Below are 55,929 nucleotides of genomic sequence, written 5' to 3' on the forward strand. Positions count from 1 at the left end.
TCGCCGAATATCTCGACGAGACGCGCGGCGTACTCAAGCGCGACAAGCGGCTGTTCGCCGAGGATCCGATGGAGCGCGCCGAAATCCGCCGGCTGACCGACTGGTACCTCAACAAGGCGGAAAGCGAGGTTACCCGGCATCTGGTGCGCGAGCGCGTCCTGAAGCCGGTCATGCCGGAAACGGCAGGCGGCGGCTCGCCCGATTCGGCGGCGATCCGAGCCGCCCGTGCCAATATCCGCCAGCACATGAAATACACCAACTGGCTGGCCGGCACTCGTCACTGGCTGGCCGGCAACAAGGTCACCTATGCCGATCTCGCGGCGGCGGCGGCACTGTCGGTGCTCGACTATCTCGGCGAGATCGACTGGCGCGAACACAGCGCCGCGCGCGAATGGTATACAAGGGTGAAATCACGGCCTTCGTTCCGGCCGCTTCTGTCCGACCGGGTGCGCGGCCTGTCGCCGGTGTCACATTATGCGGATCTCGATTTCTGATACGGCAAAGCTGCGCGCGCTCATCGACCGCGAGGCGCGGAACGCCGGCTTCGACGCCGTTGCCGTCACCACGCCCGATGCGATCCCGCAGGCGCCGGAGCGGCTGGCCGAATTCGTTACTGACGGCTTTCACGGCTCGATGGGCTGGATTGCCGAAACGCTCGAGCGGCGAGGCAAACCGACGACGCTTTGGCCAGAGGTCCGCTCGATCGTCGTGCTGGCGATGAATTACGGCCCCGACCACGACCCACGCGAGGTGCTGGCGAAGCGCGACCGCGGCGCGATCTCGGCCTATGCGCAGAACCGCGACTATCATGACGTGATGAAAGGCCGGCTGAAGGAGATCGCCGGCAAGATCGTGGCGCGCGCCGGCGGTGACGTGAAAGTGTTTGTCGACACCGCACCGGTGATGGAAAAGCCGCTGGCCGAGGCGGCCGGCCTCGGCTGGCAAGGCAAGCACACCAACCTGGTTAGCCGCGCGCATGGCTCCTGGCTGTTCCTCGGCACCATCTTCACGACGGCCGAGCTGGTGCCGGACGCGCCTGAGGACGATCATTGCGGCTCCTGCCGGGCCTGCCTCGACGCCTGCCCGACCGATGCCTTTCCGGCGCCTTACCGGCTCGATGCGCGGCGCTGCATTTCATACCTCACCATCGAGAACAAAGGACCGATCCCGCATGAGTTCCGGGAAAAGATCGGCAATCGCATCTATGGCTGCGACGACTGCCTGGCCGCCTGCCCGTGGAACAAGTTCGCCCAAGCCGCTTCGGAGGCAAAGCTTGCCGCCCGCGCGGACTTGCGCGAACCGCCGATCGCCGAGCTGCTGCGTCTCGACGACACTGCCTTCCGAACGCTCTTTTCGGGCTCGCCGATCAAGCGCATCGGCCGCGACCGTTTTATCCGCAACGTGCTGATAGCGGCCGGCAATTCCCAGGACTCGTCGCTGGCCGGCGCCGTTCGCGCGCTGCTCGACGACGCCTCGCCCCTGGTTCGCGGAGCCGCGGTATGGGCGCTGTCGCGGCTGGTGCCGGGTCGGGAGTTTGCCGAACGTGCCGCAGCCGCGTTGCAGGCAGAAGATAACGAGGCGGTGAGAGGCGAATGGCTTCTGCCCCTGCCAAAGCCGATCGAGGCGCATACATGACAAAAAAGCAGATTTTCGTCTTCGGCGCCGGTTATTCAGGCAAGGCCTTCGCCCGCGCCAACAGGGATGCCGACACAACGATCTTCGGTACAACACGGTCGCTGGAAAAATTCCCGGCGCTGCGGCAAGCCGGTATCGTGCCGCTGCGATTCGATGGCAGGCTGACCTCCGAAATCGGCGATGCCCTTGGGAAGACAACCCATCTCGTCGTCTCGGTCGCGCCGGACGAGGCCGGCGACCCGGTGCTGGGCGCGGCCCGCGAGGAGATCGCGGCCAACATGCCGGAGCTCGAATGGATCGCCTATCTCTCCACCGTCGGCGTCTATGGCGACCATGGCGGCAATTGGGTGGACGAGGCCGCCGAATGCCGGCCAGTATCGAAGCGATCAGCGATGAGGGTTGCCGCCGAGCAGGATTGGGTGAAACTGGGCCACGACGTCGGCCGACCGGTGGCGATCCTGCGACTTTCCGGCATTTATGGGCCAGGCCGCAACGCCTTGGTCAATCTGGAAAACGGCACCGCCCGGCGGTTGGTCAAGCCGGGCCAGGTGTTCAACCGCATCCATTGCGACGACATTGCCGGCACGCTCTGGCATCTAGCTGAAGGCAATCGCGGCGGCATCTTCAACATCACCGACGACCTGCCGGCGCCGCCGCAGGACGTCGTCGCCTATGCCGCCCAATTGATGGGCATCGAGCCGCCGCCCGAAATTCCGTTCGAGACCGCCCAACTTTCGCCCATGGCGCGGTCTTTCTATGGCGAGAACAAGCGTGTCGCCAACGCGGCGATCAAGGCGGCCGGTTATGGCTTTCGCTTTCCCGACTATCGCTCGGCGCTCGATGCCATGTGGGCGAGCGGCGACTGGCGCGACGGTGAGGCGCGCAGCCCGATGAAACGGTCCTGATCGATACGTTGCGCGGGCTATGGTATGATGCGGTTCAAATCGCGGAGGGGTCCAGCTTGGGGAAAATGTTGAAGCGAGCCTTGCCCGGCAAAACGCTGCCGCTGACGGCAGCACTGGCCGTCGCCAGCTTGGCGGCGCTTGCAACGCAGCCAGGGAGCGCCGAGCAACGGGCAAAGGACCTGTTCGGCGCCAAAAAACTGCCGGCACTCGCAGCAGCGCAATCGATCGGCTTCTATTCCAAAGGCTGTTTTTCCGGCGGCGTCGCCCTGCCCCTGGACGGCCGGCACTGGGAGGTGATGCGACCGTCGCGCAACCGCCGCTGGGGCCATCCGGCAATGATCGCGCTGGTCGAGAAGCTGTCGCGCGATGCCGCTGCCGACGGCTGGCCGGGCCTGTTGATCGGCGACATCTCGCAACCGCGCGGCGGTCCGATGCTGACCGGCCATGCCTCGCACCAGATCGGCCTCGACGCCGACATCTGGCTGACGCCGATGCCCGACCGCAAGCTCTCGGCCGAAGAGCGCGAAAACATCAGCGCTACCTTGATGGTCGACGAAAAGACCCATCTGGTGAAGGACGGGCTGTGGACGCCGATGCATACGCGGCTGTTGAGGCGCGCCGCGAGCTATCCCGAAGTCGAGCGCATCCTGGTCAATCCCGGGATCAAGAAGAAGCTCTGCGACACGGTCAAAGGCGACCGTAGCTGGTTGCGCAAGGTCAGGCCGTTCTGGGGCCACGACTACCACTTCCACATTCGCATCAGCTGCCAGCCTGGGTCACCCGACTGCAAGGCGCAGGAAGCGACGGCGCCGGGCGATGGCTGCGACCAGGCACTGGCCTGGTGGTTCACCGAGGAGCCGTGGCGCCCCAACAAGAACCCGGACAAGCCGAAGGCACGCGACGTGATGACGATGGCGAACCTGCCCAGGCAATGCCAGTTCGTGCTCGACGCGCCGGCTCCGCCCTCGGCGGAAGCAGTCACCTACTATGGCGACGGCGTGCCGGTTGCGGCCGCACCTGCTCCTGCGGCAGAGCCTTCGCTGCCGCCGACGCTCGCAGCCGGCGCGGCAGCGCTTCCGGCCTCGGCGAACGCCTTTATGGCGACGCCCGAGTTCGGCATTCCGCTGCCGCGGCCACGACCGGGGCACTGATGCGGGCAGCGTGTTCGCTGTCTGCATCCGTGCATCTCCACTTCGAAAACCGATTTCCCTTTTTGCGGTCATGCGCTAGTCAACGAGAGAACGGCGATACGCGTCGGGAACGGACGAGAGCATGCCAGGCGTAAGCGACGACGACACTCTGTTGCGATTTCCGATCCTGATCGGCGACATAGGCGGCACCAATGCGCGCTTCTCGATCGTACTTGACGCGAATTCCGAGGCCGGCGAGCCGACCATCGTCCAAACCGCCAACTTCAATACGATCGACGAGGCGATCCAGTCGGCCGTGCTCGACCGCTCGTCGGTCCGGCCGAATTCAGCTGTGCTGGCGGTGGCCGGCCCTGTCGAGAGCGACGAGATCCCCCTCACCAATTGCCCATGGATCGTCAAGCCGAGACAGATGTTCGCCAGTCTCGGTCTCGGCGACGTCGTGGTGCTCAACGACTTCGAGGCGCAGGCGTTGGCTGTCGTCGCGCTCGGCGAAGAGCACATGGAAAAGATCGGCGGCGACGAGCCGGAACCGAATTCCGGGCGGGTGGTGCTCGGCCCGGGAACCGGGCTCGGCGTCGCCGGGCTGGTTTATGCGCTGCATCACTGGATACCGGTGCCCGGCGAGGGCGGCCATATGGATATCGGGCCGCGCTCGCCGCGTGATTTCGAGGTGTTTCCGCATATCGAGAAGCTCGAAGGTCGCATCTCCGGCGAACAGATCCTGTCAGGACGCGGCCTGGTAAACGCCTACCGGGCGGTGGCCAAAGCGGACGGCAAGCCGTCGCCCTTCACCACGCCTGCCGAGATCACCGCCGCGGCGCTGGCAAGGAACGATCCGGTGGCCGAAGAGGCGCTGTCGATCTTCGTCACCTGCCTGGGGCGCACCGCCGGCGACCTCGCTCTGGTGTTCATGAGCCGCGGCGGTGTTTTCCTCACCGGCGGCATCGCGCAAAAAATCCTGCCGGCGCTGCGGACCGGCAGTTTCCGCGCTGCCTTCGAGGACAAGGCGCCGCATAGCGCCCTGATGCGCAGCATGCCGGTCTACGTCATCACCCATCCGCTGGCGGCGCTTTTAGGGCTGGCCGCCTATGCCAGAAATCCGTCGCTGTTCGGCGTGCAGACGGCGGGGCGACGCTGGCGGATTTAGGACACAAGCTGCGCCGCGACGAAGTTTCGCCGTCCCCGGCCATAGGCAAGCCGCCATTGGGGCGTTAAGAGGTTGCCGAATTGCAGCCCGGCCGAACCGAAACCACAAAGCGCTCAAACGTGACACTTCCAGCACCAACCAAAGGGAAAGTCCGTCCCAGCGAGATCGTGGCTGTTATCCGCCGCATCATCGCCGAGAACAGCCGCGATTATCGCTGGTACTATGCTCTTGCCGTGCTGTGCCTGGTGACGATCGCGGCGACGACCGCCTTCACAGCGTGGATCATGAAGGATGTCATCGATCAGATCTTCTACCAACGGCGCGGCGATCTTATCGCGCTGATCAGCGTGTCGATCCTGGCCGCCTTCATGCTGCGCGGGCTGGCCAGCTACGGCCAGGCAGTGACGCTGGCCAAAATCGGCAACAATCTGGTAGCGCGCTATCAACGCCGCATCTTCGACCACCTGATGAAGCTCGGCGTCGGCTTCTTCAACGACACCCGCTCGGGCCGGCTCGCCGCGCAGATCAACGAGAACGTCAACGGCATCCGCGATCTCCTGTCGATGACGCTGACATCGCTGGCGCGCGATGCGGTATCGCTTGTCGCGCTGGTCGGCGTCATGATCTGGCAGGACCCGATGCTCTCCGCGATGTCGCTGCTGATCGGCCCGCCTTTGATCTACAGTGTCACCTATCTGATGCGCCGGGTGCGTCGCATCACCCGTGAATCGGTGCAGATCAACTCGCGGCTGATCGGCGCCATGCAGGAAGCAACGCAAGGCATCGCCATCGTCAAGGCCTTCACCCTGGAAGAAGAGCTGTCGCGCCGCATCGGCGGCCTCGTCGCCGGCGCCGAGCAGCGGGCAAACAAGATCGCCCGCGTCTCGGAACGGCTGACGCCGATCTCCGAAATGCTGGCCGGCTTCGCCGTAGCCGGCGTCATCGCCTATTCCGGCTACCGGGCGACCGTCGGCGGCCAGCCGCCGGGCGCGGTGTTTGCCTTCATCACCGCCCTGCTGCTTGCCTATGACCCCGCCAGGCGGCTGGCGCGCATGCAGGTCGGCATGGAAAAGTCGCTGGTCAATGCGCGCATGATCTACGAGCTTCTCGACCTCGAGCCGCAGCAGGGTGACGTGCCGGGAGCCGCCGAGGCGAAATTCACCTCTGGCGAAGTGCGCTTCAACAACGTGTCCTTTCGCTATGTCGAAGAAGCGCCGGTCCTGCAGGATTTGAGCTTTGTCGCCGCCGCCGGCAAGGTGACCGCCATCGTCGGCGCCTCGGGCGCCGGCAAGACGACGCTAGTTGCGCTGCTGCAGCGCTTCTACGACGTCGAGTCGGGCAGCATCGAAATCGACGGTCAGGACATTTCAAAGGTCACCAAGCATTCGCTGCGCGGCTCGATCGCTTATGTTTCGCAGCAGCCCTATCTGTTCGAAGGCACCATCCGCGACAACATCCGCTACGGACGTCTGAGCGCCACCGACGCCGAGATTGAACGCGCCGCGCAACAGGCCGCGGCCGACGATTTCATCCGCCAGCAGCCGCAAGGCTACGACACACCGGTCGGCGAGAACGGCGTGACGCTGTCGGGCGGCCAGCGCCAGCGTGTATCAATTGCACGCGCCATCGTTCGGCAGGCGCCGATCCTGCTGCTCGATGAAGCCACCTCGGCGCTCGACAACGAGGCCGAGGCCCGCGTCCAGGAAGCGCTGACCCATGTCATGGAAGGGCGCACCACGATCGTCATCGCGCACCGGCTGTCGACAGTGGTCAATGCCGACCATATCATCGTGCTCGAGCAGGGCCGGCTGGTCGAACAGGGCACGCATGCCTCGTTGATGGCCGACCCGCACAGCGTCTATGCGCGGTTCCACCGGGTGCAGGGCAGGAAAGGGCTGGGGCTTGTCGATGATGCCAAGCCAATCCAGACTGCTGCGCAAAATGGTCACGCGAAACAGGCGGCCGGGAGACATTCATGAGCGACACACCGACCGTCAACATCAATGAAACGGGGGAAATGGGCCTGGTGGTGGTGGGCGCGGCCGGCCGCATGGGCCAGGCGCTGATCCGCGCCATCCACACGATACCGGGTGCCCGCGTCGCCGCCGCCATCGAGCGGGCCGGCTCGCCCCATATCGGCAAGGATGCCGGCGAGCTCGCCGGCGTCGGCAGGCTCGAGGTGGCAATCGGCGACGATCCGCTGCCGGCCTTCGCCAAGGCCGACGGCGTGCTCGATTTCACCACGCCGGCGGCGACCGTCGAATTCGCCGGCTACGCCGCGCAGGCGCGCATCGTCCATGTCATCGGCACCACTGGCTGCTCGGCCGAAGACAATGCCAGGATCGCGGCGGCGGCGCGCCACGCGACGATCGTCAAGTCAGGCAATATGAGCCTCGGCGTCAATCTGCTGGCGGTGCTGGTTGAGCAGGCGGCGCGCGCGCTCGATGCCGACGATTTCGACATCGAGATCCTGGAAATGCACCACCGGCACAAGGTCGATGCGCCATCGGGCACGGCGCTGCTGCTCGGCGAAGCCGCCGCTGCCGGGCGCGGCGTAGCACTTGCCGGCAACGATGTTCGCGTGCGCGACGGCCATACCGGCGTGCGCAAGAGCGGCTCGATCGGTTTCGCCAGCTTGCGCGGCGGCTCGGTGGTCGGCGACCACAGTGTGGTGCTGGCCGGTACCGGCGAGCGCATCACGCTTGCCCACCACGCCGAAGACCGGGCGATCTTTGCCCGCGGCGCGGTCAAGGCAGCCCTGTGGGCGCGCGGCCGCAAGCCGGGCCTCTATTCGATGCGGGACGTACTCGGCCTGACAAGCTGATACAGACTTGGCTGATCCACAGACTTGGCTGATCCACAAGATTTGGCTGATTCACAAAATTTGAAGGAGCAAATATGTCGAGAACTCTCGTGCTCGTGCGCCACGGCCAGAGCGAATGGAACCTGAAGAACCTGTTTACGGGCTGGCGCGACGTCGACCTGACCGAACTGGGTCATGCCGAAGCCAAGGCGGCCGGCGCCAAGCTCAGGGCGCGCGGCATGAAATTCGACATCGCCTTCACGTCGTCGCTGATCCGGGCGCAGAAGACCTGCCAGCATATTCTCGACGCCGTTGGCCAGAGCGAGCTCGAGACCATCCGCGACCAGGCGCTGAACGAGCGCGACTATGGCGATCTCTCCGGCCTCAACAAGGATGATGCGCGCAAGAAATGGGGCGAGGAGCAGGTGCATATATGGCGCCGCTCCTACGACGTGGCGCCGCCCGGCGGTGAAAGCCTGAAAGACACCGGCGCGCGCGTCTGGCCCTATTACCTGCACGATCTGCAGCCGCATGTGCTGCGCGGCGGTACCGTGCTGGTGGCAGCACACGGCAATTCGCTGCGCGCGCTGATCATGGCGCTGGACGGCAAATCGGGCGAGGAGATCGTCAAGCTCGAACTCGGCACCGGCGTGCCGGTCATCTATACGCTCAACGCCGATTCGACGGTGGCATCGAAGGAAGTGCTGGAGGGCTGAGGCGGAGAAGGAACGCGGCATTCAAAAAAGCGCGTTGACACTCATCCCTCGCCCGCTTAATGAGCGCGCACCAGCCCAGATGGCGGAATTGGTAGACGCGCACGGTTCAGGTCCGTGTTCCGCAAGGAGTGGAGGTTCGAGTCCTCTTCTGGGCACCAAATTCCCGTTTCGGACCGTTTGATATGGTTCGGAGACTCCAAGAAAAAGCCCGGTTTTGCCGGGCTTTTTTGTATCCAATAATTATCGGCCCGGGCTAGGCAGCGATCTGTCGTTGCGACAGCGCACCAGCGGAAGGATTTCGCCCGAGATTACTCTGGTGATCTTTTGCTGTTTGGCGTTGGTCACGACGCTCATGCACGCACATCCGTAGCCATGGCCCGAACCGGGCACATTGGTCTCGACGAATTGCCGCTTGTCAAAGGCCGGCACATTGTCGATGCCGCCACAGGCTCCCTTTGGACATCGCACAGTGGACCGTCGATGAAATCGCCGTTGAGCAAATTGTCCGCACTGCCCTTGCGCGCCGACGCAACCCCTCGCATCCTTTCATGTCCGGCGGCGACGCCACGCTCGCCGCCGGCGTGTGTCAGTTCGCGGCCGGAACAGGGCAGCTCATGTCGCCCTCCTGGCATTTCAGATAGCCTTCGAAGTCTTTGGCACGGGATTGCGTAAGGCCGTCCATGCACTGCGCGATGAGCATTGGCATCATGCTTCCTCCGGCCGCTCCCGCGGTCTGGAAACTGCACTCCGCGTCGCGAAACTTGCCCCAATCGCGCTGTGCCTGGACAAGCAGCTTTTTGGTATCCGCGTCGTTCTTCAGGCGGGCTTCGATCTGCTTGTAAAGCTCGTTGAGCTTCTTGTCGGATTTCTGAAACTCGGCACCGAAGCACTGGTTCATGGTGGCCTGATCCTTGGCATCGGCGCACTTGTCCTCGGCGAAGGCGAAAGTCGGCATGGCCGGAACCATGGCAGCAATCAGTATTGCGGTTTTCATCGATTTCCCTTTCCGGTTGCAGTCAAGCTCTTAAGTTGCTCAGCCCCGCCCCATGTTGCTGTCCGTCATTGCCACGGTTAGCCGTGCCCATGGTCTGATTATCTGGTTTTCGTTGGATCAGCTTTGTCACCTTCGGGGACCGTGACGCGACTTCCGTCACGCCGGAATAGTTGTTCTCCTCATGCGCCAACGGCGTCGGCGGCAAATCTCCACCGATCACCATCATTCCGTAACTTGCTCGGCAAAACACTTTGCCAGGTCTTGCGGCGCTCCGAGCTTCTTCGCCCAGGATACCAGTTCAGGTTTTTCCGACGGCTCGGCATAGCCGCCCCAGACGTCGCGGAACTGCTTTTTTCCATCGACTGTCTGGAAGAACATCACACCGTCGTCGCTCACGGGCGTGGAGACGTAAGCGGCGCTCCAGTTGCCGTTCTCCATGATCGTGATGAACTTCACCCGAGCCGGCTTGACCTTGTTGTTCAACGCCGAGGCGACGAGCGTGGCATATTCCTGCTTGCGCGCCTTCGTCGCTTCGACCTTTATGCCGTCGCAGGCGCTACCCGCAGCGAAAGCGGATGTCAGCGTCATTCCCAGCCCCGTGAGGCCGGCCATAACGATTTTGGCATATCGCCGGACCAGGCCGCTGAATTCAGGCATAATTGGCTTCCTCCTTTTTCGCCCCGGAGTCCCTTATTCGGAATCGTCATCGTCCGATGAACTGTCATCGTCCGGTGTATCGACCTCGCAGCCGATGCCGCGGCAGCCTTGGTAGTTGCCTTGCGTATCGAAGTTGGGATTGCCTTCTTTGTCGTACTGCGGTCTGTCGTCGATGGTTTGATCCCCGTCATCAGGATCGTCGACTTTACATCCGAGCCCATGGCAGCCGATGTAACGGCCGCTGGTATCGAAGTTGGGATTGCCGTTCCTGTCGAACTGCGGCCGGTCATCAATCTTTCGGCCGGCTTTGTGGGGCGGATCAACCAGGCAGCCCTTTCCGCGACAATCATCGTAATCGTCGGTGGTACAACCGGCGATCGCCATCACAGCAGTGGCCAAGGCCGCACAGATTACGAATTTCATGGTTCATTCCTCCGACTGGCTGGCGGACATCGTCCATATCGGAAGGCCGTTGCAGGCGGCGATCCCCGCCTTTGCCGCGGAGTCTGGCGCCAATCGGAGGAGGGCAAAGCTTCGCCGGCTATCAAACGAGAGCCAGGCTGTGGGCGACGCATTCGACGACTTAGCCGATGGTTGTCGTAATCTCTAACGTCGGAGGGAACGCTCCCGGCGGGGGCCGCCGCATTAGCGAATGTCAATATGCCTCTCCATGCTTAGTGCCCCGTCCGCCCAAGCATGTTTCAACAATCCGCTGACGCGGCTGTGCCTCCAAGAAATTGCATCCGAGTCCGCCTGTGACAAGGACAAATCCCAATATCGCAGGATTGAATTTGGCAGATGCTTAATATTTCGGAATCAGCACCGGTTATCTTAGCAGACACTGAAACATTCGTCTCCAGCACGATTACGGAACGTTCCATTAGCTTTGCTTCTCGTTGATACAAGTAATGCTCCATATCGTTGTGACTTTTGCGCCAGCTCTACGAAAAGACGCGACGAGACCACTTCTTATAAGATCGCCCTAATCGCGATCTATTGTGGTATTTTTTTTCGAACCCAGCCCAACCCGTTGCGGGGGCCGAAAGAAACGCCGCCCCTTTGCCGACTTTTCGTACTGGCCGTCGGGCCAAGCGACGGCAAACATCCTCAAGGTCAGCCTGACGATGCGCCTTGGCTGCGGACATGACGATGTTTCGTGGCGCCAGCCGCGATGAGCGGTTTAGAGAGCCGGACGAACCACGCCTTGTCTCACCCCAGCCCGATCCGCTTGGCGCCTTGCCGGAACAGCGCCTCGGCGTCCGGCTCGAAGCGAAAGGTGCCGATGAAATCGTCGGCGCAGTAGTTCGGCAGCATCTTGCGCAGCGCAGCGGCGAAACTTCGTGCCTCGCTCAGCCGCCCCGCCAGCGCAAGGCAATGCGCGGCAATCGCCAGGATGATGGCATGGGCGTTGGGACGGGCGGCTGCTTTCAGCGCCCATTCGGCGGCCTCGTCGAACTGGCCAAGCCGGACATGCGACATCGCCCTGGCGCCCAACATGCCGAACAGCAGCGGATCGAAGGGACTTAGATGCCTGGAATGGTCGGACGAGCCGATCGCGGCCTGCGGGTCGCCGGACTGCGAATGGACGAATGACAGCGCATAGTGGCCGAGCGCGAAATTCGGGCTGAGGTCTACGGCGCGTTCGAGCTCGGTGAGGGAGCCGTCCTGTTCGCCGCGCAGCCACAGCGCCCGCCCCATGGCCCAGTGAGCGGCTGGATTGTGATCGTCGACGAGCAGGCTCTGGCCGGCTGCCTCGAAGGCCAAGGCGCTTTCCTGGTCGCGGTCGCCCCAACGCTGGAAGGCATTTTGCCAATGGGTGAAGGAGAGGCCGGCATAGGCGCGGGCGAAGGTCGGATCGAGCTTCAAGGCCGTGTCGAAGAAATGCCGGGCCTGCTCGTTTTCCGTGCGGGTGAAGCGATACATGTGCCAGAGCCCGCGATGGTAGGCTTCCCAGGCGTTCAGCGAATTGGGCGCCTTCAGCATGGCGCGGTTGCGCTCGACGGTTTCGATCTCGGCCGAGATCGACGAGACGATGCTGTTGCCGATGTCGTCGAGCACGGTAAAGATGTCGTCCGGTCTGCGCTCGAACGTCTCGGCCCAGACGATCCTGGCCGTGCGCACCTCGACAAGTTCCACGCTGACCACGACGCGGGCTGCCTGGCAGCGTACCGTGCCGGTGGCGACATAGTCGACGTTGAGCCGGCGGCCGGCGTCCTCCGGCGCAATGTTTTTTTCGGCGAGCGCAAACACCGAGCCGCGTGCGATGACGAAAAAGTCCCTGAGCTTGGCCAGGCGGGTGATGATGTCGTGGGTGAGGCCGTCGGCCAATCCACCGCGCGGGCCGCCGACAGCCGCCTCTTCGGCAAACGGCATCACGGCGAGCGAAGCCTTCTGCGATGCAGCAGTATCGGAACGGGGAGGCACAATTGACGCGTGGGGGGCCGCGGGTACGAGTGAAGGTCGCGCCCAGAGCGCTGCTGCAGGTCGTTCGCCGCGGATCGTCCGCCATGCCTCACGAACGGCTCCGAAATCCAGATCCTCTGAAGCAAACAGCCGCGCCGCGGAAGCGAGATGTTCCTCGCCCGCGCCAAACTGGCCGCGCTGCGCCAGCCTTTTCAGAAGAGCCACATGCGCGCGCCCGTCGAACGGAGCGAGTTCCAGCCATTTGTCCAGATGCGAGGACATTTCGTCGGCATCCGCCGGAAGCTTGTTGACGAGGTGTTCCAGGATTGCGGCGTGCCAGGAGCTGAAGCGGCGGCGCTGAGCGATCAGCCAACCGTTAAAATGCGGGCTGCGGTCGATCTCCAGCCCATCGAGAAAATCGCCGGCGAACATTCCGGAAAGAGCCTGCAGCCGCTCCAGACCGAGCGTCTCAACGCCCTTGGCGGCGGCCGAAGCTATGTCGACAGCGTCGACGGAAGCACCTCTCAGATCAAGCGCGATCGTGTCGCCTGGTGTCTCGACCCTGCGATGGTGCGGTTCATCGAGGATGCCTCTAAGCTTGCTCAAGCACCAGCGAAGCTCGCCGCGCGGGTCGTTCGGCACATCCCACAAAAGCTCGCAGAGGCGGCTGCGGCCGACCGGATGCGGCGCCAGCGCCAGATAGGCGAGCAGCGCACGCAGCTTGCGCGATTTTGGGAGCTGGATGATGATGCCGTTGCGTGCGATCGTCAGCGGTCCGAGCAGACGCACGGAAAGACCGGCCATCTCGCCGCCGAGGCTCGATCGGGCGGATTCCACGTAAGTTTCCACGCCTGCTCCCACGCTGGCCAGTCGGCCTTTGTTTTATCACCAAACGTGACACGGTGCATCCGGCAGCGAATTCCCGCGCCGGATGCTGGCATTGCCGGGAGGCAGATGTAGCGTGGCAAGGTCTCGAAACCTCGCCGCCCAAGCCACCGGTCTGTAACCGGCCCGTGACGACAAGAGACAACGACAACGCGAGGAGATCGACATGTTGCATCAACAGAAAATCAGAACCACCGCCGGGCGCGGCCGTCTGTTCGACAGCATTCTCGACACGGTCGGCGATACGCCGGTGATCCGCATCAATAATCTCGGACCGGACCATGCCACGATCTATGTGAAGGCCGAGTTCTTCAATCCCGCCGCCTCGGTAAAGGACAGGCTGGCACTCAACATCATCGAGGAGGGCGAGCGCAGCGGCGCCTTGAAGCCGGGCCAGACCGTGGTCGAGGCGACCAGCGGCAACACCGGCATCGGCCTTGCCATGGTTTGCGCCCAGAAGGGCTATCCGCTGGTGGTGACGATGGCCGACAGTTTTTCCATCGAACGCCGCAAGCTGATGCGCATGCTGGGCGCCAAGGTGGTGCTGACGCCGCGCGCCCAGAAGGGTTTTGGCATGTACACGAAGGCGGTGGAGCTCGCCGAGGCCAATGGCTGGTTCCTTGCCCGCCAGTTCGAGACCAAGGCCAATGCCGCCATTCACGAAGCGACCACGGCGCGCGAGATCATCAACGATTTCGCCGGCTCGCGGCTCGACTGTTTCGTCACCGGCTATGGCACGGGCGGCACCGTCGCCGGCGTCGGACGCGTGCTGCGCCGCGAGCGGCCGGAGACCCGGATCGTGCTCGCCGAACCGGCCAATGCGCAGCTTATCGGCAGCGGCAAGCCGCAGCAGCGCGGCGCCGGCGGCGCGCCTGCCGCCAGCCATCCAGCGTTCGAGCCGCATCCGATCCAGGGCTGGACGCCCGACTTCATTCCGGACGTGCTGCAGGAGGCGATCGATACAAGCCTCTACGACGACGTGGTGCCGATTGCCGGGCCCGAGGGCATGAAATGGGCCAAGGCGCTGGCGCAGAAGGAAGGGATTTTCACCGGCATCTCCGGCGGGGCGACCTTCGCGGTGGCGCGGCAGATCGCGGAAAAGGCGCTACCCGGCTCGGTGATCCTGTGCATGCTTCCCGACACCGGCGAGCGTTACATGACCACGCCGCTGTTCGACGGCATCGAAGCGGAGATGGACGCCGAGGAGACCGCGCTTTCGCAGTCGACGCCCGGCTGCCAGTTTCCGGCGTGACGGCGGCACATCGGGAGCGGCCTGCATGGACACGAAACCTGGATTGGCCGTCACGGCCAGCGAGGAAACGCTTGACCCCTCGAACTGGGCCGATGTGCAGGTCCTGTCGCATCGGATCGTCGACGATGCCGTCGCTTACCTGCGCGATGTCAGAGAGCGTCCGGTGTGGCAGGAGATGCCGGTCGATGTGAGGACCTTCTTCACATCGCCGCTGCCGCGTTCGCCGGCGCCGCTGGCAGAAATCTATGGCGACGTCACCAGGAGCTTGATGCCCTATCCGATGGGCAACATCCATCCGCGCTTCTGGTCCTGGTATATGGGCTCGAGCAATTTCACCGGCGCGCTCGGCGATTTCCTGGCGGCGATCCAGGGCTCCAACCTCGGCGGCGGCAACCATTCCGCCGCGCTGATGGACAACCAGGTCGTCGACTGGTGCAAGGACATGATGGGCTTTCCGCAATCGGCCAGCGGCACACTGGTCAGCGGCGGCTCGATGGCCAACATCATCGGTCTGACCGTGGCGCGCAACGCCAAGGCCGGCATCGACATACGCGAGCACGGCGTTGCTGGCATCGACAAGCCACTGCGTTTCTACGGCTCCGACCAGCTTCACTCCTGTCATCGCAAGGCGATGGAGGCGCTCGGCCTCGGCAACCGGGCGCTGCGCCGCATCCCGAGCGATGCCGGGCTGCGGATCGACATCGCTGCGTTACGGGCGGCGATCGCCGAGGACCGTGACGCCGGTTTCAAGCCGGCCTGCGTGATCGGTACGGCCGGCACGGTGAACACCGGCGCAATCGACGATCTGCAAGCGCTGGCCGACCTGGCGGCAAAAGAGGATCTGTGGTTTCACGTCGATGGCTGCATCGGCGCCTTGCTTGCGATTGCGCCGGACAATTCGCATCGCGTTGCCGGCATCGAGCACGCCCACTCAATCGCGCTCGATCCGCATAAATGGCTGCACGCGCCCTTCGAGGTCGGCTGCGCGCTGATCCGGGATGCCTCCGCGCATCGCCGCACGTTCGCGGTGACGCCGGAATATCTGGAATCGACGCCGCGCGGCCTGGCCTCCGGCCAATGGCTGCACGACTACGGCTTGCAGACCTCACGCGGCTTCCGGGCGCTGAAGGTGTGGATGGCGCTGCGAGAACACGGCATCGAAAAGTTCGGCCGGCTGATCGACCAGAACATCGCGCAAGGGCATTATCTCGGTGAGCTGATCGAGGCCGAACCGGCGCTCGAGCTGGTGGCGCCGGTGAACATCAACATCGTCTGCTTTCGCTATCGCGCCGATGGGTTGGACGCTGAGCGCCTGAAAGCGCTCAATACCGAGATCATGCTGAGGCTGCAGGAAGAAGGCATCGCCGCCATTTCCGACACGACGGTGCATGGCCAGCATTGCCTCAGGGTCGCCATCAACAACCACCGTACCCGGCGTGACGATCTGGACCTGCTGGTGCGGGAAACGGTGCGCCTCGGGCGGGAGATTTCAAGGGCGGGCACCGCCGGCTGACGCCGGCTTCCGCTGCCTTGGGCGCCGGCTTTCCGTCGGGCGGCACGAGTCACGCCTCGAGCCAAACCTTCTCGAAATGCTGCTCGAGCGACTGGTGCTGCTCGCAGCCATGGACGCCCTTGCGGTAGGTGCGGTAGACCGAGCGCCAGTAGGGCTGGATGATAATGCCGGAATCGCGGAGATTCTGCTCGATCTTCGCCATGATCTCCTTGCGGTCGCCGGCATCGGGCATCGCCAGCGCCTTGTCGAGTAGGCTGTCGAATTCCGGATTGGCGTAAGCGCTCTCGTTCCAGGCGGCGCCCGATTTGTAGGCCAGCGCCAGCACCTGGATGCCCAGCGGCCGGCCGAGCCATTCGGTGCAGGAGAACGGATATTTGCTCCAGTCGTTCCAGAAGGTGGCGGCCGGCAGCACCGTGCGCTTGATCTTCAGCCCAGCCTCGCGCATCTGCGCTGCGATGGCGTCGCCGGTGGTCTTTTGCCAGTCGACGTCGACCGAAATGAGCTCGTATTCGTGATCGGCCTTGCCGGCCTCGGCGAGCAGGGCCTTGGCTTGATCGATGTTGCGCACGGCTGGGCCGATATCGGCATATTCGGGATGCATCGGCCCGACATGATGGTTCTCGGCCGGCTTGCCGCGGTTGTCCATGCCGATCTTCAGCACAGCGGCGTTGTCGACGGCGAGCTGGGCGGCGCGGCGCACCTTGATGTCGTCATAGGGCGGATTGGCGACATTGAAACGCGCGACGATCGTCGAGCCGGTGGCGATCTCGGAATTGCTCAGGCCCATCGAGTCGGTCTGCGCAACCGTGTCGGAGGCGGTTTCGTGGTCGGTGTCGATCTCGCCCGATTCGAAGGCCGACAGCATGGCGTTGGGGTCGGAGCCGTAGTCGACCCATTTGATGCCGTCGAGGTAGAACTCGCCCTTCCACCATGGCTTGTCTTTGCGGCGGACTTCGGCGCCGACCTCGGCGTCCCATGCCACGAGTTCGCACGGCCCGGTGGTGATCGCCAATGCCTTCAGCGGGTCGCCGTCGCCTTCATAGCTGCGGTGCATGATCAGTGCCGGATAGTCGGCCATGCCGGCAATCAGTGAAATGTCGGGCTTGGGCAAATTGAGCCGCACGGTGAAGTCGTCGACGCGTTCGATGCCGCCGTCGACGGCTTTCTTGGTGTCCGCGTTGACCAGCGCGCCCATCCGCGCGGCGACAGAATTGCCGGCGACGGACGCATCGCACCAGCGCGTCAGATTGTGAATGACATCGTCGGCGTTGAAGGTGTCGCCATTCGACCAGTTGACGCCTTTGCGGACATGCAGCGTCAGCACGCGGGCATCGTCGCTGGTCTCCCAGCTCTCGAGCAGCCATGGCTCGAAGGTGAAGTCGCGGTTCCAGCGCACCAGATATTCATTACACTGGCGGGCGACGTTGGACATCTCGACGCCGTCGAAGGTGCGCGGATCCTTCCAGCCCTTGACGTTCATGGCAACGCGCAAGACGCCACCGCGCTTCGCCTCCTCGGCCCTGGCCGGTGACGGAGCAAGCCCGCCAAGCGCCAGCGCGCCGGCAGCGCTGACACCAAACGCGGCCATGGTGGCGAGATATTCGCGCCGGTTCATCTGGCCCTTCTTGAAGCCGTCGGCGACGGGCGCGGCCTGCGGATGCAATTTCCGATCGGTCAGCATGAACTTCATCGTCGTTCCCTCTTTGTTGGGCGCCTCCGACCGACCGCGCCGCGGGGGTGGATGCGTTTCGCAGGGGCGCCTTACGTGAGGTGATGATAATGCTGGCCTGAGCGGGCAAGTGTTCAGGTTTCCGCAGTTGTTGTGCGCTGTTCCGCAGTGGGGAGCTTGAGGAGAGAGGATTTCTGCGCTTGCCTGGCCGGCATGAGAGCCGCACTCCGCCGTCACTCCGGCCACTTGCCCCCGCCCAGCGCGGCTATAGCCGCGACGATGCGATCAAAGGCCTCGCTGGCGCGCGGCACGGTCTTGCGGGCGCGCAGGAAACTGTGCACGAGGCGCGGCTCCTCGCGCCACCATGCCTTACCCCCGGCGGCAAGGATTCGGTCGCGATAGGTCTGGCCGTCCGATGACAGCGGATCGCATCGCGCGGTGACGATGACCGTCGGCGGCAGGCCGGAGAAGTCGCTATCGCTAAGTGGCGAAAATGTCGGGTCGTCCGGCGACTGCCCCTTCGCTGATCGGATATGGCGGTAGAATTCGACGTCGCGCAATGTCAGCAGCGGTGCCTCGGCGTGCTCGATATAGGAGCCGGTGCGCGCTTTGCCGTCCAGCTCTGGGCCGTCTAGCTCGTCACCGCCCAATTCGGGATAGATCAGCACCTGGCCGATCGCGCGGCGAGGATGGCGGCGCGTCGCCTGCGCCACTGCTGCGGCCAGGTTGCCGCCGGCGCTTTCGCCACAGAGCACGATGGGCAGTTCGGTCGTCGCCGCAGCCCATTCGAATACGGCCAGCGCATCCTCGAAGGCCGCCGGATGCAGATGTTCCGGCGCCAGCCGGTAGTCGGCGGACAGAACCGCAAAGCCGGTGCCGGCGCAGATCTCGGCGCAGATGTCGTCATGGCTGTCGAGCCCGCCAAGCACGAAGCCGCCGCCGTGATAATAGACGACCATCGCCTGCGGCGCCGTTCCCGCCATATGGTAACGCCGGACCGGGATTGCACGGTCGCCGACGCTGCTGTCGCTGGCCTTGACGCCGGCCGGATAGGGCTCACGAAAGGCCCGGCACATGGCGTCATAGACCGCCCGCTGCCTGTCGATCGGCATGTAGACGATTTCGGGCGGATACCACTCGTTGACCCGATCGATATAGGCCCACAGCTCCGGATCGAGCAGCGTCAGGTATTTTCCGCGGTCTGTCGTTTCGGGTCGATCGGCTTCGGTGACCATCGCGGCGCGATTCCGTTCAGAGCTCGGCATAGAGGCGGGCGGCGTTTTCATAGCTGAAACGCAGCGGCACCGAGCCCTCGACCTGCCAGGCGTCGACCGTCTCGCCTGCCAGCAGCCGGCAGGCGGCCTTGGTGGTGGTGACGGCACCGCCATAGAGCCGGTTGGCGAGGTTGAGGATGGCCGTCTGGTGCATCGCCGTGCTGCCGCTGCCGCAGGCATCCTTGACCAGCAGCACGCGAAACCCGAGCGCCACCGCATCCTTGACGGTGGCATCGATGCAGGCCTCGGTCCAGACGCCCGCAACGACCAGCCATTCGATGCCGTCGGCCTTGAGCCGCCCGGCGGTAGGCCCTCCACCAAAGGCGCTGGCCTGCGTCTTGACCAGCATCGTCTCGCCGGCTGCAGGCGCCACTTCCGGACAGATCGCCGTCAGCGGACCGTCCTTGTCGGAGAAAGCCGACTTGCCGTTGGCCTCGACCGGATGGAACGGCCGTGCCGTGGCGAGATCGACGACATAGGCCCAGTGATACAAAGGCACATGATTGGCCCGTGCTGCTGCCTGCAGGCGCTGGACGTTGGCGAGGATGTCGCCATAGCCTTCGACCAGATAGCGCTTGTCCCGCCGATGCTCCTCCTGGAGATCGATGAACACCGCCGCCACTGTGCCGCGCCTGATCGAGATCGGGCTTTTCATGCAAAACTGCCTGTCAGCACTCAAACTTGCCTGTCAAGGAACTCGTCCTCATAAGGGAACCGCGACAGAAGCTCGGTGCCGGTCTCGGTGATCAGGATCTCGTCCTCCAGCTTGACGCCCTCGCGGCCGCCCTTCTCGCCGATATAGCTCTCGACGCTGACCACCATGCCGGGCACGATGACTCCGTCGCGGCCATAGGTCTCGTAGTCCATGGCGTGCGCGATGAACGGCGTCTCGCCATGCATGCCGACGCCGTGCATGACCGAGGTATAGCGCTGGTCGACGAAGCGGTCCGGGATCTTCCAGGACTTTTCGGCAATCTCGCGAAACGCCATGCCGGGCTTGACGACCCCGATATTGTGCTGAACCTGGTCGTGCGCCATCTTGTAGAGCGACTTCTGGTAATCCGTCGGCCTGCCCGGGCCGCAGCGGAAGGTGCGCGAGAAATCCGAATAATAGCCGTAGCAGCCGATCGTGTCGGTATCGAGCGCCAAGAGTTCGCCCGGCCTGATCTTGCGGCCGCTCGCTTCGTTGAACCAAGGATTGGTGCGCTGGCCCGAGGTCAGCAAACGGGTTTCGATGAACTCGCCGCCTTGGCGGATCACCTCGCCATACATGGTGGCGAACAGCTCGTTTTCGGAAACGCCGGGCTTGATCGCCTCGCGCACGGCATAGACCGCGGCCTCAGCGCCGGCCATCGACACCTGCAGGCATTTTACTTCCTCGGGCGTCTTGACCGCGCGCACCGCCAAAATCTCGCCCTGGCAATCGCGGACGTCGCAGCCGCGCTTTTCGAGCGCCAGCGCCTGCAGATGGCTGCAGCGGTCGAGGCCGAGCTTCATCGAGCCGCCGCCATGCGCCTTGAGCAAATCGGCGATCTCGTCGGCGAAGGGACCCGCGGTTTCGTCGTCGCGGCCCGACACCGAAGACCATACCAGCTTGGACGGACGCGCCTCGTCGATCGTGTCGAGCACCATCGAGACATGGTAGCTCTGCGGATATTCGAACAGCACGATCGGCCCTTCTGTGGGGATGAAGAAGTAGCGCGTCGAGTTGCGCAGGAAATAGCCGAACATGTTGCGCGAACCGGTGGCGTAACGCTGGTTGTAGGGGTCGAACAAAACGACGCCGCCATAGCCGGCCTCGCGCATCCAGGCACGCAGCCTGGCAAGGCGCCCCTTGCGCAGCGCGTCGGCGTCGACGAAGGACGGCTCGGTATCGGACAGCCACATGCCGCCGGCCGGATCGGCCGCCGCCGGATGGCGCATGCGATCCTTGAAGTCGACGTCCTCGGTGCTGTCGGGGTCAAAAACGACAATGCTCATGGGTGCCTCCTGGAAGCGGCGAGGATGGGCCAAGGGTGGCGCAAAGTCTGTGCGGAATCCCGCAGGTGTTGTGCCGTATGCCGCTAGGCGGCAGCCCCCTTCAATTGCCCCGGCGATTGACTGTGGGCCCGAACGTTTTCGTCATCCCAGGGCGGAGCAAGGAGCGAAGCGACGCAGCACAGACCCTAGGATCCATGCCGTGACATTGGTCGTAGAATGCGGCGGAATGGCGCTTGTGCGCGCATCGATGCTCGCTATCCTGAAACCATGACCGGCTACGTTTACATGACCGCAAGCCAGAAGCGCGGCACGATCTATATCGGGGTTACGAATGATCTCGGCCGCCGCATGCCGGAGCACAAATCCGGCGAGGGCTCGCGCTTTTCCGGCCGCTACGGTGTGCAGCGTCTGGTTTGGTATGAGAACATTTCGACATTGTCGACGCCATCCAGCGCGAGAAGTCGCTGAAGCGCTGGCCACGCCAATGGAAGATCGAGCTGATCGAGAAGACCAATCCGGAATGGTTCGAGCTTTTTCGCGGGACGGGGTGGTAGCATTCGGTTCTGGTCCGCAGGAGCACTGCCGCGAGGTAACGGCATGGATCCCAGGGTCTGCGCCGCGTCGCTTCGCTCCTTGCTCCGCCCTGGGATGACGAACGGAGGGCTAATCTCCGACGTTTGCGGCTTGCAGAGGCCCCTAATGCCTCCGCATCACCTTCGGCGCATGCCCATGCTCTTCCCGAAACGCGCGGGCAAAGCTCGACATCGAGGCAAAGCCGCAGGCGAGCGCCACGTCGCGCACCATCAGCGTCGAATGGGCCAAAAGATCGGCGGCACGCTTCAGCCGCAGCCGACGGTAGTAGCCGTTGGGCGAAATGCTGAGCTCGGAGCGAAAATTGCGTTCGAGCTTGTCGGAGGAGACGCCAAGCCTATTCGCCAACTCCGCCATGCCGAGCCGTTCCTCCACTGCATCCTCCATGATGGCGATGGCCGACAGCACCAGTTCGTTCTGCACGCCGGTGCGTAAGCGCAGCGGCATCAGCTTGCGGTCGACGCTGGAGCGCAGCGGGCTGTGCACGAACCATTCGGCGACGCCGGCCGACAGCTCGGCGCCATAATCGCGGGTGATGATCTCCAGCATCATGTCGAGGCTGCCGACACCGCCGGCCGAGGTGAAGCGCTTGCGGTCGATGACATAGAGATCGCGCCTCAGCTCGATGTCGGGAAAGGCCTCGGTGAAGGCCGCCTGGCTGGTCCAGTGCAAGGTGCAGGCGTGGCCGTCGAGCAGGCCTGCGCGGGCAAGGAAGAACGCCGCATCCGCCACAGCACCGATATGGGCGCCACCGCGCATGCTCTTGCGGATCCAGCTCACGGCATCGTACGCGACGAGATGATCGGCATCTCCGCCTGAGCAGACGACGATGCGATCGACCTTCGGCGCGTCATGGGCGGAAAAGCCGGGCTGGATGACGACGCCGTTCGAGGCCTCCACCGGGCCTTCGGCGGCGCCGACGATGATCCAGCGGTAGCAGTCCCGCTTGGCCAGCACGTTGGCGGCGCGGAGCGGCTCGATGACCGAGCTGAACGCCATCATCGGAAAGCCGGGGAAGACCAGGATGGCGAAAGTGAGCGGGGTATCGCTTGCCGTCGGTTGGTTGCGTTGTCGGTTGTTCATAGCTTCCGGAGCCAGGCAGCAAGGTGGATCAGGAAGCTACAATTCTGCCAGATGGCGCCAAGGTCAACGGAATAGAATGTAAGACACATGGATGGATGCAGAACAGGCGCCGCTCGTTGGCGATCCTTCACGCCCCCTCTGTCCTGCCGGACATCTCCCCACAAGCGGGGAGATCGGCAGCTTCGCCGTCCCGTCCGTGTTTCAGCGTTGGAGGTTGGCGAAAGCGCAAGATGACGGCCAATCTCACCCCTCGTGGCCGAGATGCCCGGTAGGGCAGAGGGGCACTGTCCGCCGACGTCTCGCAAGGTTCTTGTTGCCGGGCTCAACTCGCCAGCGCCTGATCCAGATCCGCGATCAGATCGTCGCCATCCTCGATGCCGGCCGATAAGCGCACCAACGAATCGGAAATCCCGATCTCGGCGCGGTTTTTCGCCGGGATCGAGCCGTGCGTCATCAGCGCCGGGTGCTCGATCAGGCTTTCGACGCCGCCAAGGCTTTCGGCCAGCGTGAACAGTTGCGTGTGTTCGAGGAAACGCTTGGTGCCGGCGAGGTCGCGGTCGAGCTCGACGGTGATCATACCGCCGAAGGCGTGCATCTGCCGCCTGGCGATGGCGTGTTGCGGATGGCTGGGCAGGCCGGGATAGATGACACGACGGATGTCGGGGCGGCTTTCCAGCCAGTGCGCGATCTTCTGGCCGTTGGACGAATGGCGCTCCATCCTGAGCGCCAGCGTCTTCAAGCCGCGCAGCGCCAGGAAACTGTCGAACGGCCCGGAAATGGCGCCGATGGCGTTCTGCAGGAATTTCAGCCGCTCAGTGAGATCCTTGTTGTCGCCGACCACGGCGACGCCGCCGACCATGTCGGAATGGCCATTGAGGTATTTGGTCGTCGAATGGACTGATATGTCGATGCCGAGCTCCAGCGGCCGCTGCAGATAGGGGCTGCAGAAGGTGTTGTCGGCGACCGAAAGCACGCCTTTGCGCCTGGCCAGTGCTGCGACCGCTTCCAGATCGACGACACGCAGCAGCGGATTGGTCGGCGTCTCGACCCAGAGCAGCTTGGTCTCAGGGCGAATCGCCGCTTCGACCGCGGCAAGATCGGTGAAGTCGACGAAGTCGACCTGCAAATTGGCCGAGCGGTTGCGCACCCGCTCGAGCAATCGGAACGTGCCGCCATAGATGTCGTCGGTGGCGACGATATGCGCGCCTGAATCGAGCAGTTCAAACACCGTGGCGATCGCCGCCAGCCCCGAAGCGAAGGCGAAAGCGGCTGTGCCGCTTTCGAGGTCGGCCACAGCGCGTTCGAAGGCAAAGCGGGTCGGGTTCTGGCTGCGGGCATATTCAAAGCCCTTGTGCACGCCCGGGCTCTGCTGGCCATAGGTCGAGGTGGCGTAGATCGGTACCATCACCGCGCCCGTCGTCGGGTCGTGGCTCTGGCCGCCATGGATGGTGCGGGTCGAGAAGGCGAGGCGGTTTTTGCCCGATACAGTGGCTTTTATGGTCATCGGGCGCGCCTCAGATGGTTGATCAGGTCGATGCGGGTTATCAGGCCAATGAATTCGTCGCCGTCGAAGACGATGGCGACCTCGTTGCGGTCGAACACCGGCAGCAGCGCATCCAGCGTCTGGCTGGCCTGCAGCGTGTGCAGATTGGTGGTCATCGCCGTCCTAACCGGGGCCTTGAAGCGGTCCCAGCGGCTGTCATAGGGGCCTTCGACCTTGGCCAGGATATCGCTTTCGTCGATGATGCCGACGAGCTTGCCCTCGTCCAGCACCGGCAGTTGCGAGACATCCGAGCGGCGCATGCGGCCATAGGCGTTGAGCAGGCTTTCGTCGGGGCCGACGGACACGACATCGCCGGTGCGGAGCGTGCGCATAACCAGGTCGCGCAGATCGCCATGCTGCTCCTGCTCGGCAAGGCCCTGCTCGGCCAGCCAGAAATCGTCGAAGACTTTCGACAGATACTTGTTGCCGCTGTCGCAGACGAAGGTAACGACGCGCTTCGGCACGGTCTGCTCGCGACAATAGCGGAGTGCTGCCGAAAGCAGCGTGCCCGACGACGAGCCGGCGAGAATGCCTTCCTTCGAAAGCAGGTCGCGCACCGCAAGCATGCTCTGCTTGTCGGGGATGGAATAGGCCTTCCTGACCAGTGACAGATCGGCATTGGGCGGCACGAAATCCTCGCCGATGCCTTCGACGGTCCAGCTTCCGGCCTCTACCATCTTGCCGGTCTTGATCAACGGCGCCAGCACCGAGCCAACCGGATCGGCGAGCACCATCTCGGTCTTCGGCGAGACTTTCGCAAAGTAGCGGCCGAGCCCGGTCAGCGTGCCGCCGGAGCCGACGCCGACGACAACCGCATCGACATCGCCTTCGAGCTGCTGAAAGATTTCCGGCCCGGTCGTGGTCTCGTGGGCATGCGGATTGGCCGGGTTGGCAAACTGGTTGGCGTAGAAGGCGCCGGGCAACTCGGCGGCGATCTTTTCGGCCATGTCCTGATAGTATTCGGCATGGCCCTTGCCGACATCGGAACGCGTCATGCGCACTTCCGCGCCGAGCGCCCGCAAATGCTGGATCTTTTCGCGCGACATCTTGTCAGGCACGACAAGGATGATGTGGTAGCCCTTGGGGATGCCGACCTGGGCGAGACCAAGACCGGTGTTGCCGGCGGTCGCCTCGACGATCGTCCCGCCGCGTTTCAGTTTGCCCTGTTTTTCGGCGGCGGCAATCATCGACAGCGCGATGCGGTCCTTGATCGAGCCGCCGGGATTCTGGCTTTCGAGCTTGATGAACAGCCGGCACTTGCCGATGTCGAATTTGGTCAGCTCGACGACCGGCGTCTGCCCGATCAGGTCGAGAACCGAGGCATAGGGCGGGCGCAGGCGGGACGACGCATCGTCCTGTGCCACGATCTTGTGCTTGCTCATATCAGATGCTCCGTTGCCAGAATGAGCAACCGCCCTGGAAGACGGCAACCTATCGTCTTTTCCAGCCGTTTGCAGTTGGAAAGAAGATAGATCGTGCCAATCCGGCCGCCAGCAGGGGAATGGAATTTCGCGAAAGCTTCGCCGGCTCCAGGCAGGGCAAAAGATTTGCAGAACCTGCTTAGGGTTCAGGCGATCGCGGCCTGGGCTTCGATCTCGATCAGAAAATCCGGATTGCCGAGGCCGGCGACGCGCAGCACCTTGATGATCGGCGGCGCGCCACGGTTTGCCCAGAAGGCCATCCAGGCGCCGAAGGCCGGCCCTATATCCAGGTCGCCGGCGATATAGACCGAGAGGCTGACGAGGTCTTCAGCATCTTGTCGGAAAGCGAAGGGATCAGCCGGCGCAGTTCGGAATAGCGCATCGGCTGTTCCTTGATGCGCGCCAGGATCACCGTCTTCCATTTGCCGCCGAGCGCGTCGAGCGCGAACTCGACCGGACAGCCGTAGAGTCTTCAGTGTTGGGTCATGCGCCATGGTAGGCAAGGCACGGTGACGACGAAAGCAGAATTTGCCCGGCCATCTGGCGAGGGTCGGGGCTTACGGCCTCGCCGACTACAAATCCATGGAGGAGAACGAAGACGAGCCTGCGCGACACCAATCCGGTCAATGCGAGACGGCCGAAACCTGTGGCGATCGTCATCGCCTGGCTGTATCGACCACGACGGGCTGGCTGGTCGGCTCTGGTGGAGCGAGCTCCCGCACCCCTGGTTCGCCTTCAGCGAACGCGGCTATGCCGTCGAGGTCTTTTCACCCGACGGCGGCGGTCTTGCATCCAAATTGCGTCAAGACGAAGGGAGCCTCATCCGAGTAAGCGCTTGCTCAGCCGCGCGCACTGCACACGAATATCGGGAATGGCGTCGATTTCGAAGAAGGTGCCGCGCGTCAGTGGCCCGACGGCGAGGATCTTGGCGGATACCGTGCCGTCGCCGGCGATGACCTCGCAGTTCGCGGTCACGTCGAGGCCGAGGCGCAGCGGATCCGGCCGTGCCAGTCCACGCTCGACCAGTGACCGCACCACGCTGTTCGAGGTGGTCGAGATGTCCCTGGCGATGCCGGTGCAATCATAGATGCGGGTGACGTCGAACCTTTCGAGCTGCTGCGTATGGCGCGACTGGACCTGTACGCTGAAGCCGTCGCCGGCGGCGATCTCGACGACGCGCCCGGCGACAAGGCGGATGCGGCCCGCTTGCACCGCCTCGGCAACGCGGGTGTAGACTTCCGGCGCCATGCGATGGCGGTGGATATCCCACCAGGCCTTGGTGTGCTCGACGAAGCGGCGCTTGGCCGAGGACGGCCAGTTCTGCCAGATCTTCTGGTTGAAGGGTCTCAGACCGTCGACGACGTCGCGCCAGTCGATACCGGCCTTCTGGTTTTCCCGGATCAGGTCGCGGAACCAGCCGACGAAATAGGAAAGCTGGGTGCCGAGCGGAATGTCGGCGACGTCGAGCTTGATCGGATTGCCCTTGCGATGCGGCGAAGGCAGCAGGCCGCGCCGCGACACCGCTACGATCGCGCCGCGGTGGCCGCGCTGCTCGAGCGACAGGAAGGCATCGACCATGCTCAAGCCGGTGCCCAGCACCAGGATTTGGGCTTCGGGGTCGAGCGCAGTGTCCGCCTCGGATCCCATCCTGATCGCATGCCCCTGCCCCGCCCCCGGCTCTTCGTCATGCCCGGTGGCGAGCACGGCAAGATGCGCGACCACGCTGGTGCCGTTGGCCAGCGCCACCTCAACGCCGGAGGCGGTCGGCGAGATCGACAGGCTCTCCTCGCGGATCAGGCGCAGCCGGCCCGTCTGCTGCTCACGCGCCTCGAGCTCGTCGAGCAGCTCCTTGAGATAGCGGGCGTAGACGCTGCGCGGCGCATAGACTGGCGCCTGTTCCGGCGTCGCTATGCCGCGTTCAAGCAGCCAGCGCGAGAAATTGCCGGGATCGTCGGCATAGGCGCTCATGCCCGACGCGCTGACATTCAGCACATGCGCCGACAGCAGCGTTGAATAGGCCATGCCTTGCCCAAAATGCGGGCGTTTTTCGATCAGGCTGACGCGGAGATCGGGATTGGGCGACTTCAGCAGATGCGCCGCAAGCACGACGCCGCTGGCGCCGCCACCGACAATGATGATCGAACTTGGCGTAGCGCGCCCGGTCATGCGCACACCAGCTGTCCTGGCGATCGTCGCCGGCTCAAGGGAGCGTGGTTCAGGCCTGCACTTTCAACGCCGCCGAAAGCTCCTCGTCGCCGGCGATGTCGCGCATCTCGGCGAGGCTGCGCTGGTCCAGCACCTCGGCGATGGCCTGCCGGACCTCCAGCATCAGATGTCGGACTTGGCATGTCGCCTCGTTGCAGTCTTCGCAGCGCTGATACTGGGTGCGGCTGGCGCAAGGAATGGGGGCAAGCGGTCCGTCGAGCACGCGCACGACGTGCCCGACCTTGATCTCGTCCGCCGGGCGCGCCAGGCGATAGCCGCCGTCCTTGCCCTTGCGGCTCTGGACGAACCCGGCATTGCGCAATTCGCCAAGGATGGCATCGAGAAACTTCTTCGGAATATTGTTTCCTGTGGCGATGTCGTTGACGAAGGCGAGCTGTCCAACCGGCAGGCGCGCCAGATGGACGAGCGCCTTGAGGCCGTATTTACCTTTTTTCGTGAGCATAACCCGAACGTTTCTCTGTCATGCGATGGCGCAAGGCCACCGGTTGCGAAACGCCTGGCGTGCCTCCCCGCCGCGTCCAAGCTGTCACTACAGATAAATTCTAGTGACATGATATACAAGCCGAGAAACGTTGATTTTGCTTCGTTTTCAAGCCGCAATGGCCATTTTGGCAGGGGCTTGTGCTCTTGGAAGCACAGAAGCCGCCGCCAATGGCACACCGCCAAACTGGCCGGCGGCAGGAATGTCCCGATCGGCGAGAATACCGACGGCAGCTTCTGCCCCTGAATTTGAAGGCCAAAGCATGCCGCGCGCGGCAACAAGGAGGGTGGCGTCGCTCATCGTCCTCTCCAATCCTTCAATGTCGATAAGGATACTAGACTTAACCGCGAACACAGGGAACTTGTTTCCAATTTGTTGGCTATTCACAGCATGAATTTGCCGATCCAGGGGCGAACGCGGGAAAATCCTTGCTGCGCGCATGGACGGCGCGGAAGCGGTTCCCGGGCAAGGACGACGGTTCTCACCCGGGCCATCACCCAGAAGCGTGCGAATGGGCAACTGCCCTAGCCCGACGACTTTTTCTAACAAGGCCGAGCCGATTGGAAGGATTTAACTCTACAAGAACGATAGATTTAGGTGATTATGAAACGCAATCCGGGTTTTTCTCGTTTCCAAGGAGCCTTTCATGTCCACCATTTCGCGACGTATCGTTCTCTTGTCCTCGGCGGCTCTGGCAGGTGCCGTCTTTCTCGGCCCAGCCGATGCGCAGGACCTCAAGATCACTATCGGCTACCAGACAGTCGTCGAACCCTCGAAGGTGCCGCAGGCCGACGGCGCCTATGAGAGCGCGACCAAGGCGGCAATCGACTGGCGGAAATTCGATTCCGGCGCCGACGTGATCGCCGCCATCGCTTCCGGTTCGGTCGACATCGGTTATGTCGGCTCGAGCCCGCTGGCGGCGGCGGCGAGCCGCGAGCTTCCCATCCAGACAATCTTCATTGTCGGGCTGATCGGCGAATCCGAGGCCCTTGTCGCCCGCAATGGCGCCGGCATCGAGAAGGCCGCCGACCTTGCCGGCAAGAAGGTGGCGGTGCCCTTCGTTTCGACGACGCATTACAGCCTGCTTGCCGCGCTGAAGCATGAGGGTGTCGACCCGAAGTCGGTCGATATTCTCAACCTGCGGCCACCGGAGATCGCGGCGGCATGGGCGCGCGGCGACATCGACGCCGCCTATGTCTGGGATCCGGCACTCGGCCAGATCAAGACGACGGGCAAGGTCGTGCTGGATTCCTCGCAGGTCGCCGCCTGGGGCGCGCCAACCTTCGACGCCTGGATCGTGCGCACCGACTTCGCCGAAAGGAACCCGGAAGCGGTGCGCGACTTCGTCAAAGTAACGGGCGCTGCCTATGCCGACTTCCTGGCCAAGCCGGATCAATGGTCGGTGTCCTCGCCGCAAGCGGCCAAGATCGCCAGGATCACCGGGGCCAAGCTCGAAGACGTGCCGCAACTGCTGAGGGGCTATGTCTTCCCGACGCTCGAGGAGCAAGCCTCGGAAAAGTTCCTCGGTGGCGGCACTGTCAAGGCGGTCGAGGCGACATCGGCCTTCCTCAAGGAGCAGGGCAAGATCGACGCCGTGTTGCCGGATTATTCGAAATACGTGTCGTCGAAATATGTCGGCGAGGCGCTGGCCTCGAATTAGTGGCGGCTCAATACGCGCGTCCTCTCTTCCCTGACACGCGCGTTGCCTGCCCCGGAGCCGCTGACGAGGAACGGCTTCGGGGCTGGCAGGTTTACAATATCGGCGACCCCACATGACGCATCTCGTGCTCGACCAAGTCTCGGTTCATTATGACGGCCAGCCGGCGCCGGCCGTCGAACGCGTGTCGCTTGACATCGCCAAGGATGACTTCGTTGTCCTGGTCGGCCGCTCCGGCTGCGGCAAGACCTCGCTGCTCAACGTCGCTGCGGGCCTGGTCCAGCCTGTGCGCGGCAGCGCCACGATAGGCGGCAGGCCGATCACGGCGCCAGGCTCGGACCGCGCCGTCGTGTTCCAGAACGACGCACTGTTTCCGTGGCTGACCGCGCGCGAAAATGTCGCCTTTGCTCTCAGGCTGCGCGGTGTCGGGGCTGCCGAACGGGGGCGGACTGCCGACGACCTTCTGGCGCTGGTGAAGCTCGACGGCGCCGGCGACAAGCGCATCTGGGAGCTTTCCGGCGGCATGCGCCAGCGGGTCGGCCTGGCCCGGGCGCTGGCGGCCGAGCCGCAAATCCTGCTGCTCGACGAGCCGCTGGGCGCGCTCGATGCGCTGACACGCGAACGCATGCAGACAACGCTGCTCGATCTGTGGACGGCAAGCCAGGTCGGCGTGCTGATGGTCACGCACGGCATCGACGAAGCGCTGGTGCTCGCCACCCGCATCATTGTGCTCGCTCCCGGCCCTGGCCGGGTGGTGCGGAGTTTCGAGGCCGGTTTCAGCCGGCGCTATGCAGCCGGCGAGGCCATTCGCAGCATCAAGGCCGATCCCGCCTTCGCCGCGGCGCGCGGCGAGCTGACCGACGCGATCTTCGAAGGGGAGGCAGCATGACCGTTACCTCCTATACCGAGCGGCCGCGGCGCTCCAAGGTCGACGACGGAGCCGACGCGCTGTCGGTGCCATGGTCGCGGCCGCGGCCGAGACGCAGCCGCGTTTCGGCCCGCGTGGTTAGCGCGATCACCATTCTGATGGTGCTGGCAGTGTGGACGGTATCGGCCCGCCTGCAATTGGTGTCGCCGGTTTTCCTGCCGTCGCCTGTGGCAGTCTGGAACAAATTTGTCGTCGTCGCCCGTGACGGCTTTGTCGACGCGACGCTGCTCCAGCATATCGCCGCCAGCCTGTGGCGCGTGTTTGCAGCGCTGATCGTCGCCATCGTCGTCGGCGTTCCCATCGGGCTGGCTATCGGCGTCAGCACGATCGGGCGTGGCCTCTTCGATCCGCTGCTCGAATTCCTGCGGCCGATCCCGCCGCTCGCCTATCTGCCGCTGATCATTATCTGGTTCGGCATTGACGAGCCGTCCAAGATCCTGGTGATTGCCATTGCCATGCTGGCGCCGGTTGCGCTGTCGACGGCATCGGGTGTTCGCGGCGTCTCGCAGGAACGCATCAATGCAGCGCGCTCGCTTGGCGCCACGCAGCGCCAAGTGATCAGGCACGTCACCCTGCCCAGCGCGCTGCCCTCGATCCTGACCGGTCTGCGCATCGCGCTTGGCGCCGGTTGGTCGACGCTGGTCGCCGCCGAGCTGGTGGCCGCGACGCGCGGGCTCGGTTTCATGATCCAGTCCGCTGCCCAGTTCCTCGTCACCGACGTGGTGGTGATGGGCATACTGGTGATCGCGGCCATTGCCTTCGTGCTCGAATTCATCATCCGCAGGATCGAGCTGGTGCTCGTCCCGTGGGCAGGGCGGGAGTGACCGACAATGCCCCATTCCATCGCTGTACTGTTTGCGCATTTCGGCCATTGGCTCCGCCTGATCAAGGCCGGGGACAAACAGCCGCCTGACGGCGAACGCAAAAAGCCGGTGCATCTGGACGCGGAGCGCAACCGCCTGCCGCCGCGCGACGAAAGTTTCTACTGGGGCTGGCAATACTGGTCGCGGTGACCCGGCCGCCACGGGTACGCTGTGGCGCTCTGGCGGGAGCCTGAGGATCGACGCCTGCTCAAACGCGCGAACGGTTCGCCCAGGCCAGGCCGGCCAAGCCGACCAGCGCGGTGACGATGCCGACATAGAGCCATTGCGACTGGCCGGTCATGAAGCTGCCGCCGATAACGCCGATGCCTTGCAACGTCCACAGCACGCCGATGGCGAGCACAATCAAGGCCAGCAGATTTTTGATCAATCTCATCGCTAGAACTCCGTTCCAAGTCGATCATAAACCGCGTTCCGGCCGGAATGAAACAGCGAGAAGACGCTGCTCGATTACACCAACTTCTACTTGGATGCTAATCTCTGATCTTGTGCAAGACGCCCGGAGATCGGCGCAGACATCATCAAAGAAGCTGCGCCTCGCTGCAGAAAGTCTCTGACAAATTGTTTCGCGCCGACTCCAAACGTGTAACATTGCCATGGAACCGACAGATCATTGCCGCATTTGCTGCCTTGTTCGGCACCTAACGGCTTGGGTCTGTCAACGGAGCTAACCCCAAGCATGAAGAAAAGCTATCAGGCCGCGCTCGTCGCGGCCACGATTGCGGCCGGCCTGACGGTTGGCGCATCCGCCACCAACGCCGCTGCTCAGTGCGGTCGTGCCTCCTGGTACTCACTGCATTCCAGAACCGCTTCCGGCGAGCGCATGAACCCGTCGGCGCTGACCGCCGCGCATCGCAGCCTGCCGTTCGGCACCAAGCTGAAGGTGACCAATCGCAACAATGGCCGCAGCGTCGTCGTGCGCATCAACGACCGCGGCCCCTTTATCAGGGGTCGGATGCTCGATCTGTCGAAGGGCGCAGCCAGTCAGCTTGGCTTCATCAGCTCGGGCCATACCGCTGTCTGCATGGCACGGGTCTAACGGTCCGGCCGCCACGGCCGGACGCCGCCTCCAACGATTGTCCCAATAGCCGCGCTCCTTGCCTCGCCTTCGCAGGTGCACATTGAGCCGGCTGTTGCCCTTCCAAGCGGATTCTCAATGCCTTGGACGAAAGAACGAGCATAAATCACGCAGGTTGACGTATTGCATCGCAGCAGATTGTTGCTAACTTCCCCGCAAAGCATTCAAGGCTCGGCGCTGCTCGTCGGCCCTTCGATCGCAGTCGGCAGCGGGGTTCTCGATGTTCTACCAGCTCTACGAACTGAACCACGCCGCCTTGCAGCCGGCGCGCCTCTATGCCGATGCGGTGCGCCTGTTCTACTCCAATCCGCTCAATCCGGTCTCACACACGTCCTGGGGCCGCTCGGTTGCGGCAACGGCCGAACTGTTCGAGCGCACGACGCGCCGCTACGGCAAGCCGCAATTCGGCCTGACCAAGACCGTGGTCGACTGGAAAAACGTCGAAGTCCGCGAACACACCGTCTGGTCGCGGCCGTTCTGCAACCTGGTCCGCTTCGAGCGGGCGGTTCCTGCCGGGCGCCGGCCGGATCCGAAGCTGTTGATCGTGGCGCCGATGTCGGGCCACTATGCGACGCTGCTGCGCGGCACGGTGGAGGCGATGCTGCCCTATGCCGACGTGCATATCACCGACTGGGTCGATGCCCGCATGGTGCCGCTGGCCGACGGCAGCTTCGATCTTGACGACTATATCGACTACATCGTCGACATGCTGCATGCGCTGGGCCCCGACACCCATGTGATGGCGGTGTGCCAGCCTTCGGTGCCGGTGCTGGCGGCGGCGGCACTGATGGAAGCCAAGGGTGATCCGTTCGTGCCCTCGACGATGACGCTGATGGGCGGGCCGATCGACACGCGCCGCAATCCGACGGCGGTCAATCTGCTGGCGCAGGAAAAGGGCATCGACTGGTTCCGCGACAACGTCATTATGCGCGCGCCCTGGCCGGTGCCGGGCTTCGGCCGCGAGGTCTATCCCGGCTTCCTGCAGCTTTCGGGTTTCATGAGCATGAACCTCGACCGCCACATCACCGCCCACAAGGACTTCTTCATGCATCTGGTGAAGCATGACGGTGACAATGCCGAGAAGCACCGCGAGTTCTACGACGAATATCTGGCGGTGATGGATCTGACGGCGGAATTCTACCTGCAGACCGTCGACACCGTGTTTGTCCGCCAGGCCCTGCCCAAGGGCAAAATGACGCATCGCGGTATCGCGGTCGACCCTTCGGCGATCCGCAATGTCGCCCTGTTCACGGTCGAGGGCGAGAACGACGACATCTCCGGACTCGGCCAGACCAAGGCCGCGCACGACCTGTGCATCAACATCCCGGCCGACAGGCACGCCCATTACATGCAGCCTGCGGTCGGCCATTATGGTGTGTTCAACGGCTCGCGCTTCCGTTCCGAAATCGTGCCGCGCATCGTCGACTTCATCACCAGCTACGGCCGTCAGAACCGTGTTGCGGTGAAGCCCAAGCTGGTCAGGACCGGCAAGAAATAGGCGACCAGTGATGATGCCCGTCAATCCGCATCAGGTCGGTCTATGCCAAAATCATCGGTTGGCGCGGCCGTGCGGCGGGTCGACCTGTTGCACAATAGTCGCGTTGGCGCCACGCGGGTAACCATGCCGCAAAATCAATCCATCCTCATAATTGACACGGACTGTAAATACCCCTTAACGTTTCGTTAATAACAAGGGACAAGCGGGGACAATGATTTCCTCACCAATGGCGAGAACGCTGCGCCTGTGCGCGCTGGCCGGACTTACTGTGGCGGCAGGTTGGGCCAGTTCGGCCTCGGCGGCCGGCCCGATGATAACAGGTGGCCCGACCTCACAGCCGATCGGCCATTATGATTTCTGCAAGAGCTACGCCTCCGAATGCTCGATCCGCCCGAAGGATCTGTCGCCCGCCAGCCTGACCGGCTCGCTGTGGCGCAAGCTGCTCAGCGTCACGGCAAAGGTCAACGCCGCCGTCAAGCCGGAGAGCGACTTCGACATCTACGGCAAGGATGAGGTCTGGGCCTATCCCGACAAGGGCGTTGGCGATTGCGAGGACTATGTCCTGGAAAAGCGCCGTGAGCTGAACCGGCTGGGCGTCTCGTTTGCCGATCTGCTGATGACCGTCGTGCGCAAGCCGGATGGCGAAGGCCACGCGGTGCTGACGGTGCGCACCGACAAGGGCGACTACATCCTTGACAATCTGACCGACCAGGTCCGTTCCTGGGACCAGACCGGCTATCGTTTCCTCAAGCGGCAGGCGATCGACAATACCGGCCGGTGGGTCTCCATCCGCGGCGGCCAGCAGGTTCTGGTCGGCTCGGTCCAGTAACAAGGCAACTCATTTCGGCCGTGCCAGCGCGGCGCGGATCGACGCAGTGATGCGGCGAAGCTCGGCTTCGTCGAGCTTTTCAATATTGTCGGCCAGGAGATTGGCAAGTTCGGTCGCCGCCGGGCTAAGGCCCGACGTGTCGAGCTTGACGCGCGGATGCGAGGTTTCGGCCAGCCGCGCCAGTTCCTCGGCGTCGTCCCAAATGATGTTGAAATAGCCGATGATCTTCTGGATCAGCGTCCAGCTCGGCGCACCGCGGCGGCCGTGTTCCAGCGCCGAGAGATAGGCTGCGCTGACGCCGATCGCCTTGGCCATGTCCTTCTGGCTGACGCCGCGCTCGTTTCGCAGCACGCGAAGCTTTTCGCCGAACGGGGTCACAAGCGCACCTTCATGGATGCATCCTCATAGGTGCGTCCCTCATCGGCATGCCCTCATGAGCGTGCCCGCCGCAAGCGGACATAGAGCGCACCCGAGCCGCCATGTTTGCGGGCGGCATGGTCGTGGCTGGAGACGAGGGGCCGGAAGGCGGGTGTCGACAGCCATGACGGCACGGCGCGCCGCAAGACGCCATCACCGCCCGACGAAGAGCCCTTGCCGGTGATCACCAGGACGTAGCGGATGCCGCCGGCATGCGCCCGGCACAGGAAGGAAAACAGCAGTGAATAGGCTTGGTCCTGGGTCAGGCCATGCAGGTCGACGCGGCCCTCGATCGGCAGCCGGCCGTTCGACAGCTTGTCCAGCGTCGGTTCGTCGAGTGCATGGGAGACATGCTGCGCCTTCGGCTTTGCGGCCGCGGCAGGATTGCCCGCGACCTGTTCCGGGGGCGGCGCCTGCCTGGTCTCGTCGATCTCCGGCCCAACGTGTGGAATTTCGACGGCGGTTCTGCCCTTCAGCGGTTTTGCCGTGCGCGCCACCAGGTTCCACAGCACCCGGTCGTCCTCGCTCAGCCTGTCGATGCGCCGGGTCATCGGCCTGCTCCTCTAAACCAGCGACCGGGGGATCAGCGCATAAAAATCGGCGGCGTTGCGGATAACGCCGGCGATCTCGCCGGCCGCTTCGCCCGACCCGGCAAACAAATCACCGCGGGCCGGGCCGGTGATCGCCGAACCGGTGTCCTGCGCGATCATCAACCGCCGGAACGGTTTTCCGTCGAAGGCGGTCAGGGACGGCGCGTCGATATGGAAGGGCGTGCCGAACGTGTGCAGCAGCCGGTCGACGGCGATCGAGCGGCCGGGTGTCAGCGGCACCTTGGCGGCAGCAATCGGGCCGAGCTCCCGGTCGTCGACGCCCATCTCGCGGAAGAAGATATAGGAGCGGTTGCGCCACAGGGTCTCGTCGACGCGCTCCGGATGCGCCTTGAACCAGGCACGGATCGACTGCATCGTCACCTTCTCCAGCGGGATCTCGCCTTGCTCGCTCAGGATCTTGCCCGGTCCGGTAAAGCGCTGGCCGGATTTGGCGGCATAGGTGATGCGGCGAAGCCTGCCATCGGTCATGTTGAGCCGTGCCGCGCCCTGCACGTGAATGAAGAAGGCGTCGACCTTGTCGGCGAGCCAGGCGATTTCCAGCCCTTTTCCGGCAAGCGCGCCGCGTTCGATCTCGCCGCGGTCGAAATATTCGACCGGGCCGTTCGGCGCCGCACGAGCGAAGGCGAGATAAGGATCCAAGCCGGAAGGACGATTGCCGTCGTCGATGTCGACCAGGTCGGCAGGGCGCGCCAGCAACGGTACCGAAAATCGTTCCGTGCGCACCGGCGAGGCTTCGACCTCCGGCTCATAAAAGCCGGTTACCAGGCCGGGACCACCATCTTCGGCATCGATACGGGCCGGAACGAAATGGCGCTCGAAAAAGCTTCGGGCCTGCAACCGATTCGCCGACGAAACGGTACGCGCTTCGGCATAGGCATCGGCAAAGCCATTGTAGTCGACGCCGAGCGCGCCGGAGCGGTAGGGTTTGGTCAGGATATGAAAGGCCGAGCGGCGAAAGGCGTCAAAGGCAGGGAGATGGTCGTCCTCGCCCCAGCCCGGCAATTGGCCAAAGGATTTTTCGCTGAAGGCTCGAGAAAGCGACACGACAGCCTCCGCCGCCGTCCAGTTCAGTCTTCTTCTTCGGTGGCGACGAGCTTCCAGTTCGGATCGCGCGAGCGCGTGTCGCGGGCGAAGGTCCAGACATCCTTGACCTCGGCGACGGTCTCGGGATCGCCGTCGATGACAGCGCCGGCCTTGTCGCGGGTCGCCGAAATCAGCTCGCTGACAATGCGCAGCGTGATGTGCGCCTCGCTGCCCTTCATCTCGGCCGAAACGATGTCGGCCTTGTCGATGCCGACGAAGGAGGACTGGATCTTTTCGGCTTTCGCCTCACGGTCGCCGATGGCCGCGACGAAGCCGTCATAGACCTCGCGCGACAAAAGGTTCTTCAAGGTTTTGCGGTCGCCATCCGCGTAGGCCATGACGATCATCTCATAAGCCATCTTTGCGCCGTCGACGAAGGTCTTCGGGTCGAACGTCGGATCATTGTCCTTGATCGCCCGCAGGCCCCGGTTGAGATCGGTGTCGGGCTTGGCAAAGGCATCGATCGCCGCATAGGTGTCGGCCGCCGGCTCTCCTGTCAGGCGCTTGCGCGGCAGCGAAACCACGTTCTCGGGTTTCTGGGCGGCATCCTTGTCGTTTTTGCGCGCTGCCGTATATGGATCGAAGGGCGGGCGCTCGTTGCCCGTGCGTCGGCCAAGCACGTTGCGCAGTTGGAAGAAGATCACCACCGCCGCAATCAGAAAGAAAATCGTGCCGAAGTCGAAGAAGCCCATATCTTGCGCCAATCAATCCCTGCTTTGGCCGGACCAGCGGCCAAGCAGGGGCCGCGATCACATAGCGTTCGGTATCCAAAGCATATAGAACGCATGGCGCAATCATTCAAATCAAAGGCAGCCATACCTATCTAACAGCTCTGGTGCCAGCGGCGATTGCTCGCCGGCCGGCAAAACATCGAAACGATCGGTCAAGATTTGCGTATCTCGCTATTTCCCCTGTTCATTCTCGCGCTTCCGCTGCTGGAGATAGCCGGTTTCGTCATTGTCGGCCGCCAGATCGGCGCGCTGGCGACGGTCGGGCTGGTGCTGGCCTCGAGCGTCGCCGGCGCCTTGCTCCTTCGACACCAGGGTTTTGGCGTCATGGCCAGGGTACGTGCCGAAATGGACGCCGGGCGTGATCCGAGCGGCCAGCTTGCGCATGGCGCCATGATCGTGCTGGCCGCGATCCTTTTGATTATCCCCGGCTTCATCTCGGATATTTTCGGCATTCTGCTGTTCCTGCCGCCAGTGCGCGATCTTGCCTGGCGGATGCTGAAAGGCCGCATCGTGCTGGCCACCGATTTCAGCAGTGGTTTGCGGGCAAGGCAACGCGGCAAGATCATCGATCTCGACGACGGCGACTATTCGCGTGCCGACGACCATACGCGCGGACCGGATTCTCCCTGGCGCCGCCTCAAGGACGAGTAGCCGCAAAGCAACCAGCGTCTTTTGCAAACTTGTCTTGTCGGGCCGGCCATGATAGCGAACGCCCGAATTTCAATCCGGTCAGCAACGCTGCCCAGGCAAAAGGACCACAGCTTATGGCCAGCAACGACGACGCGCCGACCGGCGCAGCTAACGGTAATGGAAATGCGGCGCAGCCTTCGCTCAACGTACTTGCGCAATATGTGAAGGACCTGTCCTTCGAAAGCCCCGGTGCACCGAACTCGTTGCGCGGTCGCGACAAGGCACCTGGCATCGCCATCAACGTCAACGTCAACGCCAATCCGCTTTCGGACAAGCAGTTCGACGTCAATTTGACGCTGAACGCCAAAGCGTCGTTCGACCAGGAAGTGCTGTTCAATGTCGAACTGGTCTATGGCGGCGTCTTCGCCATCAGCGGCTTCCCGCAGGAGCACATGCTGCCGATCCTGTTCATCGAATGCCCGCGGCTGCTGTTCCCGTTCGCGCGGCAGATCATTGCCGAGGCAACACGCAACGGCGGCTTCCCGCCGCTGATGCTGGACCCGATCGATTTCGCGCAGATGTTCCAGCAGAAGCTGGCAGAGGACCAGGCTGCCGCCAAGGTCAAGGTGAGCTGAGCGCGGCTGCCTCGCCAGTGTTTGACAAACCCGGCCTTGCGCCGGGTTTTTTATAACGATGTCCCGCCCGACAGGCTGAAGGCCGATCGGACGCAAGCGTCGATGGTTCCCATCAGCCACAATCCGCTATGTCTGGAAGACAACTGCCAATCTGCGACATCTGCGATTGGCCTTAGCCACTATGCCTTCGTCATCCTAGGGTCTGCGCCGCGTCGCTGCGCTCCTTGCTCCGCCCTGGGATCACGAAGGAGGGTGTTTCAGCTAATCTCGAAACTTTGCGATTTGCCACTGAACAGAACTATCGACGTTCGCTGCCGATCGGCCCCAACTACGCCGCGGAACTCGCTTCCTGGGCGACCCGCAGCCAGAGCGCCTTTTCGCCCAATGTGCCAACCATGCCCGCGTGCGCGGTGCGCTCGGCGTCGGTCAGGCGCGACGGCAAGGCAATCGGCCTGACGCCGATCGAAATATCGATGTCTTCGACATTCTGCCTGCCGCCCGTCGGAGTCAGGATGCTGTCGAGGATAAGGCTTGCCTGCTTGCCGCCGATGAGCTCGATATAGACCTCGGCCAGCAATTCCGAATCGAGCAGCGCGCCGTGCTTGGTGCGGCGGCCGTTGTCGATGCCATAGCGGCGGCAGAGCGCGTCGAGCGAATTGGGGCCCATCGGATGCTTGCGGCGCGCCAGCGCCAGCGTGTCGACGATCCGTCCCGGATCGATGGCCGGATGGCCAAGCCGGCCGAATTCGAGATTGAGGAAGCCGATGTCGAAGCCGGCATTGTGCGCGACCAGTTTGGCGCCGTCGATGAAGGCCAGAAACTCCTCGGCGATCTCCATGAAAGTCGGCTTGCCCTGAAGATCGGCGGCGCTGATGCCGTGCACGGCCTGCGCCTCGTGATGGATCTGGCGGCCTTGCGGGTTGATGTATTTGTGGAAGGTTCGGCCGGTCGGGAAGCGGTTGACCAGCTCGACGCCGCCAAGCTCGATGACGCGGTCCTCGCGCGTGTCGAGGCCGGTGGTTTCCGTATCGAAGATGATCTCACGCATCGAATCAGTCCACTGGTGCCGGCATCATTCTAGCCGAATCACACCAGGAACAAAATGGCAACAAGGAATGTGGGTCTGCAAGCCTCTTAACCAGGCCTGGCTGCCTTATCCACGACTAGTTCGGCGATGATGGCCTTGACGGCCGCGCGAGTGGCGTCAAAGCCCTGACCGGTGTCGATGACAAAGTCGGCGCGCCGGCGCTTTTCGGTGTCGGGAACCTGCCTGGCCAGGATCGACGCCAGTTTCTCCTCGTTCATGCCCGGCCGCGCCAGCACGCGGGCGCGCTGGACTTCGGGCGGCGCGGTGACGACCACGACCTTGTCGACGCGGTTGCGGCCGCCGGTCTCGAACAGCAGCGGTATATCGAGCACGGCAAGCGGCGCGCCGGCGGCACGATGTTCAGCCAGGAAGGCATCGGCGTCGGCACGGACCAGCGGATGGATGATCGCTTCCAGCCGTTTCAGCGCGGCGGCGTCGCCGAGCACCCGCTCCGCCAGTGCCGCGCGGTCGACCGCACCGGATCGGGTGGTGCCGGGAAAGGCCGCCTCGACCAAGGGCGCGGCCTTGCCGGCATAAAGGCGATGCACAGCCTCGTCGGAATCATGGACCGGCACGCCGGCCTCGGCGAACATCTTGGCCGCGGTCGATTTGCCCATGCCGATCGATCCGGTGAGGCCGAGCACGATCATTTTATCGCGCCGATATCGGCAATAATTATTTGCCGCAGTTCGGCGGTGACTTCTGGCCTGATGCCGAACCACCGCTCGAAGCCGGGCACCGCCTGGTGCAGCAGCATGCCGAGCCCATCGACGGTTCTCAGGCCGCGCGCTTTGGCGGTAGCAAGCAGCGGCGTCTCCAGCGGCACGTAGACGATGTCCGTGACGATGGCGCGGTCCGGCAGTCTGCCTGGATCCGCGGACAGGCCTTCATTGCCATGCATGCCGAGCGCCGTCGTGTTGACCAGCAGGCCGGCATCTTCGAGCAATTCGCCGGTCGCCGCGAGGTTGTGGGCGGAAACGCCGGCACCGAAGCCGTCGCGCAGCTCCTGCGCCCTCGCAAGCGTCCGGTTGACGATGCGGATGTCGCTGACGCCGCGCTGCTTCAGCGCATGGATGACCGCGCGAGCGGCGCCGCCGGCACCGAGCACCACGGCGGGGCCGTTAGCCGCCCAGCCCGGTGCATATTCGTCCAGATTGGCGGCAAAGCCATGGGCATCGGTGTTGCCGCCGCACAATTCGCCATTCTCGAACCACAGCGTATTGACCGCACCTATCTGTTCGGCGTCGGCGTCGCGGCGCGCCGCCAGTGCGAAGGCGGCTTCCTTGTGCGGGATGGTGACGTTGCCGCCGCGATAGCCTTGTGCCTGCAGCGTCTGCAGGAATTCGGCAAACGCCTCCGGTGCAACGTCGATTGCCTCGTAGACGCCGTCGATGCCGTATTTCGCCAGCCAGTGGCCGTGGATCTTCGGAGACCTGGAATGCGCGATCGGGTGGCCGGTGACGAAGGCTTTTTTCGGGGCCTCAGCCATCGATCGCCCCGAACTCACGCAGCTTGGCCAGCACCGGCAAAAGTGGCAAGCCGACAATAGTAAAATAGTCGCCTTCGATTTTTTCGAACAGCTGGATGCCTTCGCCTTCGATCTGGTAAGCGCCGACGCTGGACAACGCTTTGGCGCCGACGCGCGCCAGATGGCGGCCGATGAAGGCCGGATCGATCTTGCGCATGGTCAGGCTGGCGATGCCGACATGCCGCCACAGAACCTGGCCGTCACGGCCGAGCACGACGGCGCTGTTGAGATGATGCGTCTTGCCCGACAGCGCCAGCAGATGACGGCGCGCCCCTTCCATGTCGGCCGGCTTGTGGAACAGCTCGTCGCCGAGCGACAGCGTCTGGTCGCAGCCGAGCACCAGGGCGCCGGGCTTGCGCTCACTGACGTCGGTGGCCTTGGCTTCGGCGAGCACCAGGGCGACGTCCTCCGGCGACACGCCAGTATTCTGCAGCGGCGCCTCGAGCGCGCGCTCATCGACAGAGGCCGGAACCGCTTCGACAGTGACGCCGGCATTGACGAGCAGCGCTTTGCGGAACGGGCTGCCCGAGGCAAGGATGATTTTTTCGGCCATTTTTTTCGCCCGTTTGCTGGCGTCACTAGGGTGCGTCGAGATTCAGGTCAGGCCGCGCCGAAAATGGTGGCTTCCGAGAACCGGAGCGGAGCGTACATTTCGTACGTGAGCACCGGAAGCGCAGGAAACCGCCGTTTGCAGGCCGGCATCACCTGAATATCACACGCCCTAGCGCGTCTTGCCGCGCAGGGCAACGATGGCCGCCGCCGTCTCCTCGATCGAACGGCGGCTGACGTCGATCATCGGCCAGCCGTGCCGCGTGCATATCTGGCGGGCATAGGCGAGCTCTTCGGCGATCGCGGCGCGGTCGACATAGTCGGTCGGTTCGTAGGCGCTGGTGCCGAGAATGCGGTTCTGCCGGACCTGCGAGATCCGTTCGGCGGTGGCGACCAGGCCGACGATCAGCGGCCTCGTGGCATTGACCAGGCTTTCGGGCACCGGAACGCCGAGCACGATCGGGATGTTGGCGGTCTTGATGCCGCGATTGGCGAGATAGATGCTGGTAGGCGTCTTCGAGGTGCGGGAGATGCCGACGAGCACGATGTCGGCATCATCCATATTGGCCGGCAGCTGGCCATCGTCATGCTCCATGGTGAAGTTGAGCGCGTCGATGCGGCGGAAATATTCGGCGTCCAGCACATGCTGGGCACCGACGCGGCGGCCGGCCGGCGTGCCGAGATAGGACTGGAACACCGTCAGCACCGGTTCCAGCACCGAGACGCAAGGCAGGCCCATGGCCGCGCAGCGTTCGTCGATGCCGCGGGCAAGCTTCTGGTCGACCACCGTATAGAGGATGATGCCCGGCTCCTCCTCGATATCCTCGAACACCTTCGTCACCTGCTTTTCGGTGCGGATGAGCGGGTAGATATGTTCGATGGCGCGCGCGTCCTTGTATTGCGCGGAAGCCGCGCGGCCGGCGGCCAGCAGCGTTTCGCCGGTGGCGTCGGAAATCAGGTGAAGGTGAAAGAAGCTCTGCGGTTTGTTCACAGGATACATTCCAGGCTGTGGGCCGATGTGGATAAGCCGGGCGGGAAACTCGGCCACCGCAAAGCGACTGTATCAGATGGCGGTTTGTCCACAATTCGATGTGCTGTCGGCTTCTCCGGGCGGTTGGGGACAAGTCCGGGGACGGAGCTTTTTGCCTTCGCTTCATCCACAGGGGCAATTTCCCTGGCCTGGCGGCAACGCATTGACTCCAGTCGTAAATTCCCGACTTTCCACAAAGTCCTGCAATCCCGTTGGAGAAGCGCGCGACAATATGCTGGCTGGTCTTTTCGAGGGCAAAGCGGGACAGGAGACAACCACCACAACCAACAGACTCTTAGAATCATAAGATTCCTAAAAATAGAATATTTAATTATAGGGAAGCCTGGAAAGGCGAGCGCTCAATGCCTCAAGACCGGATCGTGCTGGACGTGTTGAGAGGCAAGGCGGCGTTTCCGCCACCGCTCTGGATGATGCGCCAGGCCGGCCGCTATCTGCCGGAATACCGGGAGACGAGGAGACGGGCCGGATCCTTCCTCGATCTTTGCTACGACCCGGATCTCGCCGTCGAAGTGACGCTGCAGCCGATCGAACGCTTCGGCTTCGATGCATCGATCCTGTTTTCCGACATCCTTGTCGTTCCGCATGCGCTCGGCCGCGACGTGCGCTTCGAGGAAGGACGCGGCCCGCTGCTGACGCCGATCACGGCTGTGGAGATCGAGGCTCTCGACGGCGAAACGTTTCACGTGAATCTCGAGCCGGTCTACGAGACGGTGCGGCGATTGCGCGCCAGACTGCCCGATGAAACGACGCTGATCGGCTTCTGCGGTGCGCCCTGGACAGTGGCGACCTACATGATTGCCGGCCACGGAACGCCCGACCAGGCGCCGGCCAGGCTGTTCGCCTATCGCGAGCCGGCGGCCTTTCTTCGGTTGCTGAAGGTGCTCGCCGATCATTCGGCTGCCTATCTGATCCGCCAGATCGAAGCCGGCGCCGATGTCGTGCAGATCTTCGATTCGTGGTCAGGCGTGCTCGACGAAGCGTCTTTCGGATTGTTCTGCGTCGAGCCGGTGGCCGAGATCGTCCGGCAAGTGAATGCTGTCCATCCCAACGTTCCGATCATCGGCTTTCCCAAGGGCGCGGGAGACCACTATCGAAGCTATCGCCAGCAGACCGGCGTGACCGGGTTGGGCCTCGACTGGACTGTGCCCTTGTCGACGGCGAAGGAATTGCAGCGCGACGGCGCCGTGCAGGGCAATCTCGATCCGCTGAGGCTTGTAGCCGGCGGCAAGGCGCTTGCCGACGGCGTAGCGGCGATCCTGAAGGCGCTGGGCGACGGACCACTGATCTTCAACCTCGGCCACGGCATCACGCCGGAGACGCCGCTGGCGCATGTCGAGCAGATGGTGAAACTGGTGCGGAGCGCATCGTGACGATGATGGGCGCAGACAACGCGAACAGCGGTCGAGGGGCGATGCACCGCGCGGCAATTGCGATCGCCATCTTCCTGGTGCTGGCCGGGCTGCTGTTTTTCTTCGGGCCCGATGATTTCTATCCGTGGGCGAAGGCGATCCATGTGATTGCCGTCATCTCCTGGATGGCGGGCATCCTCTATCTGCCGCGCTTGCTGGTCTATCATGCCGATGCCGAAAAAGGCTCCGTCCAGTCGGAGACCTTCAAGGTGATGGAGCGCCGCCTGCTGCGCGGCATCATCAATCCGGCAATGGTGATTACCTGGGCATTCGGCCTGTGGCTCGCCTGGAAAGGCTTTGGTTTTCAGGGCGGCTGGCTGCATGCCAAGATCGCTGCGGTGGTTGGTCTGTCGGCCGCGCATGGCTATCTCGCCGGCGCCGTCCGCAAATTTGCCGAAGACCGCAATGAAAAATCGGCAAGGCACTGGCGGATCGTCAATGAGATCCCTACATTGCTGATGATCGTCATCGTCGTCCTGGTTATCGTAAAACCGTTCTGACGTCCTCGGTTGCCCGCAAAAGGCGGCTTGCTCTTTCAACCGACCGACGATAAAAGACGGGTCTTCCTTCCCGTCATGCGCCGCCCATTTATCGCTTCGGCCGCGCCCGGCATTTGTCGCATCCCGCCGATATTTTTCCCAAAGCTTACTCAGAGTCCGTCTAATGATGCAAGAAATGAAGCTCACAGAGTTCAAGAACAAGAAACCACCAGAGCTGATCGCTTATGCGGAATCGCTCGAGGTCGAGAACGCCAGCGTCATGCGCAAGCAGGAGCTGATGTTCGCGATCCTGAAGAGACTGGCGACCCAGGATATCGAGATCATCGGCGACGGCGTCGTCGAAGTGCTGCAGGACGGTTTTGGCTTCCTGCGCTCCGCCAACGCCAACTATTTGCCAGGTCCCGACGACATCTATATTTCACCCTCGCAGATCCGGCGATTCTCACTGAAGACCGGCGATACGGTCGAAGGGCCGATCCGCAGCCCGAAAGAGGGCGAGCGCTATTTTGCGCTGCTCAAGGTCAACACGATCAATTTCGACGACCCTGAAAAAATCCGCCACAAGATCCATTTCGACAATCTGACGCCGCTTTATCCGACCTCGCGGCTGAAGATGGAGATGGAGGTTCCGACCTCCAAGGATATTTCGGCGCGCGTCATCGACCTGGTGGCGCCGCTCGGCAAGGGCCAGCGCGCCCTGATCGTGGCGCAGCCGCGCACCGGCAAGACGGTGCTGTTGCAGAACATCGCCCATTCGATCACTACCAACCACCCGGAATGCTACCTGATCGTGCTTCTGATCGACGAGCGGCCGGAGGAAGTCACCGACATGCAGCGCTCGGTGAAGGGCGAGGTCGTCTCCTCGACCTTCGACGAGCCGGCGGTTCGCCACGTCCAGGTTGCCGAAATGGTCATCGAGAAGGCCAAGCGCCTCGTCGAGCACGGCCGCGACGTCGTCATCCTGCTGGATTCGATCACCCGCCTCGGCCGCGCCTACAACACCGTCGTGCCGTCATCCGGCAAGGTGCTGACCGGCGGTGTCGACGCCAACGCGCTGCAGCGGCCGAAGCGCTTCTTCGGTGCTGCCCGCAATATCGAGGAAGGCGGTTCGCTGACCATCATCGCCACCGCGCTGATAGACACCGGCAGCCGCATGGACGAAGTCATCTTCGAAGAGTTCAAGGGCACCGGCAATTCGGAAATCGTGCTCGACCGCAAGGTCGCGGACAAGCGTATCTACCCGGCCATGGACATCCTCAAGTCCGGCACCCGCAAGGAGGACCTTCTGGTTCCGCGCCAGGACCTGCAGAAGATCTTCGTGCTGCGCCGCATCCTGGCGCCGATGGGAACAACCGACGCTATCGAGTTCCTGATCGACAAGCTCAAGCAGACCAAGACCAATGCGGATTTCTTCGATTCGATGAATACGTAGGGTTGCGGGCCTTCCCTTCTCCCGTGTGGGAGCAGCAGGTGGCGAGCCAAGCTCGGTCGGATGACGGGTGCTCCAGCTTGGCAACGACGGCACTCCGTCCAACACCCCTCATCCGTCTCGGCGCTGCGCGCCAATCCACCTTCTCCCACAAGGGAGAAGGGACGGAGCGCCAGGTCCATCACCGCCGCAGCATCCGTTCCAGCTCCTCAGCTTCCGTTATCACCGGCAGGCAGACCTGCCCGGTGCACAGCCAGGCGCCGGGCTTTTCGGTTGGTGGCAGGACGCCGCCTGGCAGCGTCGGCAGGTTTGTCGCCGAGCCGACAGGCACCACGATGTCCACCCGGCGCGGGTCCGGATTTCGATTCGCAACCGGAACAAGCCTTGGATTCTCAGATCTCTCCACGATCACCAACTTCAACGGCTCGAACGCCAAGGTACAGGCATTGACTGTACCCGCTTGGCCATAGCCCTGGTGCTCAGCCCGCCCGGCCGCATGCTCGGCGACCGTCCAGGCTTTTTCCCAGAGATCGAGATCGCCCAAAAGCGACGACAATCGGACCAGGGCTTCTATGATCTGGCCGGTAGCGGAAGGAATGGCTTCGTCGACATCGCCGCGGATGCGGATCGGCACATCCGCGCTGTCCGACGCGGTCAGATAGTAGCCGGTCTTGTCGCTGTCCCGGTGCCAGAGATCGAGTTGCTCAATGAAGTTCCCGGCGCGATCGATATAGTCGGGATTGCCGGTCGCCTCGAGCAGTGAGATGGCGGCATTGGCCATGGCGGCATAGTCGCTCGACAGCGCGGGAAACAATTTCTTCTCCCCGAGCATGGAATGCGGCAGACGGGCGTCGCGGGCGGCGCCCGCAATGGCGGCAAAGGCCGCTTCCGCCGCTTCGATCCAGTCGGATCGGCCAAGCGATCGTCCGGCCTCGGCAAGGGCTGCGATCGTCAAGCCGTTCCAGTCGGTCAGGGCCTTGCCGTCACGCCCGGGCCGAACGCGCTGTTCCCTCGCTGCCAGCAGCCTTTGCTTGAGCGGAACCAGGAGGTCACGATCGACGACGCTTTGTATTTGCTGGGCTTCGGTTTGGTGGATGATCGGCTTGCCTTCCCAGCCATGCGGATCGGCAAGTGTGAAGTATTTGAAAAACAAGGCTGATTCGTAGCCAAGGACGGTCTCGATTTCATCCCTGCTCCAGGTGTAGAACAACCCCTCCTCGCCCTCGCTATCGGCATCGAGGCTGGCGGCAAAGGCACCGTCCTCGACCCGCATTTCGCGCAACAGCCAGGCAATCGTCTCTTCGATTCGCAGCCGGAATAATTCCTTGCCGGTTGACGCATAGGCCCAGTTGCACAAGCGGATGAGCTGGGCATTGTCGTAGAGCATCTTTTCGAAATGCGGCACCAGCCATTCGGCGTCGGTCGAGTAGCGGCTGAGGCCGCCGCCAATATGGTCGTAGATGCCGCCGGCCAGCATCTTTTCGAGGCTGAGGAGAACGGCGTCGCGGTGGGATGCGGTGCCGTCGCGCAGCCAGCACAACCAGAGGCTCTGCATGAACGGCGCGTTGGGGAATTTCGGCGCGCCGCGCAGGCCGCCCAGCTCGCGGTCGATCATGCCGTCAATGCCGTTGGCGAACTTTGCCAGCATGCCGCGGTCGAGCACGGCCTTGGCATGGCTGCCCGCCAGCCGCGTCTCGACATGCGTGCTCAAGCCGTCGGCACTTTGGTTAACGCTTTCTTTCTTCTCCCGCCAAGCCTTGTCAACCGCCTCCAGCACCTGGACAAAGCCCGGCCGGCCGTAGCGGGCCTCGCGCGGAAAGTAAGTGCCGCCCCAGAACGGCTTGCCATCCGGGGTCAGGAACATGGTCAGCGGCCAGCCGCCTTGCTCGCCCATCGAGGACAATGCCGCCATATAGATCTGGTCGATGTCGGGGCGCTCCTCGCGGTCGACCTTGATATTGACGAAGAGACGGTTCATGACGGCGGCGACGTCGTCGTTCTCGAAGCTCTCATGCGCCATGACGTGGCACCAATGGCACGCGGCGTAGCCGACAGAGAGCAGGATCGGGCGCTGCAGCGCCTTTGCTTCGGCCAGAGCGGCGGGCGACCATGGCCGCCAGTGCACCGGATTGCCGCTGTGCTGCTGCAGATAGGGGCTGGCCTCTTCGGCAAGCAAGTTTTGTGCAGGCAAGGTCACGGCGCTACTCGAAGGCGGATTGAACAGGCATAGCTAGGGCGCTTCGGCAGAGCGGGCAAATGATTTTGAAAGACTCCATTGTAGCGCTGTCGAGCGGGCGCCTGCCGGCCGGCATTGCGGTGATTCGGATTTCCGGGCCGCAGAGTCGATTCGTTGTCGAAACGATTTCCGGATCGACCGTGCCGAACCGCGTGGCCGCCTATCGCAAGCTCCGGGCGCCCGACGGATCGGTGCTGGACAGCGGCCTGGTCGTCTTCTTTGCCGGGCCCGACAGTTTCACCGGCGAGGACGTCGCCGAGTTCCATGTGCATGGCGGACGCGCCGTCGTGGCGAGGATGCTGGAAACCATCGCCTCCTTCGACGGCGTCAGGCACGCCGAGCCTGGTGAATTCACCCGCCGTGCCTTTCTCAGCGGCAAGCTCGATCTGGTCGAGACCGAGGCGCTGGCCGATCTCATCAACGCCGAGACCGAAGCGCAGCGGCGCTTTGCCGTTCACAACGCTCAGGGCGTGCAGAGCGAACTCTATCTGGGCTGGCGCCGACGGCTGATCCACGCTCGGGCGATGATCGAGGCCGAGATCGATTTTGCCGACGAGGACGACGTGCCGGGTTCGGTCGCCGATACGGTCTGGTCCGATGTTCAGGCCATGATCGACGAAATCGAGCGCCATGTCGCCGGCTTTCGTGCCGCCGAAATCATCCGCGACGGATTCGAAGTCGTGATCCTTGGCGCGCCGAATGCCGGCAAGTCCAGCCTGTTCAACGCTTTGGCGCGGCGCGAAGCGGCCATCGTCACCGACGAGCCCGGCACGACCCGCGACCTGCTAGAAGTGGTGCTGGACCTGGAAGGGGTGCGGGTCAGGGTAACCGACACCGCCGGTCTGCGCGAGGCGCCCGGCAAGATCGAGGCGATTGGCATAGAGAAGGCCAGGACCAAGGCGCACAGCGCTGATCTGCTGCTGCTGCTGGAGGATCTGGCGGAGCCAGTCGCGATCGGTATGCGGCCGGGCGACATGCCGGCGCTGAGGGTCGGAACAAAAATTGACCTGTTGGGGGGCAAGTCACCCTCGCCCACGGCGCACTATGATTTCGCCATCTCGACGCGGGACGGCACGGGTCTGGCCGAATTGCTGGACGAGATCGGGCGTCGTGCCGCAGCGCAGATCGGCAAGGCCGGCGATATCCTGCCGTCGCGGCTGCGGCACGTCGAGTTGCTCAACGAGACGAAACGCTTCCTGGTCGCAGCAGTGGTCAGTGGTCATCGCGGGCAGGAGCTACGGGCCGAGGAACTGCGCCTGGCAGCGGATCGGCTTGGACGGATCGTCGGGGCGGTCGATGTCGAGGATATGCTGGACGTTATCTTTTCGCAGTTCTGTATCGGCAAATGACTCACGTGAAACATTGCAAGCATCCGTGACGGAAGGCGAGCGACGGCGCTCCTTCCCCGTCCCGCCGATGTTCTGCGCCACCGAAGGCACCAACGCCGTGACTCACGTGAAACACCAGGCGCTGATACCGCTACATTGTTTCACGTGAAACGAGCAGTGTTCTTGACAGCATGTGGCTGTGGGCACATGTGTCGGCAGATTTGAATCGGAATATACAAATGACCAATCGCTACGATGTGGTTGTGGTGGGCGGCGGCCATGCTGGGTGCGAGGCTGCAAGCGCCGCTGCGCGGGCTGGCGCCAGAACGGCGCTGGTGACGCTGCGCTTCGACACGATCGGCGTGATGTCCTGCAATCCGGCGATCGGCGGCCTCGGCAAGGGCCATCTGGTTCGCGAGATCGACGCCATGGACGGGCTGATGGGGCGCGTTGCCGATGCGGCCGGCATCCAGTTCCGGCTGCTCAACCGCCGCAAAGGGCCGGCGGTGCGTGGTCCGCGAACGCAAGCCGACAGAAAGCTCTATCGCCTCGCCATGCAAGCGGCGATTCGCGAGCAGGCCGGTCTCGATGTGGTCGAGGGCGAGGTTCTCGATTTTGAAATCGACAATGGGCGCATCGCGGCGGTGCTGCTGGCGGATGGACGCCGGCTCGCCTGCGGCGCCGTGGTGCTGACGACCGGCACTTTCTTGCGCGGGCTGATCCATATTGGCGAGAAGAAGATTGTCGCCGGCCGCATGAACGAGCAGGCGAGCGTCGGCCTCTCGGCGACGATGAGCCGCGCCGGCTTCAAGCTCGGGCGGCTGAAGACCGGCACGCCGCCGCGGCTGGACGGCAGGACGATCGATTGGGCGTCGCTGGAGAGCCAGGCGGCGGACGAAGATCCCGTGCCGTTCTCGCTGCTCACCGAGCGCATCGAAAACCCGCAGATCCACTGCGGCATCACCCGAACGACCCACGCCACGCATGAGCTGATTCGCGCCAATCTCGGCCGGTCGGCCATGTATTCGGGGTCAATCGAAGGCGTCGGGCCGCGTTATTGCCCGTCGATCGAAGACAAGATCGTCAAGTTCGGCGACCGCGAAGGCCACCAGATCTTTCTGGAGCCGGAAGGGCTGGACGACGACACGGTGTATCCGAACGGCATTTCGACCTCGCTGCCCGAGGACGTGCAGCTCGACATGCTGAAGACCATTCCGGGGCTGGAGCGGGCAACCATGCTGCAGCCGGGCTATGCCATCGAGTATGACCATGTCGACCCGCGCGAGCTCAAGCCAACGCTGGAGACAAAGCGGATCGGCGGGCTTTTCCTCGCCGGCCAGATCAACGGCACCACCGGCTACGAGGAGGCCGGCGCGCAAGGACTGCTCGCCGGCCTCAACGCGGCGCGCAAGGCCTCGGCGAGCGATGAAATCGTGCTCAGCCGCACCGAAGCCTATATCGGGGTGATGGTCGACGATTTGACCAGCCGCGGCATCACCGAACCGTACCGCATGTTCACCTCGCGGGCCGAGTTCCGGCTGTCTTTGCGAGCCGACAACGCCGATGAGCGGCTGACGCCGCTGGCTGTGAGACTGGGGATCGCCTCGCCGGAGCGGATGCAGCGGTTCAACAATGTCGTGCAAGACCTTGAGAAAGCGCGACAGCTCGCCCTCGGCACCACCATGACCCCCAATGAGGCGGCGCGCCATGGGCTCGAAATCAACCGGGACGGCGTCCGCCGCTCAGCCTATGAGTTGCTGGCCTATCCTGGCGTCGACATCGCCTGGCTGGCGCGGATCGAGCCGGCTTTCGCGGTGATCGACAGCAAAACGGCCGAACGTCTTGAAACGGAAGCCAGATATTCTGTCTATCTCGACCGCCAGCAGGCTGACGTCTCGCAGATCAGGCATGAGGAGAGCAGGCTGATTCCCGAATCGCTCGACTTTGCCTCTGTTCCCGGCCTGTCCAATGAGTTGAAGCAGAAGATGCTGGCACGCCAGCCGCGCTCCATTGCCGATGCGCAGCGTATGGAGGGCATGACGCCGGCGGCGCTGGCAATCATCGTCGCGCATGTGCGCAATGCCGAGGCGGCTGCGCGAAAGCAGGTCGCGTGAGCACTGCGTCCTGGGCAAACCTGCAAGAGGCAGCAGGCCCGGTTTCACGTGAAACATTCGATCGTCTGGTCGCGTTCGAGGCCGTCTTCCAGAAATGGAACCGCCGGATCAATCTCGCCGCGCAATCGACGCAGGACGATGTCTGGCGCCGCCACATCCTCGACAGCGCGCAGCTGGCGCGAATCAAACCAGAGGCGAAGCGCTGGGTCGATCTCGGCTCGGGCGGCGGGTTTCCCGGCCTCGTGCTGGCATTTTTGCTCGCCGAGCGGGAAGGCGCCAGCATCGATCTTGTTGAAAGCAACCGGAAGAAAGCATCGTTCCTGCAAACGGTCGTCGGACAGTTCAATCTGCCCGCCAAGGTCATCGCGCGCCGCATCGACGATAGCTATCCTCTTGTTCCTGCACCGCAAATCGTCACAGCCAGGGCGCTCGCCTCGCTGCCCGACTTGCTCGACCTGACGGCGCCGTGGCTGACCAAGGGGTCGCATGGCCTGTTTCACAAAGGCCGGGATTACCGCGCCGAAGTGGCAGAAAGCGCTCAACGATGGTCTTTCGATCTGGTAGAACATGCCAGTGCAACCGACGCGCAGGGCGTCATTCTTGAAGTATCCGACTTGCGACCGCATCCTGGCTTGTGACCGGCGACCCCAAATGAATTTCTGGCATGAATTTCTGGCATAGACCCATGATGAAGAACGGCCCCCGAATCATCACCGTCGCCAACCAGAAGGGCGGCGTCGGCAAGACGACGACTGCCATCAATCTGGCCACCGCGCTGGCGGCCATAGGCGAACAGGTGCTGATCGTCGATCTCGACCCGCAGGGCAATGCCAGCACCGGGCTTGGCATCGACCGGCGCGACCGCACCGTCTCGTCCTATGACGTGCTGACCGGCGAACTCGATCTCGAAGCGGCGGCGATCCCGACGGCGGTGCCTGGCCTGTCGATCGTCCCGTCGACGCTCGACCTGCTCGGCATCGAGATGGAAATCGCCTCGGCGCCGGATCGGGTGCTGCGGCTGCGCAACGCGCTACGGGCTTCGGCCGAGCGCTCGGCCAACTTCGGCTATGTGCTGATCGACTGCCCGCCGTCGCTCAACCTGCTGACACTGAATTCGATGGCTGCAGCCGATTCGGTGCTGGTGCCGCTGCAGTGCGAGTTTTTCGCGCTGGAGGGCCTGAGCCAGCTTTTGGAGACGGTCGAGCAGGTGCGCCGCTCGATCAACCCCGACCTGACGATCCAGGGCATCGTGCTGACCATGTTCGACGGGCGCAACAATCTCGCCAACCAGGTGGTGCAGGATGTGCGGGCGCATATGGGCGACAAGGTCTATGAAACCGTCATCCCGCGCAATGTCCGCGTTTCCGAGGCGCCGTCCTATGGCAAGCCGGCGATTCTCTACGACCTCAAATGCTCGGGCAGCCAGGCCTATCTGCAGCTTGCTTCGGAAGTCATCCGCCGCGAGCGCAAATTGCGTGCTGCCTAAACAATAAGCCGATTCGACACCGAAACGATCTGGACGGATGATGAACGAAGACCCTTCGAGGAAAAGACTGGGACGGGGACTGGCGGCCCTGATCGGCGAAATCGATCGTCCGGCGGCACCGGAAAAGCCGGGCCTGGCGGCCGACGGCAAGGTGCCGATCGAGTTCCTCAGCCCCAATCCCAAAAACCCGCGCCGGCATTTTGGCGACGCCGACCTGACCGACCTCGCCCAGTCGATCCGCGAACATGGCGTGGTGCAGCCGGTGGTGGCGCGGCCGTCGAAAACCCAAACGGGCCGTTACGAGATCATCGCAGGCGAGCGTCGTTGGCGCGCGGCGCAACGCGCCGGGCTGACCGAAATCCCGATCATCGTACGCGACGTCAACGATCGCACGGCGCTCGAACTGGCGATCATCGAAAACGTCCAGCGCACCGACCTCAACCCGGTCGAAGAGGCGCTGGGCTACCAGCAGCTGATCGACGACCACGGCTATACACAAGCCGATCTCGGCCAGGTGATCGGCAAGAGCCGCAGCCATGTCGCCAATACGCTGAGGCTGCTCAAGCTGCCCGACGTCATTCGCGACATGCTGGTCGACGGCGCGCTCTCGGCCGGCCACGCCCGCACCCTGGTGACCGCCGAGGACCCGGCCGGGCTTGCCAAGCGGATCATCGACGAGGGGCTTTCGGTGCGCCAGGCCGAGGCGCTGGCGCAGATGCCGGTCGGCGCGCCGGCGGCAAAGCGCCAGCCCGCAGCGCCGCCGCAAAAGGATGCCGACACGCTAGCGCTGGAAAAATTGATGACCAATACGATCGGCATGATCGTCACGATCGAGCACAACCAGCGCGGCGGCGTGATCAGCGTCGCTTACCGGACGCTGGAGCAGCTTGACGAGCTTTGCCGAAGGCTGAAGCGGGAGTAGGTAGGCTGCTGAAAGATCGCGATATTTAGCCGGCAAATGAAGTAGACTAAGTGAGTCAATAAAGGCCAGCCATTGCGTCGGCCGTTTTCTCTTTGAGACATTGGCGGTTGGCGAAATCGCTGAAGCCGTCAATCTCCCCCTCGAGGAGGGAGATCAGGCTCGCTGCGCCAGCCTTGCGCTCTCCACGGCAATGCCGAGCAGGGCCTGTCGTGCCAGCGCGATCGACAGATCCGGCCGCCGGCGTGTCTGCAGGACCGCCGTCTGCAGGCGGTTGAGTGCGCGGCCGAGCGCTTCGCTGCTCCACCGTTCGAGGGCTTTCTCCACCAGCTTGCGCCGGGAGAAAAAAACCGGCGGGCGCGCCGCGGCAACGACCGAAGCGGCATTGCGGCCGCCGGCGTCCATCTGGCCGCGCATGGCCTGGATCGTCTGCAGCTGCCGCATCGCCGATGAAAGCACCAGGAAGGGCTGGCCGCCGGACTGGCAATGGCGGGTAAAGGCGGTGTCGAAGTCGGCGATCCTGCCTTCGAGCAGGGCGTCGACCGCCGTATCGAAGGAGAGGCCTGAGACGTCGCCAGACGTCGCCTTGACGTCGTCAAGGCCGATTTCGGCCCGGCCATGCGCATAAAGCACAAGCTTTTCGATCTCGCCGCGCGAGGCCAGCCGGTCGCCGCCGAGATTGCGGCGCAGCGCCTGCCGGGCCTCCAGCGTCATCGACATGCCGGCCTTGCGCAGTTCGTCGTCGATGACCGTATCGATATCCCTGGCTTCATCGGCATAGCAAGGCAATGCCATGGCATTATCCGCCGCCTCCACCACGGCGCGCAGGCCGACGCCCTTCTTCAGGTCGCCGGCCTCGATAAGGATGATGGCGTCCCGTGCGGGCTCCGACGTCAGCGCCTTGACGTCGTCGGCAAGCGCCTTCTGGGCGCCGGCATTGCGCACCCATAGCAGGCGCCGCTCCGAAAACATCGGCACGGTGCGGG

55 protein-coding genes, 1 tRNA gene and 1 pseudogene (2 of these 57 running past the window's edge) are annotated in these 55,929 nt (G+C 63.5%); 29 read left to right on the forward strand and 28 right to left on the reverse strand.

Translation table 11 applies throughout. The features are described from left to right. The 9 genes from NKH42_RS10420 to NKH42_RS10460 form a co-directional block, all read left to right on the forward strand. On the forward strand, positions 1-494 hold the 3' portion of the coding sequence (locus NKH42_RS10420; RefSeq protein WP_254817994.1) for a glutathione S-transferase family protein. Its footprint begins 199 nt before the window's first position; 494 of the gene's 693 nt are visible here — the last part of the coding sequence; its start codon lies beyond the left edge, outside the window; its stop codon occupies positions 492-494. Next, complete coding sequence (queG, locus tag NKH42_RS10425; RefSeq protein WP_352689801.1) at positions 475-1,635, forward strand: tRNA epoxyqueuosine(34) reductase QueG; 1,161 nt, start codon at positions 475-477, stop codon at positions 1,633-1,635. Before NKH42_RS10420 ends, queG begins: the two co-directional genes overlap by 20 nt. Further along, positions 1,632-2,540: an SDR family oxidoreductase gene (locus NKH42_RS10430; protein WP_352509718.1), complete on the forward strand. Its 909-nt coding sequence runs from the start codon at positions 1,632-1,634 to the stop codon at positions 2,538-2,540. The genes queG and NKH42_RS10430 overlap by 4 nt, the downstream gene beginning before the upstream one ends. A 65-nt stretch (positions 2,541-2,605) precedes the next feature. Then, positions 2,606-3,691: a penicillin-insensitive murein endopeptidase gene (gene mepA / locus NKH42_RS10435; protein WP_352509731.1), complete on the forward strand. Its 1,086-nt coding sequence runs from the start codon at positions 2,606-2,608 to the stop codon at positions 3,689-3,691. 121 nt (positions 3,692-3,812) lie between these two features. Beyond that, entirely contained in the window at positions 3,813-4,838 is a 1,026-nt protein-coding gene (locus NKH42_RS10440; protein WP_352509719.1) for a glucokinase, read from the forward strand. A 119-nt stretch (positions 4,839-4,957) separates the two neighbouring features. Continuing rightward, positions 4,958-6,817, forward strand: coding sequence for an ABC transporter ATP-binding protein (locus NKH42_RS10445; RefSeq protein WP_352509721.1), 1,860 nt, complete (start codon positions 4,958-4,960; stop codon positions 6,815-6,817). 20 nt (positions 6,818-6,837) lie between these two features. Then, positions 6,838-7,662, forward strand: coding sequence for a 4-hydroxy-tetrahydrodipicolinate reductase (gene dapB, locus NKH42_RS10450; RefSeq protein WP_352689822.1), 825 nt, complete (start codon positions 6,838-6,840; stop codon positions 7,660-7,662). A 74-nt stretch (positions 7,663-7,736) separates the two neighbouring features. Continuing rightward, positions 7,737-8,357 carry a 2,3-bisphosphoglycerate-dependent phosphoglycerate mutase gene (locus NKH42_RS10455; RefSeq protein WP_254817988.1) on the forward strand — a complete coding sequence of 207 codons (621 nt, stop codon included), beginning with the start codon at positions 7,737-7,739 and terminating at the stop codon, positions 8,355-8,357. Positions 8,358-8,430: 73 nt separating this feature from the next. Further along, positions 8,431-8,515, forward strand: a tRNA-Leu gene (locus NKH42_RS10460). A gap of 82 nt (positions 8,516-8,597) precedes the next feature. Here the strand turns inward: NKH42_RS10460 and NKH42_RS10465 are convergent. The 5 genes from NKH42_RS10465 to NKH42_RS10485 all read right to left on the reverse strand — a co-directional run bounded on the left by NKH42_RS10465 (position 8,598) and on the right by NKH42_RS10485 (position 13,215). Further along, the gene (locus NKH42_RS10465; RefSeq protein ID WP_352689803.1) at positions 8,598-8,825 is read right to left on the reverse strand and encodes a DUF4087 domain-containing protein; all 228 of its coding nucleotides are present in this window, start codon (positions 8,823-8,825) and stop codon (positions 8,598-8,600) included. A 118-nt stretch (positions 8,826-8,943) separates the two neighbouring features. Then, positions 8,944-9,351, reverse strand: coding sequence for a lysozyme inhibitor LprI family protein (locus NKH42_RS10470; protein WP_352689804.1), 408 nt, complete (start codon positions 9,349-9,351; stop codon positions 8,944-8,946). A 222-nt stretch (positions 9,352-9,573) separates the two neighbouring features. Further along, positions 9,574-10,008 (reverse strand): hypothetical protein, encoded by a 435-nt coding sequence (locus NKH42_RS10475; RefSeq protein WP_352751393.1) that lies wholly within the window; start codon positions 10,006-10,008, stop codon positions 9,574-9,576. 33 nt (positions 10,009-10,041) lie between these two features. Then, positions 10,042-10,431, reverse strand: coding sequence for a hypothetical protein (locus NKH42_RS10480; RefSeq protein ID WP_352476851.1), 390 nt, complete (start codon positions 10,429-10,431; stop codon positions 10,042-10,044). A 786-nt stretch (positions 10,432-11,217) separates the two neighbouring features. Next, positions 11,218-13,215 (reverse strand): transcriptional regulator, encoded by a 1,998-nt coding sequence (locus tag NKH42_RS10485; protein ID WP_352689823.1) that lies wholly within the window; start codon positions 13,213-13,215, stop codon positions 11,218-11,220. 247 nt (positions 13,216-13,462) lie between these two features. Between NKH42_RS10485 and NKH42_RS10490 the strand changes: the two genes are divergently transcribed. Both NKH42_RS10490 and NKH42_RS10495 read left to right on the forward strand, forming a co-directional pair. Next, positions 13,463-14,548: a PLP-dependent cysteine synthase family protein gene (locus NKH42_RS10490; RefSeq protein ID WP_352508625.1), complete on the forward strand. Its 1,086-nt coding sequence runs from the start codon at positions 13,463-13,465 to the stop codon at positions 14,546-14,548. 25 nt (positions 14,549-14,573) lie between these two features. Next, positions 14,574-16,061, forward strand: a complete 1,488-nt coding sequence (locus tag NKH42_RS10495) for a pyridoxal phosphate-dependent decarboxylase family protein (RefSeq protein ID WP_352689807.1) — start codon at positions 14,574-14,576, stop codon at positions 16,059-16,061. A 49-nt stretch (positions 16,062-16,110) separates the two neighbouring features. Here NKH42_RS10495 and NKH42_RS10500 read toward each other — a convergent pair whose 3' ends face one another. From NKH42_RS10500 to NKH42_RS10515, 4 genes are all read right to left on the reverse strand, one after another. Continuing rightward, on the reverse strand, positions 16,111-17,751 hold the full coding sequence (locus tag NKH42_RS10500) for an ABC transporter substrate-binding protein (RefSeq protein ID WP_352689808.1): 1,641 nt from the start codon (positions 17,749-17,751) through the stop codon (positions 16,111-16,113). Positions 17,752-17,963: 212 nt separating this feature from the next. Further along, positions 17,964-18,965: an alpha/beta hydrolase gene (locus NKH42_RS10505; RefSeq protein ID WP_352689809.1), complete on the reverse strand. Its 1,002-nt coding sequence runs from the start codon at positions 18,963-18,965 to the stop codon at positions 17,964-17,966. Between the two features lie 16 nt (positions 18,966-18,981). Further along, positions 18,982-19,659, reverse strand: coding sequence for an isochorismatase family protein (locus tag NKH42_RS10510; protein ID WP_352689810.1), 678 nt, complete (start codon positions 19,657-19,659; stop codon positions 18,982-18,984). A 20-nt stretch (positions 19,660-19,679) separates the two neighbouring features. Next, positions 19,680-20,984 carry a M24 family metallopeptidase gene (locus tag NKH42_RS10515; protein WP_352751395.1) on the reverse strand — a complete coding sequence of 435 codons (1,305 nt, stop codon included), beginning with the start codon at positions 20,982-20,984 and terminating at the stop codon, positions 19,680-19,682. Between the two features lie 267 nt (positions 20,985-21,251). On the opposite strand from NKH42_RS10515, the pseudogene NKH42_RS10520 reads away from it, so the two are divergent. Continuing rightward, positions 21,252-21,538: pseudogene (locus tag NKH42_RS10520) on the forward strand (GIY-YIG nuclease family protein). 142 nt (positions 21,539-21,680) lie between these two features. Here the strand turns inward: NKH42_RS10520 and NKH42_RS10525 are convergent. From NKH42_RS10525 to NKH42_RS10555, 7 genes are all read right to left on the reverse strand, one after another. Next, positions 21,681-22,658 carry a GlxA family transcriptional regulator gene (locus NKH42_RS10525; protein WP_352689813.1) on the reverse strand — a complete coding sequence of 326 codons (978 nt, stop codon included), beginning with the start codon at positions 22,656-22,658 and terminating at the stop codon, positions 21,681-21,683. A 322-nt stretch (positions 22,659-22,980) separates the two neighbouring features. Next, complete coding sequence (locus NKH42_RS10530; protein ID WP_352974067.1) at positions 22,981-24,162, reverse strand: cystathionine gamma-synthase; 1,182 nt, start codon at positions 24,160-24,162, stop codon at positions 22,981-22,983. Then, on the reverse strand, positions 24,159-25,583 hold the full coding sequence (locus NKH42_RS10535; RefSeq protein ID WP_352476860.1) for a pyridoxal-phosphate dependent enzyme: 1,425 nt from the start codon (positions 25,581-25,583) through the stop codon (positions 24,159-24,161). Before NKH42_RS10535 ends, NKH42_RS10530 begins: the two co-directional genes overlap by 4 nt. Positions 25,584-25,902: 319 nt before the next feature. After that, the gene (locus NKH42_RS10540; RefSeq protein WP_352689816.1) at positions 25,903-26,004 is read right to left on the reverse strand and encodes a hypothetical protein; all 102 of its coding nucleotides are present in this window, start codon (positions 26,002-26,004) and stop codon (positions 25,903-25,905) included. Between the two features lie 437 nt (positions 26,005-26,441). Further along, positions 26,442-27,788, reverse strand: coding sequence for an FAD/NAD(P)-binding protein (locus NKH42_RS10545; protein ID WP_352751397.1), 1,347 nt, complete (start codon positions 27,786-27,788; stop codon positions 26,442-26,444). 49 nt (positions 27,789-27,837) lie between these two features. Further along, entirely contained in the window at positions 27,838-28,290 is a 453-nt protein-coding gene (locus tag NKH42_RS10550) for an RrF2 family transcriptional regulator (protein WP_352751399.1), read from the reverse strand. Positions 28,291-28,437: 147 nt separating this feature from the next. Then, positions 28,438-28,629, reverse strand: a complete 192-nt coding sequence (locus NKH42_RS10555; protein WP_352751401.1) for a hypothetical protein — start codon at positions 28,627-28,629, stop codon at positions 28,438-28,440. 346 nt (positions 28,630-28,975) lie between these two features. Here NKH42_RS10555 and tauA point away from each other — a divergent pair, with 346 nt between their 5' ends. The 4 genes from tauA (at position 28,976) to NKH42_RS10575 (ending at position 31,927) form a co-directional block, all read left to right on the forward strand. Further along, a complete protein-coding gene (gene tauA, locus NKH42_RS10560) occupies positions 28,976-29,989 on the forward strand; it encodes a taurine ABC transporter substrate-binding protein (protein ID WP_352751403.1) in 1,014 nt (337 codons plus the stop codon). A gap of 112 nt (positions 29,990-30,101) precedes the next feature. Further along, positions 30,102-30,875 carry a taurine ABC transporter ATP-binding protein gene (locus NKH42_RS10565; protein WP_352751404.1) on the forward strand — a complete coding sequence of 258 codons (774 nt, stop codon included), beginning with the start codon at positions 30,102-30,104 and terminating at the stop codon, positions 30,873-30,875. Beyond that, the gene (locus NKH42_RS10570) at positions 30,872-31,738 is read left to right on the forward strand and encodes an ABC transporter permease subunit (protein ID WP_352751406.1); all 867 of its coding nucleotides are present in this window, start codon (positions 30,872-30,874) and stop codon (positions 31,736-31,738) included. Before NKH42_RS10565 ends, NKH42_RS10570 begins: the two co-directional genes overlap by 4 nt. 6 nt (positions 31,739-31,744) lie before the next feature. After that, positions 31,745-31,927 (forward strand): hypothetical protein, encoded by a 183-nt coding sequence (locus NKH42_RS10575; protein WP_352751407.1) that lies wholly within the window; start codon positions 31,745-31,747, stop codon positions 31,925-31,927. A gap of 58 nt (positions 31,928-31,985) precedes the next feature. Here the strand turns inward: NKH42_RS10575 and NKH42_RS10580 are convergent, their stop codons facing one another. Continuing rightward, a complete protein-coding gene (locus NKH42_RS10580) occupies positions 31,986-32,171 on the reverse strand; it encodes a hypothetical protein (protein ID WP_352476807.1) in 186 nt (61 codons plus the stop codon). Positions 32,172-32,474: 303 nt separating this feature from the next. On the opposite strand from NKH42_RS10580, the gene NKH42_RS10585 reads away from it, so the two are divergent. The 3 genes from NKH42_RS10585 to NKH42_RS10595 all read left to right on the forward strand — a co-directional run bounded on the left by NKH42_RS10585 (position 32,475) and on the right by NKH42_RS10595 (position 35,200). Next, positions 32,475-32,834 (forward strand): septal ring lytic transglycosylase RlpA family protein, encoded by a 360-nt coding sequence (locus NKH42_RS10585; protein ID WP_254817962.1) that lies wholly within the window; start codon positions 32,475-32,477, stop codon positions 32,832-32,834. Between the two features lie 259 nt (positions 32,835-33,093). Further along, entirely contained in the window at positions 33,094-34,371 is a 1,278-nt protein-coding gene (locus tag NKH42_RS10590; protein WP_352751409.1) for a polyhydroxyalkanoate depolymerase, read from the forward strand. Between the two features lie 211 nt (positions 34,372-34,582). Further along, on the forward strand, positions 34,583-35,200 hold the full coding sequence (locus NKH42_RS10595) for a transglutaminase-like cysteine peptidase (RefSeq protein WP_254817960.1): 618 nt from the start codon (positions 34,583-34,585) through the stop codon (positions 35,198-35,200). A gap of 9 nt (positions 35,201-35,209) precedes the next feature. Here NKH42_RS10595 and NKH42_RS10600 read toward each other — a convergent pair whose 3' ends face one another. The 4 genes from NKH42_RS10600 to NKH42_RS10615 are packed head-to-tail and all read right to left on the reverse strand — an operon-like array spanning position 35,210 to position 38,003. Continuing rightward, positions 35,210-35,578 (reverse strand): helix-turn-helix domain-containing protein, encoded by a 369-nt coding sequence (locus tag NKH42_RS10600; RefSeq protein ID WP_352508606.1) that lies wholly within the window; start codon positions 35,576-35,578, stop codon positions 35,210-35,212. A 53-nt stretch (positions 35,579-35,631) separates the two neighbouring features. Next, complete coding sequence (locus NKH42_RS10605) at positions 35,632-36,168, reverse strand: Smr/MutS family protein (RefSeq protein ID WP_352508605.1); 537 nt, start codon at positions 36,166-36,168, stop codon at positions 35,632-35,634. Between the two features lie 12 nt (positions 36,169-36,180). Then, on the reverse strand, positions 36,181-37,272 hold the full coding sequence (gene mltA / locus NKH42_RS10610; protein ID WP_352751410.1) for a murein transglycosylase A: 1,092 nt from the start codon (positions 37,270-37,272) through the stop codon (positions 36,181-36,183). Positions 37,273-37,295: 23 nt separating this feature from the next. Then, positions 37,296-38,003, reverse strand: a complete 708-nt coding sequence (locus NKH42_RS10615) for a Tim44/TimA family putative adaptor protein (RefSeq protein WP_254817956.1) — start codon at positions 38,001-38,003, stop codon at positions 37,296-37,298. A 198-nt stretch (positions 38,004-38,201) separates the two neighbouring features. Between NKH42_RS10615 and NKH42_RS10620 the strand changes: the two genes are divergently transcribed. Together NKH42_RS10620 and secB are read left to right on the forward strand one after the other, a co-directional pair. Next, positions 38,202-38,693, forward strand: a complete 492-nt coding sequence (locus tag NKH42_RS10620) for an FxsA family protein (protein ID WP_254817955.1) — start codon at positions 38,202-38,204, stop codon at positions 38,691-38,693. A gap of 113 nt (positions 38,694-38,806) precedes the next feature. Next, positions 38,807-39,307, forward strand: coding sequence for a protein-export chaperone SecB (secB, locus tag NKH42_RS10625; RefSeq protein WP_254817954.1), 501 nt, complete (start codon positions 38,807-38,809; stop codon positions 39,305-39,307). A gap of 328 nt (positions 39,308-39,635) precedes the next feature. Here the strand turns inward: secB and dnaQ are convergent, their stop codons facing one another. The 5 genes from dnaQ to NKH42_RS10650 form a co-directional block, all read right to left on the reverse strand. Continuing rightward, entirely contained in the window at positions 39,636-40,355 is a 720-nt protein-coding gene (gene dnaQ, locus NKH42_RS10630; RefSeq protein ID WP_352751412.1) for a DNA polymerase III subunit epsilon, read from the reverse strand. An 86-nt stretch (positions 40,356-40,441) separates the two neighbouring features. Next, the gene (gene coaE, locus NKH42_RS10635; protein ID WP_352473995.1) at positions 40,442-41,044 is read right to left on the reverse strand and encodes a dephospho-CoA kinase; all 603 of its coding nucleotides are present in this window, start codon (positions 41,042-41,044) and stop codon (positions 40,442-40,444) included. Further along, a complete protein-coding gene (locus NKH42_RS10640) occupies positions 41,041-41,883 on the reverse strand; it encodes a shikimate dehydrogenase (protein ID WP_352491250.1) in 843 nt (280 codons plus the stop codon). The genes coaE and NKH42_RS10640 overlap by 4 nt, the downstream gene beginning before the upstream one ends. Beyond that, positions 41,876-42,475: a Maf-like protein gene (locus tag NKH42_RS10645; protein WP_352974068.1), complete on the reverse strand. Its 600-nt coding sequence runs from the start codon at positions 42,473-42,475 to the stop codon at positions 41,876-41,878. The genes NKH42_RS10640 and NKH42_RS10645 overlap by 8 nt, the downstream gene beginning before the upstream one ends. 168 nt (positions 42,476-42,643) lie before the next feature. Then, the gene (locus tag NKH42_RS10650) at positions 42,644-43,462 is read right to left on the reverse strand and encodes a pyruvate, water dikinase regulatory protein (protein ID WP_254817949.1); all 819 of its coding nucleotides are present in this window, start codon (positions 43,460-43,462) and stop codon (positions 42,644-42,646) included. Positions 43,463-43,863: 401 nt separating this feature from the next. Between NKH42_RS10650 and hemE the strand changes: the two genes are divergently transcribed. The 3 genes from hemE to rho all read left to right on the forward strand — a co-directional run bounded on the left by hemE (position 43,864) and on the right by rho (position 46,863). After that, on the forward strand, positions 43,864-44,892 hold the full coding sequence (gene hemE, locus NKH42_RS10655; protein ID WP_352751413.1) for a uroporphyrinogen decarboxylase: 1,029 nt from the start codon (positions 43,864-43,866) through the stop codon (positions 44,890-44,892). Between the two features lie 2 nt (positions 44,893-44,894). Next, a complete protein-coding gene (hemJ, locus tag NKH42_RS10660) occupies positions 44,895-45,431 on the forward strand; it encodes a protoporphyrinogen oxidase HemJ (protein WP_352508626.1) in 537 nt (178 codons plus the stop codon). 166 nt (positions 45,432-45,597) lie between these two features. Beyond that, positions 45,598-46,863: a transcription termination factor Rho gene (gene rho / locus NKH42_RS10665; RefSeq protein ID WP_023675925.1), complete on the forward strand. Its 1,266-nt coding sequence runs from the start codon at positions 45,598-45,600 to the stop codon at positions 46,861-46,863. Between the two features lie 178 nt (positions 46,864-47,041). Here rho and NKH42_RS10670 read toward each other — a convergent pair whose 3' ends face one another. Continuing rightward, positions 47,042-49,057 (reverse strand): thioredoxin domain-containing protein, encoded by a 2,016-nt coding sequence (locus NKH42_RS10670; RefSeq protein WP_352508598.1) that lies wholly within the window; start codon positions 49,055-49,057, stop codon positions 47,042-47,044. 59 nt (positions 49,058-49,116) lie between these two features. Between NKH42_RS10670 and mnmE the strand changes: the two genes are divergently transcribed. The 5 genes from mnmE (at position 49,117) to NKH42_RS10695 (ending at position 54,946) form a co-directional block, all read left to right on the forward strand. After that, positions 49,117-50,445, forward strand: coding sequence for a tRNA uridine-5-carboxymethylaminomethyl(34) synthesis GTPase MnmE (gene mnmE / locus NKH42_RS10675; RefSeq protein ID WP_352508597.1), 1,329 nt, complete (start codon positions 49,117-49,119; stop codon positions 50,443-50,445). A 218-nt stretch (positions 50,446-50,663) separates the two neighbouring features. After that, on the forward strand, positions 50,664-52,538 hold the full coding sequence (gene mnmG / locus NKH42_RS10680; RefSeq protein WP_352974070.1) for a tRNA uridine-5-carboxymethylaminomethyl(34) synthesis enzyme MnmG: 1,875 nt from the start codon (positions 50,664-50,666) through the stop codon (positions 52,536-52,538). Beyond that, positions 52,535-53,176, forward strand: a complete 642-nt coding sequence (gene rsmG, locus NKH42_RS10685; protein ID WP_352508595.1) for a 16S rRNA (guanine(527)-N(7))-methyltransferase RsmG — start codon at positions 52,535-52,537, stop codon at positions 53,174-53,176. Before mnmG ends, rsmG begins: the two co-directional genes overlap by 4 nt. A 47-nt stretch (positions 53,177-53,223) precedes the next feature. Continuing rightward, on the forward strand, positions 53,224-54,024 hold the full coding sequence (locus NKH42_RS10690; RefSeq protein WP_084642633.1) for a ParA family protein: 801 nt from the start codon (positions 53,224-53,226) through the stop codon (positions 54,022-54,024). A 40-nt stretch (positions 54,025-54,064) separates the two neighbouring features. Next, the gene (locus NKH42_RS10695; RefSeq protein WP_352508594.1) at positions 54,065-54,946 is read left to right on the forward strand and encodes a ParB/RepB/Spo0J family partition protein; all 882 of its coding nucleotides are present in this window, start codon (positions 54,065-54,067) and stop codon (positions 54,944-54,946) included. A gap of 153 nt (positions 54,947-55,099) precedes the next feature. Here the strand turns inward: NKH42_RS10695 and holA are convergent, their stop codons facing one another. Further along, positions 55,100-55,929, reverse strand: the 3' portion of a protein-coding gene (holA, locus tag NKH42_RS10700) for a DNA polymerase III subunit delta (protein ID WP_352751414.1). 217 nt of this gene lie beyond the right edge of the window; only the last 830 of its 1,047 coding nucleotides appear in the window; its start codon lies off the right edge, out of view — the gene reads right to left on this strand; its stop codon occupies positions 55,100-55,102.

The sequence above is a fragment of the Mesorhizobium sp. M1142 genome, assembly GCF_040318565.1.
In the GTDB taxonomy this organism is placed as follows: domain Bacteria; phylum Pseudomonadota; class Alphaproteobacteria; order Rhizobiales; family Rhizobiaceae; genus Mesorhizobium.

Excerpts from the sequence above, each read along its gene's own strand:
- queG (WP_352689801.1), top strand. The coding sequence starts at position 475 with ATGCGGATCTCGATTTCTGATACGGCAAAGCTGCGCGCGCTCATCGAC.
- NKH42_RS10430 (WP_352509718.1), top strand. The coding sequence starts at position 1,632 with ATGACAAAAAAGCAGATTTTCGTCTTCGGCGCCGGTTATTCAGGCAAG.
- mepA (WP_352509731.1), top strand. The coding sequence starts at position 2,606 with ATGTTGAAGCGAGCCTTGCCCGGCAAAACGCTGCCGCTGACGGCAGCA.
- NKH42_RS10440 (WP_352509719.1), top strand. The coding sequence starts at position 3,813 with ATGCCAGGCGTAAGCGACGACGACACTCTGTTGCGATTTCCGATCCTG.
- NKH42_RS10455 (WP_254817988.1), top strand. The coding sequence starts at position 7,737 with ATGTCGAGAACTCTCGTGCTCGTGCGCCACGGCCAGAGCGAATGGAAC.
- NKH42_RS10470 (WP_352689804.1), bottom strand. The coding sequence starts at position 9,351 with ATGAAAACCGCAATACTGATTGCTGCCATGGTTCCGGCCATGCCGACT.
- NKH42_RS10475 (WP_352751393.1), bottom strand. The coding sequence starts at position 10,008 with ATGCCTGAATTCAGCGGCCTGGTCCGGCGATATGCCAAAATCGTTATG.
- NKH42_RS10480 (WP_352476851.1), bottom strand. The coding sequence starts at position 10,431 with ATGAAATTCGTAATCTGTGCGGCCTTGGCCACTGCTGTGATGGCGATC.
- NKH42_RS10485 (WP_352689823.1), bottom strand. The coding sequence starts at position 13,215 with ATGGCCGGTCTTTCCGTGCGTCTGCTCGGACCGCTGACGATCGCACGC.
- NKH42_RS10490 (WP_352508625.1), top strand. The coding sequence starts at position 13,463 with ATGTTGCATCAACAGAAAATCAGAACCACCGCCGGGCGCGGCCGTCTG.
- NKH42_RS10495 (WP_352689807.1), top strand. The coding sequence starts at position 14,574 with ATGGACACGAAACCTGGATTGGCCGTCACGGCCAGCGAGGAAACGCTT.
- NKH42_RS10500 (WP_352689808.1), bottom strand. The coding sequence starts at position 17,751 with ATGAAGTTCATGCTGACCGATCGGAAATTGCATCCGCAGGCCGCGCCC.
- NKH42_RS10505 (WP_352689809.1), bottom strand. The coding sequence starts at position 18,965 with ATGGTCACCGAAGCCGATCGACCCGAAACGACAGACCGCGGAAAATAC.
- NKH42_RS10510 (WP_352689810.1), bottom strand. The coding sequence starts at position 19,659 with ATGAAAAGCCCGATCTCGATCAGGCGCGGCACAGTGGCGGCGGTGTTC.
- NKH42_RS10515 (WP_352751395.1), bottom strand. The coding sequence starts at position 20,984 with ATGAGCATTGTCGTTTTTGACCCCGACAGCACCGAGGACGTCGACTTC.
- NKH42_RS10525 (WP_352689813.1), bottom strand. The coding sequence starts at position 22,658 with ATGAACAACCGACAACGCAACCAACCGACGGCAAGCGATACCCCGCTC.
- NKH42_RS10530 (WP_352974067.1), bottom strand. The coding sequence starts at position 24,162 with ATGACCATAAAAGCCACTGTATCGGGCAAAAACCGCCTCGCCTTCTCG.
- NKH42_RS10535 (WP_352476860.1), bottom strand. The coding sequence starts at position 25,583 with ATGAGCAAGCACAAGATCGTGGCACAGGACGATGCGTCGTCCCGCCTG.
- NKH42_RS10540 (WP_352689816.1), bottom strand. The coding sequence starts at position 26,004 with ATGCGCTATTCCGAACTGCGCCGGCTGATCCCTTCGCTTTCCGACAAG.
- NKH42_RS10545 (WP_352751397.1), bottom strand. The coding sequence starts at position 27,788 with ATGACCGGGCGCGCTACGCCAAGTTCGATCATCATTGTCGGTGGCGGC.
- NKH42_RS10550 (WP_352751399.1), bottom strand. The coding sequence starts at position 28,290 with ATGCTCACGAAAAAAGGTAAATACGGCCTCAAGGCGCTCGTCCATCTG.
- NKH42_RS10555 (WP_352751401.1), bottom strand. The coding sequence starts at position 28,629 with ATGAGCGACGCCACCCTCCTTGTTGCCGCGCGCGGCATGCTTTGGCCT.
- tauA (WP_352751403.1), top strand. The coding sequence starts at position 28,976 with ATGTCCACCATTTCGCGACGTATCGTTCTCTTGTCCTCGGCGGCTCTG.
- NKH42_RS10565 (WP_352751404.1), top strand. The coding sequence starts at position 30,102 with ATGACGCATCTCGTGCTCGACCAAGTCTCGGTTCATTATGACGGCCAG.
- NKH42_RS10570 (WP_352751406.1), top strand. The coding sequence starts at position 30,872 with ATGACCGTTACCTCCTATACCGAGCGGCCGCGGCGCTCCAAGGTCGAC.
- NKH42_RS10575 (WP_352751407.1), top strand. The coding sequence starts at position 31,745 with ATGCCCCATTCCATCGCTGTACTGTTTGCGCATTTCGGCCATTGGCTC.
- NKH42_RS10580 (WP_352476807.1), bottom strand. The coding sequence starts at position 32,171 with ATGAGATTGATCAAAAATCTGCTGGCCTTGATTGTGCTCGCCATCGGC.
- NKH42_RS10585 (WP_254817962.1), top strand. The coding sequence starts at position 32,475 with ATGAAGAAAAGCTATCAGGCCGCGCTCGTCGCGGCCACGATTGCGGCC.
- NKH42_RS10590 (WP_352751409.1), top strand. The coding sequence starts at position 33,094 with ATGTTCTACCAGCTCTACGAACTGAACCACGCCGCCTTGCAGCCGGCG.
- NKH42_RS10595 (WP_254817960.1), top strand. The coding sequence starts at position 34,583 with ATGATTTCCTCACCAATGGCGAGAACGCTGCGCCTGTGCGCGCTGGCC.
- NKH42_RS10605 (WP_352508605.1), bottom strand. The coding sequence starts at position 36,168 with ATGACCCGGCGCATCGACAGGCTGAGCGAGGACGACCGGGTGCTGTGG.
- NKH42_RS10615 (WP_254817956.1), bottom strand. The coding sequence starts at position 38,003 with ATGGGCTTCTTCGACTTCGGCACGATTTTCTTTCTGATTGCGGCGGTG.
- secB (WP_254817954.1), top strand. The coding sequence starts at position 38,807 with ATGGCCAGCAACGACGACGCGCCGACCGGCGCAGCTAACGGTAATGGA.
- dnaQ (WP_352751412.1), bottom strand. The coding sequence starts at position 40,355 with ATGCGTGAGATCATCTTCGATACGGAAACCACCGGCCTCGACACGCGC.
- coaE (WP_352473995.1), bottom strand. The coding sequence starts at position 41,044 with ATGATCGTGCTCGGCCTCACCGGATCGATCGGCATGGGCAAATCGACC.
- NKH42_RS10640 (WP_352491250.1), bottom strand. The coding sequence starts at position 41,883 with ATGGCTGAGGCCCCGAAAAAAGCCTTCGTCACCGGCCACCCGATCGCG.
- NKH42_RS10645 (WP_352974068.1), bottom strand. The coding sequence starts at position 42,475 with ATGGCCGAAAAAATCATCCTTGCCTCGGGCAGCCCGTTCCGCAAAGCG.
- hemE (WP_352751413.1), top strand. The coding sequence starts at position 43,864 with ATGCCTCAAGACCGGATCGTGCTGGACGTGTTGAGAGGCAAGGCGGCG.
- hemJ (WP_352508626.1), top strand. The coding sequence starts at position 44,895 with ATGATGGGCGCAGACAACGCGAACAGCGGTCGAGGGGCGATGCACCGC.
- rho (WP_023675925.1), top strand. The coding sequence starts at position 45,598 with ATGCAAGAAATGAAGCTCACAGAGTTCAAGAACAAGAAACCACCAGAG.
- mnmE (WP_352508597.1), top strand. The coding sequence starts at position 49,117 with ATGATTTTGAAAGACTCCATTGTAGCGCTGTCGAGCGGGCGCCTGCCG.
- mnmG (WP_352974070.1), top strand. The coding sequence starts at position 50,664 with ATGACCAATCGCTACGATGTGGTTGTGGTGGGCGGCGGCCATGCTGGG.
- NKH42_RS10690 (WP_084642633.1), top strand. The coding sequence starts at position 53,224 with ATGATGAAGAACGGCCCCCGAATCATCACCGTCGCCAACCAGAAGGGC.
- NKH42_RS10695 (WP_352508594.1), top strand. The coding sequence starts at position 54,065 with ATGAACGAAGACCCTTCGAGGAAAAGACTGGGACGGGGACTGGCGGCC.